The sequence below is a fragment of the Bacillus cereus group sp. MYBKT14-1 genome (assembly GCF_051915185.1).
In the GTDB taxonomy this organism is placed as follows: Bacteria; Bacillota; Bacilli; order Bacillales; family Bacillaceae_G; genus Bacillus_A; species Bacillus_A cereus.
The window spans coordinates 1-41,558 of sequence record NZ_JBQAEF010000026.1 but is presented as its reverse complement, the minus strand read 5'-3'; the positions used below and the strand labels follow the sequence as shown (position 1 = coordinate 41,558).

The window sequence follows — 41,558 nt, the reverse complement described above, 5'->3', positions numbered from 1 at the left end:
ACGAAACGGATTAAGGCAAAATTAAAAATGAGTCCGGTACAATACCGAACTCATTTTTATCAAGCTGCCTAATGAAATAACCGTGTCTAACTTTTAGGGGTCACTTCATTATAGGGTACTCTTTTATGAATCAGTACACCATTTATATATTGTTGATGTTTGTGAGTCATGAACAATTAAATGGTTTAACAAGTAAGGATTCAAGATAATGTATGTAAGATGAGTATAAGTTGTTACAAAGAAATAATTAGTCAGCAAAAGCAAAATGATTAGCTCTTAATGGAAAATGAAATGTATTATTAGAAACTCATGATATAAACAACTAGGTTGTGAAGATTAAAGTTTTTCAAAAAACTTCATTTGGTATTACTCTAGAATGGAATTATTGAACTTATAAATTAATATGCCTTTTCGTTTATTGACAAAATAAACACGTTGATAGGAGTAATAACGTATTCCTTTAAAAATACGCTTTTTCATTAGGGAATTAATCTAAGCACTAGATAAATAGATGCGTATACTTATATTATGTGAGTTGTGAATGTAATTAAACTGAATTTTTATAGTTTAATTATTAGTAACTATTTTTATTCTAAGAAAAATGGATATTTAAAAATATTCAACACCATTACAATTGAGTGTTTCTTAGTATAAGAATATTCTCTCAAAATTATTAAATAAGGAGGAAATAAATGAAACATAATGATTGTTTTGATCATAATAACTGCAATCCGATTGTTTTTTCAGCAGATTGTTGTAAAAATCCACAGTCAGTTCCTATAACTAGGGAACAATTAAGTCAATTAATTACTTTACTAAACTCATTAGTATCAGCTATTTCAGCATTTTTTGCAAATCCAAGTGATGCAAACAGATTAGCGTTACTCAATTTATTTAATCAATTTTTAATTTTCTTAAATTCCTTACTACCTTCCCCAGAAGTTAATTTTTTGAAACAATTAACTCAAAGTATTATAGTTTTATTACAATCTCCAGCACCTAATTTAGGACAATTGTCAACATTATTGCAACAATTTTATAGCGCCCTTGCACAATTCTTCTTCGCTTTAGATCTTATCCCTGTATCCTGCGACTCAAATGTCGATCCTGCAACTTTACAAGTTCTTTTTAATTTATTAATTCAATTAATCAATGCTACTCCAGGGGCAACAGGTCCAACAGGAGCAACAGGTCCAACAGGCCCAACGGGAGCGACAGGTCCAACAGGAGCAACAGGAACGGGAGCAACAGGTCCAACAGGAGCAACAGGTCCAACAGGCCCAACAGGTCCAACAGGTCCAACAGGTCCAACAGGTCCAACAGGTCCAACAGGTCCAACAGGTCTAACAGGTCTAACAGGTCCAACAGGTCCAACAGGTCCAACAGGCCCAACAGGAGCAACAGGTCCAACAGGTCCAACAGGAGCAACAGGTCCAACAGGTCCGACAGGTCTAACAGGTCCAACAGGCCTAACAGGAGCAACGGGAGCTGGAGCAGTTATTCCGTTTGCATCAGGTGGGCCAGTAGCGTTAGCAACTGTTTTAGGTGGATTAGCAAATACAGGAGCACTTCTTGGATTTGGAAGTTCATTCTTCCCTGTAATTGTCCCACCTGGTGGCCCGATTACTATAGGCCCTGTACCTCCAGTATTTGATTTCGCATTTGTAGCTCCTCGCGCAGGTACAATTACTTCGTTAGCAGGATTCTTTAGTGTAACTGTAGCAGTTGCTTTATCGATAGGAAGCATACAAATTCAAATGCAGTTGTACAGCGCACCAGCAGCAAGTAATACTTTTACTCCAGTAGGTACACCGTTACTATTAACACCAGCATTTAGTGGTCTTATTGCTATCGGTAATACCTCAAGTGGTATTAGCGCACAAGCAATTGCGGTCGCTCCACAAGATAAGATATTACTTGTTGTTTCATCGACTACACCAGGTTTTGATATAGCTACTGCTATTACAGGCTTCGCAAGTGCAGGTATAACATTTGTATAATCACTTGTAAGTTTTGTAGTTGAAAATTTTGATATAAGAAAAGAGATTGTCAAAAAAGTATCCTCAGATTAACTTTTGAAGACAGTCTCTTTTCTTTAATTGTTTTTATACTTTATGTCTGGTGAAAATGATTAAATATACTATGAAAATGTAGTGTAATTGTGTTAAGTTAAATGATCACTGCTAGTAAATTACACATATAAAGGCATATATATATAATATTTTAAATTTTAGTCTTACATATGTAAGGATTGAGAAGTGGGAGGGTTATATAATGAAGTATATGAGTATCAAAGAATTAAATGATGATTACATTTATACTATCCTTGCAATGAAACCAGGTAAGTTTTATAGAAAACGTAAATCAGGTATCATCAACTTTGCTACAGCGCTTGGCATGATTTAAAAAGTGATGGAATTTTAGGAGTACTGTTCGGGGCACTATTTAGGGCACTTAATCAGGTGCCTTTTTACATTGGAATCGGCGGTACGATATTTCTACAGTTAATTGTTCTTTGAAAAAAGAATACTGTGGGGATAGCGTAGCTCCTTTATCAAAACGTTACTTGGTCGGAATGGACGGAGAAAAAAGGAAGAAAAAGACGAAAAGCTTAATTGATTTTATATATAAAGCCACGGTGCATAAGTGTCGTGGCTGGATATCATGAAACTGTCCGGGTGCCAACGGGAAAAAGTGTTGGCTTTTCATATAAATCTCATAATTGAGAATTGGTTTAAATAACCAGTGCACCAACAGCAAAATGTGATTCATATATTTGCGCACATTTTGCTCACATTTTGTTCACGTACTATATAAAAAAGTATGAAAATCTATAAAAACAATTATTTCAATAGAATTTATTCTGGATATTAAAAAGTGCCAAAACCCTTGTTTTATAAGGGTTTTGGCACTTTTGTGTTTTTGTATTTTATCAAATAAACAATTCTAAAATTGTTCATTCTTCTCCCAAGATTCAACGATATAATGTGCAATCGTCGGATTGAAGCCTTTACCAACTAAAAACATAATTGCAGCAACTTCTGTTAATGCGTGTTCGTGTGATGTATGTTTTGCTTCATTTAAACCGTAATCTACCCATGGTTTTACGAAATCTAGTACAGGTTTCTTGAAAGGTAAAAATTGTGTACCGACAACTTGTTGAATTTGTTGTTGTGTTGGTTCAGTAATTGGTCCAGGTGGTAAGATTTGTGGTTGTGTAATGTCTAGTGTTGGTCCGGGCGGTAAAATTTGTGGCTGAGTTGGATCTATTGTTGGTGGTTTAGGTGGTGAGACACGTGCGTCGTAGTTTGGTTGATACATTTGTTGTTGATATTGCGGTTGTTGTGGTTGAGTTGTGTATGGGTTTTGTGGTGCTGCATATGGATTTTGTTGATATTGTTGTTCTTGGTTTTGTGGTGCTACATATGGATTTTGTGGATATTGTTGTTCTTGGTTTTGTGGTATTACATATGGATTTTGAGGATATCGCTGTTCTTGATTTTGTGGTGCTGCATATGGATTTTGAGGATATTCATAATTTGGACGTGTGTCATATGGATTTTGTTGAAATTCAGTTTCTTGGTTTTGCGTTGTTGCATATGGGTTTTCGTCATATTGTGGTTCTTGCTGTTGTAACTCTTGTTCTTCGTATTGTTCTGTGTATCTCTGTTCTTGTTGTTGAGGATACAATGGTTGCCTTGGATAAGGCGGTTGATTATTATAGAACATGTTTATTCCTCCTTCATGATGATGCCTACCACCTAGTGTATGGGCGGACAAGAAAATATGTGATGAAAAAATGCGGGCGTGTTACAATAAGTAACTGGGTGAAGATAAAATGACAAAACAAGAAAAAATTCAAAAAACAATTACTTTTGTAAAACATATTTTAGAAAAAGATGCGAGTGGGCATGATTGGTATCATATTGAACGTGTACATAAAATGGCGATTTCTTTATCTGAGCAAGAAGGTGGAAATCGTTTTATAATTGAAATGGCAGCATTACTTCACGATGTGGCAGATGAAAAGCTAAATGAAAGTGAAGAAGCAGGAATGAAAAAAGTTTCTGATTGGTTAGAAGAGCTACGTGTTGAAGAAGAGGAAAGTAAACATATTCTTCATATCATCGCCAATATGTCTTATAAAGGTGGCCATGGCGGCACATTAGAGTCACTTGAAGGGAAAATTGTTCAAGATGCGGATCGTTTAGATGCTCTTGGTGCAATAGGAATTGCTCGTACATTTGCATATGGCGGGGCGAAAGGGAGATTAATGTATGACCCAACTATTCCGCCGCGTGAAGAAATGACGAAAGAAGAGTATAGAAAAAATAATGATCCATCTTTAAATCATTTTTATGAAAAACTTTTGAAATTAAAAGATTTAATGAATACGAATGCAGCAAAACAAGAGGCTGAAATTCGTCATCGTTATATGGAACAGTTTATTGAACAATTTATGAAAGAGTGGAATGCACAAATATGAAAATGTTAACTGTGGAGAACTTATCAAAATCATATGGAGAAAAGCCGTTATTTGATGGATTATCATGTAGTATTACAGAAGGACAACGTGTCGGAATTATTGGTGTAAACGGAACTGGTAAATCGACATTCTTAAAAATTATTGCGGGATTAGAAACTCCTGATACAGGTGATATGACGCATTCACGTGGGTATACAATTAGTTATTTATCACAGCAACCAGAGTTTGATGAAAAACTGACAGTATTAGAGCAAGTGTTCCATGGCGATACACCTTTAATTCGTCTTCTTCGTGATTATGAAAAAGCACTATTAAATATTGAAAAAGATCCAAGTAATGAAAAAGTACAGGAACAATTATTTGCAGTGCAGCAACGTATGGATGCAATGAGTGCATGGGAAGCAAATGCAAATGCGAAATCTCTTTTAACGAAATTAGGAATTACGGACTTCACTGCAATTGTTGGGAATTTATCTGGTGGACAGAAAAAACGTATCGCAATGGCACAATGTTTTATTGAAACACCGGATTTATTAATTTTAGACGAGCCTACGAACCATCTTGACCACGAGACAGTTGAATGGTTAGAAGAATATTTAGCGAGATATACAGGTTCGGTATTACTTGTAACCCATGATCGTTATTTCTTAGATCGTGTGACGAATCGTATTTTTGAATTAGATAATGGTAAACTATATAGCTACGAAGGAAACTATAGTACATTTTTAGAAGCGAAAGCACTTCGTGAAGAGCAAGAATTGGCACAAGAATCGAAACGCCAAAATTTATATCGTCGTGAACTTGCTTGGATTCGTCGTGGTGCAAAAGCCCGTTCTACGAAACAAAAGGCGCGTATTCAGCGTTTTGATGAGCTAAAGGCACAAGAAGGACCAGCTGCAAAACAGTCAGTTGATATTGCACTAAGCGGAAGTCGTCTAGGAAAGAAAGTACTTGAGTTAAAAGATGTAACGAAAAAATTTGGCGATAAGACGGTATTACATAATTTTAATCATATTGTGAAACCGGGTGATCGTATCGGAATTATTGGGGCGAATGGAAGCGGGAAATCTTCCCTATTAAATATGCTTGCAGGTAAGTTATCTCCTGATAGTGGTGAAGTGGAAGTAGGACAAACTGTAAAAGTTGCTTATTATACGCAAGAAAATGAAGAGATGAATTTAAATCAGCGTATGATTGAATACATTAAAGAGATTGCAGAAGTTATTCATACGACAGATGGAAAAGTAATTGGTGCATCTCAAATGTTAGAACGTTTCTTATTCCCGACGCATTCACATGGTACACCACTTGGTAAACTATCTGGTGGTGAAAGAAGACGTTTATATTTATTACGTATTTTAATGGGAGAACCAAACGTACTTTTACTTGATGAACCTACGAACGATCTAGATACACAAACATTAACAGTACTAGAAGATTATTTAGAAGATTTCCCAGGTGTCGTTTTAACTGTATCGCATGACCGTTACTTCTTAGATAAAGTAGTAGATGAACTGTTCATCTTTACTGGCGGAGGCGAAGTGCGTGAGTTTCTAGGTAGTTATACAGATTATTTAGAAATGGAAAAAACGAGAGAACTTATGGAGAAAGCGGAAGTTCAAAAAGAGAAAAAAGTTGTAGAAGAAGCGCCAAAACAACAACGTAAACGTAAACTTTCATACAATGAACAGCGTGAATGGGAAACGATTGAAGATACAATTGCCGAACTTGAAGAGAAAATTGAGTCAATTGGAGAAGAACTTGCGAAAGTTGGATCTGACTTCACAAAGGCACAAGAATTATCTGAAGCACAGCAGAAAACAGAAGAAGAGCTAGAAAAAAAGATGGAAAGATGGAGTGAACTATCAGACATCGTTGAAGGATTAAAATAAAAACAAGCTGCATATATTGAAAAGTAAAGAGAAAAACTTTACACTATTGGTAGAACTTATTTTAGGAGGGAAAAAATGAGAACATCTAATCCAATGTTGAAAAAAGAGGCATTCCGTAAAGAGGGAGCAAGTGCTTCTGCGATGACGATTGGCGGAACAGTAGGCAAAACGTTCATTATGCTTATCTTGCTACTTGCAACGTCTGTCTATTCATACATACAGATGATGCAGGGGACGATGAAGATGCCAGTATTAATTGGTGCTTTAATCGTTGCGGCAATCATCGCATTTGCGTCTATGTTCTTCCCGCGTATTTCACCTTTTGGTGCACCAATCTATGCGGCGGTAGAAGGGGTTGTGTTAGGAAGTATTTCAGCAGTTTATACAATGAAATTTGGCGATTCTATCGTTTTAAATGCTGTATTACTAACAATCTCAATTCTATTTGCAATGTTAGTGTTATATGCAACACGTGTAGTAAAAGTAACGGATAAATTCCGTACAGGCGTTATGGCAGCAACACTTGGAATTATGGTTATGTATTTAGTCGTATTCCTACTAAATATGTTTGGTGTAACTGTTCCATACATTCACCAAGGTGGTACAATCGGTATTATTATTAGTGCAGTTGTTATTGTAGTTGCTGCATTAAACTTATTACTAGATTTCGATTTAATCGAAAATGGTGTACGTAGTCAAGCTCCGAAATATATGGAGTGGTATACTGCGATGGGACTAATGCTTACATTAGTATGGTTATACTTAGAAATTCTTCGTTTCGTTTCTTACTTTACGAAAAATGACTAATAAAAAAATCCTGCATGAAAAATGCAGGATTTTTTTATTTTCAAAGATATATTGAATGTATGGTATAATATGGATGATAGCAACTTGAAGTGAAGGAGATGGAATATGATGAAAGAGAAGAAGGGGATTATGAAAAAACTATTTTCTAAAAGTTTTTTCATAGAACTAGATGAAGCTTTAACGTATCCATCATCAAAAGTTATTACTTCAGCGATTGAAGGATATGCAGCTGAATGCAATGAAAGACTAAAATTTGAGAGTAAAGTTAAACCGATTACTTTCTACTTAGAAAATGCAATGTACCGTGCTGAAATAAAGATGGCTCGCGGAGGATATTACATATCTTGTACTGAAGTGTAATAAATTTTGAAACCATACATGTTTGAACTATGTATGGTTTCTTTTTTTGTTTTGTAAGGTCTAAAATAATACTTTTTACTTACGGATATATCATTTTGTGCTTTTTACCATTCAAACATTTCTCCTTACAATGAAGAAAAACATGTGAGGTGGTATAACTTATGATGAATCGAGTTGTATTAATCGGTAGATTGACAAAGGAGCCAGAATTATACTACACAAAACAAGGCGTCGCTTATGCACGAATATGTGTTGCGGTGAATAGAGGATTTCGAAATAGTTTAGGTGAACAACAAGTCGATTTTATTAATTGTGTCGTTTGGCGCAAATCGGCTGAGAATGTAACTGAATATTGTAAAAAGGGATCACTCGTTGGGATTACAGGGCGTATTCAGACTAGTAATTACGATGATGAACAAGGCAAGAGAATATATAGAACTGAAGTTGTGATTGAGAGTATTACCTTTTTGGAGAGAAGGCGGGAGGGGGCATTGTAATAAAAGGTGATTTTAAGTAATAGCTTCGGAAAAAATTGTGGAAAGTATTTTAATAAACTTAATGGATAAAAAATAAAAATCATCGGAAACGAAAGCTTTTAAAATCCCGTTCCTAATTTAAAATATAAAAAGAATGAAATAGTATGGTAGCGGGAAGAAAGTAGTAAAATTAAGCATCCGAGTAGGAGTATAGAGTGATAACATGTTACAATACAGCTAAGAACATGCAATAAAGGAGAGTTTTTTACGTGAAGATTAAAGCAATTGAACCGACGCCAAGTCCAAATACAATGAAAGTTATTTTGAATGAAGTATTACCATCAGGAGCACGTAATAATTATACAAATGAAAATAAAGAACAAGCACCAATGCAAGTGCAAGAAATTTTGAAAATTGAAGGCATTAAAGGTGTGTATCATGTAGCCGACTTTTTAGCAGTGGAGCGAAATGCGAAGTATGACTGGAAAGTTTTATTACAACAAGTTCGTGCTGTTTTCGGCGAAGAAGTATTGGAAGAAAGTGAAGAACAACAACTTGCTCATTTTGGAGAAGTGAAAGTGTTTGTTCAAATGTTCTTTACAATTCCAATGCAAGTAAAGTTAACAGATGGAACGACGGAAGAACGTGTTGGTTTACCAGATCGTTTTAAAGAATCAATTATGAAAGTGCAAATGTCTGCACCAAACGTTGTAAAAGAGCGTAAATGGGTAGAACAAAGTACACGTTACGGTAATTTTGAAGAAATTGGGAAAGAAGTAGTGGAAGAGATTGTTGCTGCTTATTCAGAAGAACGTGTAAATGAAACGGTTAAAGAATTATTAAATCAAGCAGGTGCTGTTGAAGTAACGATTCAAAAGCGTGAGCCATATAAAGTAACAGAAGAGATGATGAAAGATTCTGACTGGAAAAACCGTTTTGCAGCATTAGAACAAATGGATCCTACTGAAGAAGATATTCCAGTGTTGAAGATGGCGTTAGATGATGAAAAAGTTTCAATACGCCGCTTAGCAACAGCGTATTTAGGTATGGTAAAAGGTGATGAAGTATTACCGTTATTATATAAAGCGTTGTTAGATCGCTCTGTAAGTGTTCGCCGTACTGCAGGAGATTGTTTATCAGATGTAGGTGATCCGGCAGCGATGTTCGTTATGATTAAATCTCTGAAAGATCCAAGTAAATTAGTACGCTGGCGTGCAGCGATGTTCTTATTTGAACTTGGAGATGAAAGTGCGATTCCAGCATTAAAAGCAGCGCAAGATGATCCAGAGTTTGAAGTAGCGATGCAAGCACGTCTAGCATTAGAGCGTATTGAAGGCGGAGAAGAAGCAAAAGGTTCTGTATGGAAACAAATGACGGAGTCACGTAAAGGGGAATAATGCATGATTGTTTTCTATGATAGTTGGTGTCCGATGTGTACGGCCGTTGCAGAACGTACGAAAAAATTAGATAAAAAGGGTAAGATGAAATTTGTTTCATTTCGAAATGAAGATGTAGTTGAGAAGTATGAGCTTTCTCAAGAACTACAAAGTAAGATGGAACAAAGACTGTATATTTTAAAAAATAATAAGTGGTATGACGGTATTCAGAGCATAGATGTATTAGCAAAGGCCGTTCCATCTTATTGGTTTGCAGTTCCTTTTATAAAGCTATCTATCGTACTTGGTTTTGGAAATAAAGTATACGATTATATCGCTAATAATAGAAAACTTGTTCCAGTGGGACATTGCCGCGGTGGGGTTTGTGAAATCCCTACAAAAAAATGAAATCATCGTTATCTTTCTTTTGCACCTATTAATAGAGCGTGATATGATGAATTTGGAATGAAAGTTGAAGGAGAGATTACAAGATGTCAAATGCTTATGAAGAATACATGCGCCAAATGGTAATCCCAATGCGCCAAGAGTTAGTGCGTTCTGGGTTTGAAGAGTTAACTACAGAAGAAGCTGTAACAGAATTTATGGAAAATACATCAGGTACAACTTTAGTAGTTGTAAACTCTGTTTGTGGTTGTGCAGCTGGTTTAGCACGTCCATCAGCAGGGCAAGCGGTTGTTCGTGCTGAAAAACAACCTGATCATCTTGTAACTGTATTCGCAGGTCAAGATAAAGATGCTACTGCAAAAATGCGTGAATACTTCGGAGAAATTCCTCCATCTTCACCATCTATGGCATTATTAAAAGGAAAAGAAGTTGTTCACTTCATTCACCGTCATGAAATTGAAGGTGCAACTATGGACGAAATTATTACGAACTTAGAACAAGCTTTCGAAAAGAATTGCTAAAGAAGGGGGAGAGTAAATCTCCCTCTTTTCTTTATATAGAGGTGAAACAATGATCGTAACAACAGCAGGAAGAACGAACAAAGAAATGACAGATTATGCAAACGAGGTAGCAGCAGAATTAAATGCTTCTTTCGTTAAACGTAATGACATACCGGTACATAAGCTACATGAGCAGTATGAACAAGATGTGCTTGTCGTAGGGAAGAACCGATTAGCTATTTATCCAAAAGGTACGGAAGAATCGTTTTTCTTTCATCCGAACTCAGCGATGTTTCGTGTGAAAAGGTTAATGCGTGGAGAACACGATCCGTTTGTACAAGCTGCTAAATTAGAGAGCGGAATGACAGTGTTAGATTGTACGCTCGGGATGGCATCAGATAGTATTGTAGCTAGTTATGTTGTTGGGGAAAGCGGAAAAGTAACAGGACTTGAAGGCAATGAGTATATGGCTTATATTATGGAAAATGGTTTGAAAACATGGTCTTCATCTGTTTCTGAAATTGATGAAGCAATGCAAAGAATCCAAGTAAAGCAAACGGAGCATTTTTCATTTTTAGCGCAATGTGAAGACAATAGTTACGATGTCGTTTACCTTGATCCGATGTTTGAAGAAACTGTCATAGAATCCGATGGAATTAAAGGATTAAAACACTTCGCTTTGTATCATGATATTACTGACGAAACAATTGCGGAGGCAAAACGAGTGGCGAGAAAACGTGTCGTTTTAAAAGATCATTTTCGTAGTTCTAGATTTGAAAAACACAATTTTTATGTATACAAAAGAAAAAGTGCTAAGTTTCACTTTGGTGTAATTGACCCTTGCTAATTGTTTGAAAAGATGTATAATAAGCAATAATTAATTAAATATACTGTCTGTGATGAAGAGAGTAGTCTTTTTTAGAAGGAAAGCGAGCTAGGGATGGTGTGAGCCTAGTACGGAAGAAAAAGATGAAGCGCACTTCGGAGATGCTTCTTGAACGAATAGTAGAGAAAGCCGAGGCCCCCTGTCCTCGTTATAAACGGGAAAGTGGTTCGTAAAGAACAACAAGGGTGGTACCACGGGTTAAAACTCGTCTCTTTTTTAGAGACGAGTTTTTTGTGTTTTAAAAAATAAGGAGGTTGTATCATGGATTATAAAATGCAGTTTGCGGAAAGTTTATCTAATATTTTCACGAATGAATTAACGCAAAAACAAATTTTAGATTTAATTGAAACACCGAAACAAGATGAATTTGGAGATGCAGCGTTCCCATGCTTTTCATTAGCGAAGCAATATAAAAAAGCACCAGCTCTTATCGCAAAGGAAGTTGCTGAGAAATTCAATGATCCGTTTTTTACGAAAGTAGAAGCCGTTGGTCCTTATGTAAATGTATTTTTCAATCGTGAAACTGTAAGTGATGCAGTATTAAAAACAGTTTTAGCGGAGAAAGAAGAGTTCGGTCAAAACCACTTTGGCTGTGAAAAAACAGTAGTAATTGATTATTCCTCTCCTAATATCGCGAAATCTTTTTCGATGGGGCATTTACGTTCTACAATGATAGGAAATTCGCTGAAACATATCGCTGAAAAATGTGGCTATGAAGTTGTAGGGATTAATTATATAGGAGATTGGGGAACACAGTTTGGAAAGTTAATTACGGCTTATAAAAAATGGGGAAATGAAGCAGTTGTTAAAGAAGATCCAATACGTGAGCTATTTAAGTTATATGTCCAATTCCATGAAGAGGTAAAAGACGACGAAGAACTAGAAGAAGAAGGACGTGCTTGGTTTAAGGAACTAGAAGAAGGTGATGAAGAAGCGGTAGAACTTTGGAATTGGTTCCGTCATGAGTCCCTTAAAGAATTTTCTCGCATTTATGAACTTCTCGGCGTAGAATTTACTAATTTTCAGGGAGAAGCATTTTATAATAATTTAATGGAAGATTTTATTGGGATTTTAGAAGAACATGAGTTGCTTGAAGAATCAGAAGGTGCATTAGTCGTTAATTTAGAAGAAGAAGGAATGCCGCCTTGCTTAATTAGAAAATCAGATGGTGCGACGATTTATGCAACGCGTGACTTAACGGCAGCTTTATATCGTCAAAACACTTATGGGTTTGATAAAGCGCTATATGTTGTTGGTCCAGAACAAAGCTTACATTTCAATCAATTTTTCACCGTATTAAAAAAACTTGGCTATACTTGGGTTGATGGTATGGAACACGTACCGTTTGGCTTCATTTTAAAAGATGGTAAGAAAATGTCGACACGTAAAGGAAGAGTTATTTTACTTGAAGAAGTACTGGAAGAAGCAATCGAACTTGCAAAACAAAATATTGAAGAGAAAAATCCAAACTTAAAACAGAAAGAAGAAGTAGCAAAGCAAGTCGGTGTTGGTGCAGTCATCTTCCACGATTTAAAAAATGAGCGTATGCACAATATTGAATTCTCATTAGAAAACATGCTGAAATTTGAAGGAGAAACAGGCCCGTACGTACAGTACACACATGCACGTGCTTGTTCTATTTTAAGAAAAGAAAGTGTAGAATTTGAAACATGTACATTTGCTTTAAAAGACGATCATAGCTGGAGTGTCGTAAAATTACTAAATAAATTCCCGCAAATAATTGGAGCAGCTTTCAATAAAAATGAGCCATCGATTATTTCGAAATATATATTAGATGTAGCACAATCATTCAATAAATATTACGGTAATGTTCGTATATTAGAAGAGAGCAAAGAAAAAGACAGCAGACTCGCATTGGTTTATGCTGTGACGGTTGTATTAAAAGAAGGATTACGTTTACTTGGGGTGGAGGCACCTGAGGAGATGTAACATAGTAGTAAACTGACAAACTGGGTCTAGTATAAACCTGGTTTGTTTTTTTATTGGATATATATTTTTTTTGCAAAATCAATTAAAATCTTTTTAGAGAGGGTGATTCATATTGATTCGAACTTTTATTTTACAAATTCCTTGTCATAGAAGATTAGATAGGAGTTTTTTTAAACTACAAAAGTACATACCTTTATGTGCACGTTGTACAGGCATGCTTATTGGTATTTTAATGTTTCCAATTTATTTTTATATGACACCTTCATTTCTTTTGGCAATCATACTATCATTTTTCGCTCAAATTCCGTTACTTATCGATGGGTTCACCCAAAAGTGGAAATGGAGAAATAGCTCAAATTTGCTAAGAATAACTACTGGTGTATTAAGCGGTAATGGTATGGGATTATTCATTTCCTCTAGTGTTATATGGATATTATCTTAAGATATATAGTAATGGAGGTATTTACATAGATGTTCTGGATTTACTTAATTCTAATTTTTATTTCAGGCGGAAGTGGAATTGGTTTTATGACTCAAAATAACTATACAGAAGCAATAATAGCTTTTGTTATTTGTATACTATTGTTTGGGCTACTGTATTATTATCTTAAAAGAAACAAAAGAAAGAGAAAAGCAGATTGTGACGATTTAGACTGTACGGATTGTTTTGATTGTGATTGTACTTGTTAAATTTTTCTTCCAAATAAAAAGCTAGTGTATTATTAAAAATACACTAGCTTTTTTGCTTTGAAATTTTAAGAAAAGTGTAGGAATACGGCTATTATATAGAGAACTTTAGTTTTGTATATAAAAGGAGGCGTTAGAGGTTGGAAACATACGATTGGAACAGTAAACTAGCGTATTTAAAAAATACGAGAGATTTATATTACAATAGCGATTATGTAAGTTTTCTAGTGAATTCAGTTTGGAAGATTTCTGAGCCAGTCCATGTTGTTGATTATGGTTGTGGATATGGTTATTTAGGCTTATTATTAATGCCTTTACTTCCAGAAGGATCAAAGTATACAGGTATTGATAGTGGAGAAGCATTATTAGCTGAAGCCAGAGAGTTGTTTCGTTTACTTCCGTATGATTCAGAATTTCTTGAAGGAGATGCTACAGAAATTGAACTGAACGATAAATACGATATAGCAATCTGTCATGCTTTCTTATTACATATGACTACTCCAGAAACAATGCTACAAAAAATGATACATTCAGTTAAAAAGGGTGGAAAAATAATCTGTTTTGAACCACATTGGATTTCTAATATGGCTTCTTATTTACTAGATGGGGAGAAACAATCGGAATTTATTCAGCTAGGTGTTTTGCAGAAATTATTTGAAAGTGATACGCAAAGAAATGGTAAAGATGGCAATATAGGCATGAAAATACCGATATATTTAAGTGAATTAGGTGTGAAAAATATTGAATGTAGAGTAAGCGATAAAGTGAACTTTTTAGATTCAAATATGCATCACAATGATAAAAACGATTTGTATCAATCATTAAAAGAAGAGGGGATTGCAGGTGATCCGGGTGATAAGCAACAATTTGTAGAACGTTTAATAGCCAGAGGATTAACATATGATAATGCGCTAGCTCAATATGAAGCTGAACTACGATTTTTCAAGGCATTTCATCTTCATTCTTCTTTAGTATATGCTCCGAATATGAAAATTACATTTGGTGAAATAGAATGTTGAAAGATAGTGATTTATTAAGGATTGCTACCTTCAATATATGGAACCATAATAGTTTTTGGTTGGAGAGATTAGAAGCTATTTGTGAGGAAATTTGAATTATTTCTCCACATATTCTTGCTCTACAGGAGGTTAGAAGTTGTGTTAATTTGAATTCAAAGAAAAAAGTTGCACAGTATATAGCGGGTCAAATAGAGTATCCGTTTTGTATATTTAAGGAGTACCCTGATTTAATGAATGAGAAAAATGTCATTTTTTGTTGGTAAGTCGATATTCACCGTATAATCGCCGATATAATTTCATGTACTGTTTTTAACTAACAAAAGATAGGATACACATGTTACGTTATTCTATATAATCAAACAAAATACAAAGAAAGACAATCATTTTTACTATATTTTGTTATAAATTTGAATAATATTAATTAATACCATCCATTATAAGAGATTTTAGTTGAATACATACTATATGGTGTGTAAAATCTAAGCAAGTAGCAGTATAAATATAAATTCGAGGTGAATGCATGCTAGATTTTAAGCAGTTAGAAACTTGTTTAAAAGACAAGAGATTTGTAGATGGATTACAGGAAATAAATAATGAAATTGCATATATAAAAGAAACGAATACTTTATCCTATGTGAAGAATTGGCTTGCCAATATTCCTTCGCATAAGGAGTTCGATATATTAATTCGTCTTACTGATGAAGGGCTTATGCACCAATACAGTTCATTCCTCATTCGTTACGCTTATAAAAAATTCCCAAATATGAGAACGCTCTCTTTATATTGTGATGAGTTAATTGATGAGCGGAAAATTCTTGAAGCAGAGCAGCTGTTAAAAGAAACTTTAGAAGAGAGTAATAAAGAAGAAATAGATGCAGATTTTTTAGCGAAAACATATTTTACGTTAGTACGATGTCTTTTAGAAATGAAACGAAACGAAGAAGCGTTAATGTATATGCAAAAAGCAGAGGAGTACAGTGCACGCGCAGTGTTTGATAAATGGGGCTACGTTTATATGCATACAGGTGAATGGGAGAAAGCGGAAGAACAATTTATTGCTGGCATGCAGCATGAAGATTGTGAAGAGTTATCTACCTATTTATTATCACAATTGTATGCGAATAAAGGAGAACAAAAACGCGCGATACAGTTAATCGATGATGCAATTGTAAAATTCCCACAAGTACCATATTTTCATTTTGAGAAGATAAAGTATTTATTAGATTTAGAGCGATATGAAGAGATGTTAGCGGTAATAGATAACATAAATACTCAGCTGCCGTATCATGCCTATAATACTTACTTTGTACATTTACGTGCAGAAGCACTGTACAAAATGAATAAATTTGCAGATTTACAAAAACTATTAAAAGAAGAAAAGAGTTTAAAAGAATCTTTATATCATAATTTAGAAAAAAATCCGGATGGAAAAAAGGTTCACTTGCCGATAGTTCCTATTGTACAAAAGGATAATTATTGTGTTCCGACAAGTTTAGAGATGATGTTGCGTATATGGGGAGAGAAACGTACACAAGATGAAATAGCAGAGTTTATTTTTGATATGACAGGTTCGAAGTTTTCAGATACTGTTTCTTATTTAGAAGAATTAGGTTATGAATATCGTTATTTTAAAGGGAATGAAGAGAATTATAAGAGACTGATTGACGAAGGAATTCCTGTTTTATTAAGTATAGATATTGAGCATGCTTCACACGTACAAGTTCTATCTGGATATGATGATACATTGCAAGCTTTCTATGTTCAAGATCCAAACTTTATAGAACCAGTTCTTGTGGAATATAGTAAATTACAAGAAAAATATCGTTATACAGGCTGTTTAGCAATCACGTTTGTTCCGAAAGAAAAGAAGGAGCAACTAGCGTTTCTAAGTGAGGAAGAAAATCGTTACTTTAAATCTATTTTTTCTCTTACGGATCATTTAGATGAACATGACAAAGAGGGGATTAGTAACTTAGTACAATTTTTAAAAGAAACGAGTGATAATCCAAATACGTGGTTATATACGATAAAGCACTTAGATGTTGAAGTAGATAAAGAATTTATTTTATATTGTATCGATAAGTTAATGGAAAAGTTTCCGAACTCGGACTTTGTTAAATTGCATGGTGCACAGTGTTTTATTCGTCTTCAAGAAGTAGAGAAAGCGGAGCAAATGCTGACAAGCGTTGAGAAGAAAAATAATCGTGCTTTATATCATTTAATAAATGGAAGATATGCTTTTGAGCAGGAAAGTTATATAGAAGCGATTTCAAGCTTTCGTTCATCGTTACAATTAGACGCAGATCAGCCTATTGCTTGGAGTTTTCTCGCTTTATCCTATATGTATATTGATCAGTCTGAAAAAGCATTGCAATACTCTCAAGTTGCGTTAGAGCGTAGTCCTGAAAGGTTCACTTTAACAAATCACGGTTTAATATTAATAGATTTAGAAAGATATGAAGAAGCATATGAAATCTTTAATGACTTGTTAAAAGAGTATAAATATGAAGCGCATGTATGGTATGAACGAGCGAGATGTGCACATCAACTAGGGAAATTATATTTAGCAATAAAAGGGCTTAAAGTAGCGATTCGTTTGGATAGTAATGCACCTTACATTTATACGAAACTTTCGGAAATATACGAATCTGATTTGAAGGATGAGGAAAGTGCGAAAGAAATTTTATTAAACGGTATTGAGAATTGTGATGATAAAGCACCTCTTTACGTAAAATTAGGTGATTATCATTTTCAAAATGATAGCTTGGAAGAAGCAGAAGTATTGTATAAGCGTGCTTTAGAAGAAAATGATGAGGATGTTTATTCTCACTTCGGACTTACACAAGTTTATATGGCAAGAGAACAATATAAGGAAGCAAAAGAATATATACTTGGTCTTGAGAAGCAAATTGAAAAGAGCCAAGATTTCCTCATGAATGCAGGAATGGTTTTATGGGATGCTGAAATTGAACTTGGTGGAAATGAAGAAGGGTTTAAAGTAGCACTATCTAAGTTAGAAAATGGTATAAAGAAAAGTGATTATAATGTAGCAAGTGCGTTAGATGAATATGTGAATCGAATTAAAGGAACGGAATTTGTACAACGAGGTATAGCATTTTTAAGAACGTTACACAAAGAAAGAAATGAAGTAAGTGAGTACGGTTGTTATGCAGGTATTTTATATGAATCTATTGGACAGTACGGCCAAGCGATGAAAAGATATAATAAGGCGATAGAACAAATGGAAACGGCATTACCGTATTACCGAATTGGTGAAACACTTAGGGCATTAGGGCAATTGACGGAAGCAAAACAAGCGTATGAAACATGTTTAGAGCTTGATGGGAATTTCGTAGGTGTACATTTACAGCTTGCGGAAATATACGAAAAAGAAGAAAACCGTTCTAAAGAACAAAGTCATATGGTTCAGGCGATGAAAGAAGAGCCGTTGCATATTAATATGGAATATTTAGCACAGCTTTCAGTAGATATGAATCTTCAGGAAGAATTGCTGACTGAACTAGAACAATTAGTGGACGAAGTACCTGAAATATGGCGTTTAGATGCGATTGCATATGTGTACGGAGCGATGAATGAAATAGATAAAGAACAAGCACAGGTTGAATACGCACTACAATTAGATGGTGAGCATATAGAAGTTCTATATCATTATGCAAAAGTATTAGTGAAAAAAAGAAATGTAAAAGCAATTGAAGTTGCAATGAAAGTAATACAAAAAGATTTTGATAATGAACGTATATTTGATGTTTATGTAAAAGCAGTAGAGCAACATAAAAAATTGTCTAACATACGAGATTTTCTTCATACGTTAAAGGTGAAAAAAGCAGAAAGGAGTACAGTATTCATGTATGCTGCAGCTGCAGTTACGGAAATATGGATTGAACGCCAGCTGCATGAACAGCCAAAACGATCTATCATTACGAGAGCTTTTTATCGTATGAAAAATCGTGCGAAAGAAATTTCAATGGTTACTATGATAATTGATTTATATGAAATCTCTTTAAAGTTAAATCCGAAAAATAGTATGGCAGCACAGCGATTTGCGCTATTTTATGAGAATGTAGAGATGAATAAAGAAGCAATAGAGATTCTGCACACGTCACTAGAAAATAAATGGGATTATGACGTAGCGAAGCAACTTGTAAATCTTTTCGTTGAGTGCGAGGAAGAAGATATGTTAAGAGATGCTTTGGAATTAACGAAACAAATGGTTCGAGAACTACCAGATGATTATGATACTCTTCTTCTGCAAGCACAAGTATTCTTTAAAGCAGGGGAAGAAAGAAAAGCAGAAAAGATTATCTTACAATTAACAGAGCAAACACCGTTTGTAAGTAGAGCATTTCTTGCTTTAGGAGAAATATATCAAAGTCAAGAAAGGTTTGAAGAGGCAATTCATGTATTAGAAAATGCTTCTATACATCATCCAAATGAAACAGCAATTCTTCTTTCTTTAGCATCTTCATATCATGGTGCCGGCCAAACGATAAAGGCAGAAAAAATAACAAATGAAGTATTAATAATTGACGCGAGTGATTTGTTAGCAAGATATGATCGAGCTTGTTATTTAGCACAGTTAAATAGAAATGAAGAGGCGAAGGAAGAGCTTGAATTTGTCCTTCGTGAGGATGAATCGGGATTCTTTGCTGAACTTATTGAGGATGATGAAAATTTAGCAGCATTGCGAGAGTTTGAAAAGTAATTGTATAAGAATAGGGGAAAAAGATAAGGATATATTTTGAATTAGTTGACAATTAGTTGCTAAATGGCATAAAATAACTTTTAACAAAGTATACAAATCTGAAGACGAGAAAGAGTAAAATAGTGAGCTGTTCTCCAGAGAGCCGGTATATTGCTGAAAGCCGGTGTGCAGACGTTATTTGAAAATCATCTCCGAGGAGCCGAGGCTGAAAGTAAGTAAGCCCGGACGGATGTCTACCGTTACAAAGAACACGTATGATAGTACGTTGCTAAGTGCTATTAGTGAAAAAGCTAATAGAATTAGGGTGGTATCGCGGGTAAACCCGTCCCTACTTTATAGGGACGGGTTTTTTGTGTGCTTTAAAATATTCAAAGGAGTGATTGTATATGGAAAAAGTAGATGTAAAAGAATCAGCTGTAGGAAGAGAAATGCGAATTCGCAAACAGTGGAACGAACAAAATATTTTCGAACAATCAATTCAGAATCGAGAAGGCGCACAGTCTTTCGTATTTTATGAAGGACCACCAACGGCGAACGGACTACCGCATGTAGGTCATGCACTTGGACGAACAATTAAAGACTTAGTAGCAAGATATAAAACGATGGCTGGTTATAAAGTGTTAAGAAAAGCAGGATGGGATACACATGGTTTACCTGTAGAATTAGGCGTTGAGAAGCAACTTGGTATTTCTGGTAAACATGAGATCGAAGAATATGGCATTGAACCATTTATTCAAAAGTGTAAAGAGAGTGTTTTCACATATGAGAAGCAGTGGCGCGAATTCACTGAAAGTATTGGTTATTGGGTAGATATGGATGATCCGTATGTAACTTTAAAGAATCCATATATCGAAAGTGTATGGCATATTTTGGGGACAATCCATGAAAAAGGATTGTTATATAAAGGACATAGAGTTTCACCATACTGCCCAAGCTGCCAAACCTCATTGAGCTCACATGAGGTTGCACAAGGGTATAAAACAGTAAAAGATTTAAGTGCAACTGTGAAGTTTAAAGTGAAAGATAGTGAAAATGAGTATTTCTTAGGTTGGACAACGACACCTTGGACACTTCCAGCAAACGTTGCGCTTGCTGTCCATCCAAATATGGAATACGTTAAAGCAAAACAAGAAAGTCATGTATACATTGTTGCAAAAGAACGTGTACAAGAAGTATTAAAAGAGAATTATGAAGTATTATCTGTTCATAAAGGCGAAGAATTATTAAACACATCTTATACAGCACCATTTCCGATGAAAGAAGTTACAAATGGTTACCGCGTTATTGCAGCAGATTTTGTAACGGGAGATAGTGGTACAGGACTTGTTCATATTGCTCCAGCATATGGAGAGGACGATTATAGAGTTGTTCAAAGTGAAGGATTGTCATTCTTGCACGTTGTAGATGAAAAAGGTGAGTATACAGAGGCAGTACCATTTTTGAAAGGGAAATTTGTAAAAGATTGTGACGTGGATATCGTTCGTTATTTAGCGAAGGAAGGTTTACTGTATCATAAAGAAAAATATGAACATAGCTATCCGCATTGCTGGCGTTGTGATTCACCACTACTTTATTATGCAGGAGAAAGTTGGTTAATCCGAACAACTGCAATTAAAGATACATTTTTACAAAATAATGATTCTGTTACTTGGTATCCGGATCATATGAAACATGGACGTTTTGGTAAGTTTTTAGAAAATATGGTAGATTGGAATATTAGCCGAAATAGATATTGGGGAACGCCATTGAATGTATGGGAATGTGAAAGTTGTGATCATCAGTTCGCACCGAAAAGCATTGCCGAATTAAGAAAGAATAGTACGAAAGAAACACCAGAAGATTTGGAATTGCATAAGCCTTATGTAGATGAAGTGCAAGTCTGCTGCGGGAAATGCGGAGGCACAATGAATCGTACACCAGAAGTGATTGATGTTTGGTTTGATAGTGGTTCTATGCCATTTGCACAATATCATTACCCATTTGAAAATAAAGAGTTATTTGAAGAGCAGTTTCCAGCGGATGTTATTGCAGAAGGAATTGATCAAACACGCGGCTGGTTTTATAGTTTATTAGCAGTATCAGCACTATATACAGGAAAAGTACCGTATAAACGAGTGTTATCACTAGGGCATGTTTTAGATGAAGAAGGGCAGAAAATGTCTAAAAGCAAAGGAAATGCACTAGATCCAGTTGATTTAGTAGATAAATTTGGTGCAGATGCGCTAAGATGGGCTTTACTTGTTGATAGTGCCCCGTGGAATGCGAAGCGTTTTTCTGAAAGAACAGTACTGGAAGCGAAATCTAAATTTGTAGATACATTAGTCAATGTGTATAGCTTCTACGTTTTATATGCAAATTTAGATGAGTATAATCCGAAAGAAACGTATGATGTAAAGCTTACGAAATTAGACGAATGGGTATTATCAAGATTGCATAGTACAACGAAAAAAGTGAGAACTGCACTTGATGATTATCAATTTACGAATGCAGCTCGTGAAATTGCAGCACTTGTAGATGAAGTGAGTAACTGGTATGTAAGACGCTCACGTAATCGTTTCTGGGAATCTGGTATGAACGCTGAGAAAGCAGCTGCGTATGAGACACTTCATGAAGTGCTTGTAACAATTAGTAAATTAATTGCACCATTTACACCGTTTGTCGCGGAAGACATTCATCTAAATTTAGAAGGAAGCAGCGTTCATTTAGCCGATTATCCAGTTGTAAATGAATCACTACTTCAACCGAAATTAGAAGCGGAAATGGATGCTGTTTTACAAGTTGTTGAACTTGGAAGAAGTAACCGTAATCAGCATTCTTTAAAAGTAAAACAGCCGCTAGCAGAACTTGTATTACTTGAACATAACGAGAATGATATGGATTGGGAATCTTATCGTGATATCGTTATGGATGAGTTAAATGTAAAAGCATTCCATGTTGAACTCGATGAAACAAAATACACATCATATCAATTGAAGCTTAATTTTAAAACAGCGGGGCCAAAATTCGGTAAAAATGTGAATGCAGTGAATGGTTGGCTAAAACAATTATCACAAGAAGAAGTACAAAACTTTGTATCAACAGGAAGAGCAGTTTACGAAGCAACACCAGGAGAAGAAGTAGTTGTAACTGCTGAAGATGTGTTAGTTGAGAAAGTTGCAAAATCAGGATTCTCTAATACGACTAACGGACAATATACAGTTATGTTAGATACGAATGTAACGGAAGAATTGTTACAAGAAGGAGTAGCGCGTGAATTCATTCGTGCGGTTCAAGAATATCGTAAACAGTTGAATTTACCAGTTAATTTACGAGTCAATATTATTCTTGATACAGAAGAAGAACTACAGCGAACGTTAACGAACCATAAAGATTTATTGGAAGAAAACTTACTCGTTAAACAATTTACATTTGGTCACTTAATGAACGAAGACGATGAACTTTCTTTAGGTGAAACAAAACTTAGAATTAAATTAAGTGCAGCTAATTAAAGAAAAAAGGAAGTTGGAATGATTCCAGCTTCCTTTTTGTATGATTAGAATTTATTTGACTATACATTCGATAGGACCACTAGCAATTGTCTTTTTTCATAGCGTGCCGAACACAATACTGTAGAAATATATTTCTACAGTATTGTGTTCAATTTATACATAAATATTGAGAAAATTTCACTTACCCTAAATGGAAAGGTAATAGAAGTGCTCATAGAGAATTACTCGTAGATTCAATTTTTATCCATCCGTTTTGCGGGGAATGATTGCCTAGTGGTAATGGGATAAGGTTGAGCTACTTTATTAGGGGGAGTGGTTCTATGTTTAATAAAAAAATGGTGGCAATGGCAATGACTGTGCCGTTAGTAATGGGGACAATTTCTACGGTTTCGGCATTGGAAAAACAACAGCAAGTAAAGTTAGAAGCTTATTCGCCACAGAAAAAAGCAACTGAATATTTAAAAGAAAATGCTGCGCAGTATGGATTGAAAACAGACCTTTCAGACTTGCAATATATTTCTACAACAGAAACGTCAGTAGCTTCATATGTTAGGTTCCAACAAGTTGTTAATGGTGCACCTGTATTTTCAAAACAAATAACAGTTACGCTTAACGGAGAGGGAAAGGGAGTACTCGCTGTTTCTGATTATCAGCCTGTTACAGGTGTGAAGGAAGTAACGACAAAAATTAGTGAAAAAGATGCAATACAAAAATCAATGGCGTATGTTGGAGAAGCAAGTGAGCAAAATTTATGGGCTCCTACAGATAAAGAGTTCGGATATATTGTTGAAGAAGGAATTGCTCGTCCAGTATATAAAGTTGTAGTCCATTCTAATAATCCATTTGGTGCATGGGAAACATTTATTGATGCAGAAAATGGAAAGTTAATTAAAAAGGTTGATATAAACCGAAAAGCTGAAGGGACAGGAAAAGTATTTTTACCTAACCCTGTCGTATCAAGCGGGAGTTTAGTGGGATTAAAAGATAATAATGATGCAGATTCTACAGCGCTAACGAACCAATTAAAAACTGTTACTTTAAAAGGTTTAGATGGGACAGGTTTTTTAATTGGAGAGTATGTAACGATTTCTTCAAAAGCGAGAACAAAATCTACAAACTTACAATTCAACTATACACGTGCAAATGATAGCTTTGAAGATGTAATGTCATATTATCATATTGATACATTGCAACGTTATATTCAAAGTCTAGGGTTTAAAAATATTAATAATCGTTCGATTAAAGTGAATGTGAATGGAACAACAGCTGATAACTCATTCTATTCACCGACAACGAAAGCTTTAACATTTGGTACTGGCGGTGTTGATGATGCAGAAGATGCTGGAATTATCGCACATGAATACGGACATTCGATCCAAGATAACCAAGTTCCTGGCTTTGGTAGTTCAACAGAAGGCGGAGCGATGGGAGAAGGATTTGGTGACTTCTTAGGTGCTACGTATGAAGATGCTGTATCGACAACAGGATACGGAAAAGCATGTGTTGGAGAGTGGGATGCGGCAGCTTACTCTAGTTCAGATCCAACGTGCTTACGCCGATTAGATACGAATAAAGTGTATCCGAAAGATATAAAAAATCAAGTACATGCTGACGGTGAAATTTGGTCACAAGGACAATATGAGATGGCACAAGCTTTTGGCCGTGATGTAGCAACGAAAATTATTTTACAATCGCACTGGTCATTAACACCAAACTCTAAATTCAGTGATGGAGCAAAAGCGATTAAACAAGCGGATGCTCTTTTATATGGCGGACAACATGCTGCGGAAATTGATCGTATTTGGGCAGCTAGAGGAATTAGTACGAATTAATATAAAAAGTCGTGGCATTTTATAAGCCACGACTTTTTAATTTGCTTACGAACTGGTGCTAGTAAATAAAACTATATCAATGATAGTGTGAATATATCCGTGTTCCATTTACTTTTTAGCTTCTTTAAAAACAAAATGCTCTTTAAATTTTCTAGACTCCACTTTTTGCCCATTTCGCATCGATCGGAATGGGTGTTCTTGCCATGTAATCATTACATCAACTTCATCTGCTTTTGTAGCAACAGGTAAATTAGCCTGTTCAAATCCAGTTTTTCCACTTGCCAAACGACTTTCCTTTAGGGAGAAGAGTTCATATTTCGTTTTTGTTTTTGGCTCGTTGCGGAATACTTCGACGTTTACATTATATACTTCACTATTCCCGACATTCTTTACTGAAAAATGATATGTTTGAAATTCATTTTTTTTAGCTTGAAGCATATTGTTGTTTGTTTTTTTCGGCTTATCAATATTCACTTGCCATTGATCAGAGTTTTGAGAGATTGGTAAAGATTTTGGTGAATAGGCATACGTTTCGTTTACTACAATTAAGCAAAACAAAAGGAGAAAGAAACTAATTGCTTTTTGCATATACACACCTCGCTTTAAAATTTTTATTAATATGCGTAAATGAATTAGTTTTTATGTAAAAATTGGAAAATATTAAAGGTGTAATTTAGGATTTAATACATAAGAATATGTATTACAAAATTAACTTTTCACACTTTAGAAGAAGTTAGGAGTTATAAAACCAGAATGTTTCAAAAAAAGCTTGCGTTTTATAAGGTGAGGAGTTAGAATACTCTGTAAATATAAAAAGTGATGATCAGGAAAAGTACATGGTGCAAAGGTCTACAGAGAGCAGCCGGTTGCTGGGAAGGTTGCGATACCGCATGATGGAAAGACACCTGTGAGTGTTGCTTTGAACGTGATTATTAGTAAAAGCAAACGGTACCTACCGTTATCAGGGCTAAGATGGTCAATATGACAATTTGGGTGGTACCGCGGAAAAAATCCGTCCCTATTTATAGGGGCGGATTTTTGTATTCTTTGAAAGGGGGTGAGTGACCGTGGATGATGACGATGACAACAATAACGTAAATAAATATAAAATTACTGGAGGGAAAAATAATGGATTCAATAATGAAGCGTTCACTCACAAAAGAATGTACAAAGAAAAGCGGAAAGGTTGTATTACTTCAAGGATGGGTAAAAAAGATTCGACATCTTGGAAATGTTAGTTTTTTATTATTACGGGACAGAACAGGAGTAATTCAATGTGTATTAGAAAATGAATTGGCCGGATATAAAGTTGATGTAGAAAGTGTCGTCCATGTAATCGGTGAAACAGTCGAGACGTCGAAAACAGAATTGGGTGTTGAAGTACTTGCTCATGAAGTGAAAGTAATAAACGGTGCAGAGCCACTTCCATTTGAAATAAATAAAAAGAAGTTACAAGTTGGCTTAGATCAACTACTTAATGAGCGAGTAATATCATTAAGGCATGAGCGAACCGCAGCGATTTTTAAAGTGAAATCTACACTCGTTCAGAGCTTTAGTGAATTTCTTATAGAGAACGATTTCACACGGATCTTTACGCCGAAAATTGTTTCGCAAGGGGCAGAAGGAGGAGCAAATGTTTTTAAGCTTCCATACTTCCAAAAAGAAGCTTATTTAGCACAATCACCACAGTTTTATAAGCAAATGATGGTGGCAGGTGGGTTAGAACGAGTTTTTGAAATTGCACCTGTATATAGAGCGGAACATCATAATTCTTCCCGTCATTTGAATGAATATATATCGTTAGACGTAGAACTTGGTTTTATTCATGATTTTTATGAAGTGATGCAACTAGAAACGGATGTTTTACGATATATGTTTCAACAAGTAGCGAAAAAATGTGAAATAGAACTACAACTATTACAAATAGAAGTACCTGTTATTACTGAAATACCTAAAATTACATTGTTAGAAGCACAAGAAATTTTGAAAAGTAAGTATCGTAAAGAATCTCCTGTAGGGGATTTAGATACAGAAGGTGAAAAGTTACTAGGGAAATATGTAAAGGAAACATATAATAGTGAATTTGTTTTCATTACACATTATCCGAAAGAAGCGAGACCGATGTATACGATGCAAAATAAAGAGAATCCAGCTATTACTGATTCATTCGACTTATTATATAAAGGGCTAGAAATAACGTCAGGGGCACAGCGAATTCATAATTATGAATTATTACTCGCTTCGTTTAAAGAAAAAGGATTACATCCAGAGAAATTTCAATCTTATTTAAATACATTCCGATATGGTTGTCCACCACATGGAGGTTTCGGAATTGGGTTAGAAAGGATTGTATATAAACTATTAGAATTAACAAATGTACGAGAGGCTAGTGCTTTTCCGAGAGATTGTACTCGTCTTATACCGTAAAAAGAATCTTCGCGATTATCGCGAAGATTCTTTTTTTATAGTTCGTTTGAAAAGGTGAAAATATAGACTCTTTCTTTTTATAATAAGCTTAGTAAAAGTCAGTTGAAATATGAACCATTTCGACAAAAAAATAATATACCCCTTGACAGTTACAAATATAACCGATATACTTCATATTAATTTCAAAAGAAAATATATTCTAAATATTACAATGTGTTGAATAGGAGTAGTAAGGTCATGTATTTGTACAGAGAGCTATGGGTTGGTGTGACATAGTCAAATGACATCCTGAACTCGCCTAGGAGCAGTAAGGTGGAACGGAATTACATTCTTAGTAAATCTTAACGGTTAACCTTCGATATTAGGTTTGTAATCAAACGATTACTACTAAGGTGGATTCATAATGGAATCAATAAGGGTGGTACCGCGTTAAGTAAATGGCTTAGCGTCTCTTTATATAGAGATGCTAGGCCATTTTTTTATTATATGGAAGAAGAAATGGAGGGTTTATTTGAATAGGTTTATAAAATTTATTTATTTATATAAAAAGATTTAATTAGGAGGAAAATGAGATGAAACAGACGGAGCAATGGACTTCGAAATTAGGTTTTATAATGGCGGCAGCCGGATCAGCAATTGGACTTGGTGCGATATGGAAGTTCCCTTATATCGCTGGGAAGAGTGGGGGAGGAGCGTTCTTTTTAATATTTATATTATTTACTGTTTTAATTGGACTACCGCTACTTATAGCTGAATTTATGATTGGACGCAGTACGCAGAAACAAGCAGTTGGAGCATTTAAAAGCATCGCACCAAATACAGGATGGCATTGGATTGGACGCCTTGGTGTTGGAACGTGTTTTATACTACTTTCATTTTATAGTGTTGTAGGTGGATGGGTATTAATTTATTTATTCAGAGGAATAACTGGACAACTGATTACGCCAGGACAAAATTACGGCACATTATTTACTGAAACAATTGGGAATCCTGCTTGGGCTATTATGGGACATTTCGCTTTTATGTTCATTACGATATGGGTTGTATCAAAGGGTGTACAAAACGGAATTGAAAAAGCAAGTAAATATATGTTGCCAGCATTGTTCGTTTTATTTGTCGCTCTTATTATTCGTTCGTTAACACTTGATGATGCAATGAAAGGTGTGAAGTTTTTCTTACAACCAGATTTCTCAAAGATTACTTCGGAAAGTATTTTGTTCGCAATGGGGCAATCATTCTTTGCAATTAGTATCGGGATTTCAATTATGGTTACGTATAGTTCCTATTTAAATAAAAAAGAAAGTTTACCAAAATCAGCAATAACAATTGTTGGATTAAATTTATTTGTTTCATTATTTGCAGGTCTTGCTATTTTTCCAGCCGTATTTTCATTAGGAATGGAGCCGACAGAAGGACCTGGATTACTATTTATCGTATTACCATCTGTATTTAGTCAAATCCCATTCGGTGGATTTTTCTTAACAGTATTTCTTGCACTATTTACATTTGCGACATTAACATCAGCATTTTCTCTACTAGAAACTGTTGTTTCAGCATTAGCAAATGGTGAACAAGAAAAGAGAACGAAATTATCATGGCTGATCGGTTTCGGCATTTTCTTAGTAGGTATACCATCAGCGTTATCATTTGGAGTATGGAGTGATATTACGATTTTCGGAAAGAATATTTTTGATGCAGTAGACTTCTTATCTAGTAATATATTAATGCCACTTGGAGCACTATTTATTAGTATTTTCGTTTCATTCAAAATGGAGAAGAAGCTACTAGAAGCAGAGTTTTTTGTAGGTGGAAATTATGGAAAGAAAGTATTTACTTGTTGGGCATTTTTACTTCGATTTGTAGCACCACTTGCAATAATTATCGTCTTCTTAAATGTAATAGGGATTATTTAACAATAAATGTTATAATATTCAGTAAAAAGAAGATGGTGATGTTTATGGCGAATTTGATAGAAACAGGAGAGTATATGAATGTTAGAGGGAAAAAGCTATACGTTGAAACACATGGAAATCCTAAAAATAAGCCAGTCTTATACTTGCATGGTGGTCCAGGAGAGAGTTGTTATGATTTTTCATTTCACCAAGCGGAACGTTTAAAAGATTCTTTATATGTAATTATGATAGATCAAAGAGGTGTTTGTCGCTCAGAAGAAATTACTGAAGACGAAGCTTTTGGATTAAATGATTTGATTGAAGACTGTGAGGAATTAAAAAAAGTATTACAAATTGAGAAGTGGTCTATAATTGGACACTCTTTCGGTGGATATGTAGCATTGCTTTATGCGTCGATATATCCAAGTTCAATAGAGAAAATAATATTTGAAGGACCAACTTTTAATTTTGCATTAACAAGTAGGGCTTTGTTGCAAAAGACAGGGCATTTATTAAAAAAGTATGGAAAAGAAGAAGTAGCAGAAGAGTCTCTTGCTTATTCATCTAGCGATGCTAGTTCAGAAGAGTTGTTAGAAGCTTATATAAGATTAAGCGCTGAATTAGAAGAAAAAAGAATGGAGGTTTACAATAATAAGGAAGATAGGACAGATGAGAGTTTATACAGTGATGAAGAGTGGGAAATATTTTTAAATCGCTCCAAAATTCACTTTGATAGATTAAAATTAGAGGGAGCATGTCATACATCATTATTATCAAAAATAAAAGATGTACAAAATCTAATGTTATTAATAGTAGGAAAACATGATGTAGTAACGTGTGAAGAACAAATTAAAACATTTAATAAAGATGCCCGAAACGGCAAGTATATCGTATTTGAAGAGAGCGGTCATTCACCTCATTATGAGGAAGCAGATAGATTTGCAGAAACAGTCATACATTTTTTGAAATGAAGAAAAGGGTGCTTCTATAAATGAGAGGCACCCTTTCTAAATTTCTGGATATGTGATTGTGATGCTAGGCCACTTACTTTGCCAATTCTTTTTTATAACTCTGTTTTTGTACATATGTAATCGTTCTTTCGATTTAAGAAAATGAGCTGTTGGTTTCACTTGTAAGGAAAGGACATCTTCAATACCACATGGGGCTGTTAAGATAACGTTGTTTAGTTCATCAAGTGTAACTCCTAAAGCCGTTGCTGTTTCAGGGAATTTAGATATAGCATTAACAGAAGAAGAATATGGTGGCATATTATTCACTACATGCATACGAGCTTGATTTTTTACAGACCAAGGGATAGTAGCATCAATATTCATTAATTTCGTTTCTAATGATTGTTCGTATATCTCATCTTGATGTAGACTATCATAATAAATCACATCAACATCAGGCATAGCCGTTTTAGCTTCATAGTCATGTAAAGTATCCCAAATTTTAGAACGAACAAATCCGGCACAAATCCACCAATCAGGTAGCTCTAGTGATTTTGCCATTTGTAATACATTCATCATCCATTCGTCGTTTTCTATTAAGCGAATTATATCTTTCTCTGTTTTGATCTTCATTGATAAATTCACCTTTCTAGTAAATTAATGCATCAGTTCAATAATCCATAAAATCCAGTAAGCACCTGGTACAAATAGCAGTTGTGCTAATAATGTGCCGAGAAGTCTAGAAATCATTAGCCAACCATACATTTTACTCATAGATTCAGCACCGCTTTCTGATTGTAGAGCACGTTCTGTTAAAAGAGCAATGCGTGGATCGAGTAATACAGTTAATAAAATAGTGGCGAAACCATTTACAAGGCCAGAAGCTGTACTTGCATTTGTTGCATAATCTGGATTTAAAAAAGAAGCGTAAAGGGCTGAAAGTACCCCTGCTGTATAAATAGCAGTAGCAAACATGTTAATAAGCATAATACGCTTTGGAATACCACCGATACGCAGTCTATGAATCATTTCTAACTTTGGAAAACGGACATATTTTTTTGTGTACTTTAATTTTTGAATGTTATTCGTTTTCATCATTCGAATGAAAGAACCGTCTGTTTCAAAGTTTTGAATGACATATCCAAATAATTTTGTCAAAGTTGGATAAAGAATGATCGCGATTAATGTACCGATAGAAGCCGATAATAGTACGAGTCGTATAATATGCTCTAAATTAATAGAAGAATCTAGTTTTGCTTCATCGACAATACCACCGATTAAAAAGGCTTGTAGTAAGTTTGATGTTCTTGAAATAAGTAACACCATTCCTACAACAGACAAGGCAACCGCAATCTTCTTTAAACGTACTCCAGCTAATCGAATACTATAAGAGCTTGTTTCAACTGCGTGGATCACAATTGTGAAAGCCATTATAAAAATTAACGTAATTGACATTTGTTTCACCAGTTTCTATTAAAATAATTGTAACTTTTTTACTTTATCATATCTATCGTATTTTGTAACTGAAAGTATGTGACATATGGAAATTGATTTTTCGAAAAAATAGATAATGATAGTATAATAGGGAGAAGTGAAAGAGATGTTAGCAGTTATTTATACAGCAAATTAAGTGGAGGAATGAAACATGTATAAAACATTTCTATTTGATTTAGATGGAACTTTAACGGATCCGAAAGAAGGAATTGTAAATTCGGTTTTGTATGCGTTAAAAAAAGTAGGAATTGAAGAAGTACATATAAGTGAGTTAGATTCATTTATAGGTCCTCCTATTCAGCAATCATTCGTAGAGAGATATAATATGAGTGAAGGAGAGGTTGAACGTGCAGTTTTTTACTTCCGTGAGTATTTAAAGCAGCGTGGATTGTTTGAAAATAATGTATACGAGGGGATTCTGAAGCTCTTGCAACAATTAAAAAGTTCAGGGAATCGCATATTTGTAGCAACTTCAAAGCCCACTGTATTTGCGAAACAAGTTATAGAGCATTTTCAATTAACGAATTATTTCGAAGACATCATTGGAAGTAATTTAGATGGTACGAGAATAAAAAAAGAAGAAATAATTGCTCATATTTTACAAAAAAATGAAGAACTAAATAAAGAAGAAATGATAATGATTGGTGATAGAAAGCACGATATAATAGGTGCAAATCAGAATGGAATTGCTTCAATTGGTGTTTTATATGGCTATGGCTGTGAAAAAGAACTGACTGAAGTTAGTGCGACCTACATAGTGAAAGATGTTGAAGAACTGTATCATTTTTGTGTAGAGAAAAATTTAATACAGCAGTAAATATAGATTCTAGCAATCCCTTTATAACGTATGACGATGAATTCGTTTCTGTTTAAAGGGATTTTTCATATGTAATCGAATAATTATAATTAGACATTTTTAGCATAAAAATTTGTATGAATAAGAGGAGGGATGTCAGAATTAAAAGGTTAGTAGAAATTTATCAATAAAATTTAGAATATTCTGTTTAATGGAGGGGTAAAATTGGAGTTAGTTATTATATTATTAGCACTAAGTTTACTTATGTTCGTAGCATACAGAGGTTTTTCTGTTATTTTATTCGCGCCGATATTTGCATTATTTGCAGTATTTTTGACAGAACCTAGTTATGTATTACCTTTCTTTTCTAATATCTTTATGGAGAAAATGGTTGGATTTATAAAATTATATTTTCCTGTGTTTTTATTAGGAGCAATATTTGGAAAAGTAGTGGAAATGTCAGGAATTGCAGATTCTATCGCAAAAACAATTATTGAGTTAGTTGGTGAAAAACGTACTATATTAGCGATTGTATTAATGGGGGCTATTTTAACGTATAGTGGTGTTAGTGTGTATGTAGTAGTGTTTGCTGTTTATCCGTTCGCAGCTAAGTTGTTTCGACAAGCTAATATTCCAAAGCGTTTAATCCCTGGAACGATTGTTCTTGGAGCAGTAACGTTTACAATGGATGCGTTACCTGGATCACCACAAATTCAAAATGTAATACCTACAACATTTTTTAAAACGGATATTTATGCTGCACCGATACTTGGGATTGCAGGAGCAATTTTTGTTCTTACAGTAGGTTTACTATATTTAGAGAGTAGACGTAAGAAGGCAAAAGCGGCAGGTGAAGGATACTTTGGTTTTAATGATGGAAATACTGAAATGGCAGCATCTTTGCAAGTAGAACAAAAAAATATGCCATTAATTAATAACATTGAAATCACAAGAGCACAACAATTTATTGCATTTATACCACTTATTTTAGTAGGGGTAATGAATAAAGTGTTTACTATTATGATACCGAAGTGGTATCCAAGCGGTTTTGATTTTTCTGCAATTGGTATGAAAGCATTTGGAAAAGTAGAATTAAGTGCAGTAGTAGGAATTTGGTCTGTAGAATTGGCACTTATTATAGGGATCTTAACAACGTTATTATTATATTGGAAGCGAGTAGTAACAGGTTTCCAAGCTGGATTGAATACAAGTATTGGTGGAGCGCTACTTGCAACGATGAATACAGGAGCTGAGTTTGGATTCGGTGGTGTCATTGCAGCACTTCCAGGTTTCGCAATTATGAGAGATGGCATCTCTGCTACTTTCACAAATCCGTTAGTGAATGGTGCAGTAACGACGAATATTTTAGCTGGAATTACAGGCTCGGCATCAGGAGGAATGGGAATAGTATTAAGTGCAATGGGAGATAAATTTATTGCAGCGGCCAATCAATTTGATATTCCATTAGAAGTTATGCACCGTATCGTATCAATGGCATCAGGAGGAATGGATACACTACCACATAACGGGGCTATTATTACTATTCTTACAGTAACAGGATTAACACATAAACAGTCATATAAAGATATATTTGCTATTACAATTTTGAAAACGGTTGCTGTATTTTTAGTTATCGCATTCTATACTTTAACAGGACTCTATTAAAAAATTTGAATCGTAAAGATTCATCAAATCGATAATTTATGTTATAAAATATTAATTAGGATAAGAAGGGGTGGGGGACTTGCAAGAGGTTTCTGAGTTTCGTATGCCAAATTCGGTATTATATGGAAGGAATTCGCTTGAAAAACTGGGAGAACAATCAAAAAAGTTAGGGAAAAGAGCTTTTATAGTTACTGATACAATTATGGAGAAATTAGGATATGTTGAAAAGTGTATGCAACAACTAAATAAGAAAGGTATTACTGTTAGTACATATAATAAAGTGGATGCTGAGCCTACAAATATACACGTATTAGAAGCGTTATCTCTTTGTAAAGAGGAAAAGTGCGATTTTATTATCGGTATTGGTGGTGGAAGTTGTATTGATGCTGCGAAAGCGGTAGCGGTTTTATATACAAATGGTGGAGAAGTTGAGGATTATGTCCAAAAGGATATTAAAATAGAAAACAATCCACTACCACTTATTGCAATTCCAACAACTTCTGGTACTGGATCGGAAGTTACAAGTGTAGCAGTAATTACGAATAAAAAAACAGATGTAAAAATGATGATGAAGCATCCTAGTTTTATACCGAAAGTAGCAATTATAGATCCAGTTTTGACAAGTTCGTTACCCCCACAAATTACGGCAGCAACAGGAATAGATGCGTTATGTCATGCGATTGAAGCTTATATTTCTAAATTTTCACAACCACTTACAGATGTACTTGCTCTTTCAGCTATTGAAAGTATTATGAAATATTTACGTATAGCATATGAAGATGGACGTAATATGGAGGCAAGAGAAGCGATGATGATTGCTTCTTTACAAGCTGGAATTGCATTTTCTAATGCATCAGTTACATTAGTTCATGGAATGTCAAGGCCAGTGGGAGCATTATTTCATGTACCGCATGGAATATCAAATGCCATACTATTACCTACAGTGTTAGAGTTTACAAAAACAAGCGCAGTGAAAAGGTTAGCAAAAATTGGACACAACTTAAATAAGGATTTGTATTCGAATTCTGATGAGGAAGTAGCAGACTATACGCTTGGGGAAATAAAAAAGCTTTGCTATGATCTTCGTATTCCAAATTTAAAAGAATACGGAATCGATGAAATTGAATTTGAAAATGCTATCTCTAAAATGGCATCAGATGCAATTGAAAGTGGTAGCCCAGCTAATAACCCACGTGTTCCATCATATGATGAAATCAAAGAGTTGTATCGAGAGTGTTTTAATTATAAGTATAAAGAATTTATAAAAACATCAGAGTGTTAATTTCAGAATATTCTATTAAAATTTCCTTGGAAATGAAAGTAGAATTATTCTTTATTATTCCGTTAAAACAAGACTTTATATTCCAAACTTAAAGTCTTGTTTTATTATGTATAATATACACAATAAAACGTTGTTATTAGTTTTATAAAAATAGTTTAGGTAGGTGTTTATATGAAAACGATAGGTCTTATAGGTGGTATGAGTTGGGAATCAACTTCTGAATATTATCGAATTATTAATGAAGAAATAAAAGAGAGATTAGGAGGGCTGCATTCAGCAAAATGTTTGATTAATAGTGTGGACTTTGAAGAGATTGAAAGATTCCAGTCTAGAGGAGATTGGAATGGAGCAGGTGAAGTTTTAGCGAATGCGGCATATTCATTACAAAAGGGAGGAGCAGACTTTATAATCATTTGTACAAATACAATGCATAAGGTAGTTGAAAAAATAAAGGAGAAAATTGATATTCCAGTCTTACATATTGCTGATGCAACTGCAAAAGAAATTAAAAGAAAAGACATTCAAAAGGTTGGTCTGCTTGGAACTAAATATACAATGGAGCAAGATTTCTATAAGTCACGTATTGAAGAGCATGATATAAAAGTAATAGTACCATCAGGAAGAAATAGAGAAAAAGTAAACGAAGTAATATATACAGAATTATGTTTAGGAAAAATAGTAGTTCAATCTAGAGAGTATTATAAAAGGGTTATAGAAGAATTAGTACAAGAAGGAGCACAAGGAATTATATTAGGTTGTACGGAAATAGGTTTATTAATAAAGCAAGAAAACGTATCTGTCCCGATATTTGATACAGCTCATATACATGCAATTGAAGCGGTCAAGGTAGCTCTAGATAGAGCATAATTATATTATGTAAACTCTATTCGTATATCTGGAAAACATTCAGAAAATATTTTATAATGTAAGTGGTTACATTTGAGGGGGAATGCGTATGTTTTCAGTTCAACCAATCGCATTTGTACATAATGAAAGAAAGGAAATAAAAGATGATGAGTGGGGAGAAGTAAGATCCCGTATAACTTTAACTGAAATGTATGCAGAAAAAAGTATACAAGGGATTGAAGATTTTTCTCATATTGAAGTTGTTTTTTATTTTCATAAAGTAACTGACGAGCAAATTCAGTATTTTGCTAGACATCCTAGAAATAATAAGGATTATCCTGAAGTAGGTATTTTTGCACAGCGCGGGAAAAATCGTCCGAATCGCATAGGTGTAACAATTGTAAAGGTGATCAAAAGAGAAGGTAAATCAATTATTGTTGAGGGATTAGATGCTATTGATGGCACTCCTATATTGGGTATAAAACCAATAATGAAAGAGTTTATGCCGACAGAAGAAATACACCAGCCTAAATGGGCAACGGATATAATGAGACAGTATTGGAAGGGGAATGGAGTAAAATGAGAATATATGAGGCAACAATTGCAGATTTAGATGGACTGGCATCAGTTTTTAATAACTATCGCATGTTTTATAGACAAGATTCTGATTTAGAAGGTGCAAAAGTATTTTTACGAAATCGAATTGAGAAAAAAGAGTCCGTTATTTTCGTAGCAGTTGAAGATGGCGAATATATTGGGTTCACACAACTATATCCATCATTTTCTTCCATTTCAATGAAAGAATTATGGATTTTAAATGATTTATTTGTACAAGCGGCGAAGCGTGGAGCCGGAACAGGTAAAAAATTATTAGAAGCTGCTAAAGAATACGCATTAGAGAATGGAGCAAAAGGTGTAAAATTGCAAACAGAGATTGATAATTTATCAGCACAACGATTATACGCTGAAAATGGCTATTTGAGAGATAATCGTTATTTCCATTACGAATTAACGTTTTAAAAAATTAAGTTGAAAGAGGCATTTTCAAGAAAAAGAATTTCTTTGTAATGAGAAATTCTTTTTTATTTTTGCCTAAATTAAAAAACATGACAAAAATAAAACGATATTTATTTATTGTTAAACAATAAATGTTGTGATAAAATTATGTTGCCATTAAATAAGTGAGGTATTGTAAATGAATCTTAAACGAAGTTCAACAATGTTCTTAAAAGTAATTATTTTTCTTGCTGGAATTTCAGTGCTTGCTTTATGCATATTTTTAGTGCCGGAAATGGCGGATTTCACAGCGAATTTGTATCCTAACATTGCTCCGATAAAATATCTTGTTTTCATTGTAATGTATGGAGCAGCTGTGCCTTTTTACGTTGCTCTTTATCAGGCTTTCAATCTTTTACAGTACATTGATGAGAACACAGCGTTCTCGGAATTATCAGTAAAGGCGTTAAAGAATATAAAGCGCTGTGCAATTACAATCAGTGGTTTGTATGTATTAAGTTTGCCACTTTTTTATTTTATAGCGAAAAAAATGGACCCTCCTATTGGGTTAGTGGGACTCATTATCGTTTTTGCTTCGCTCGTTATCTCCGTTTTTGCTGCTATCCTCCAACGACTTCTACAAGAGGCAATTCACATAAAATCAGAAAATGATTTGACGGTTTGAGGTGGCGGATATGACAATCATTATTAATATTGACGTCATGTTAGCAAAACGAAAAATGAGTGTAACGGAGCTTTCAGAGAAGGTTGGAATTACGATGGCGAATCTTTCTATTTTGAAAAATGCGAAAGCAAAAGCGGTTCGTTTTTCAACATTAGAAGCGATATGTAAAGCTTTGGAGTGTCAGCCAGGGGATATTTTGGAGTATAAAAACGATGAGAATACTCAATAAAAACAGATAACAAATGTAAATAATAGAAGTCAATAAAGAAGGGATAGCCACTAAGCTATTCCTTCTTTACGTTAATTGCTGTTACTAATAAAAAATATAATTTGAATTGCAATGTTTGCGTATCAAAAGGGAACTTGCTACCTTTTGAGGTGATCCGTTTTGTGGAATACAATTATTTGCCAAAAGGCTATTTTAACTATGTTTTAAATTATTTCGGGTGAATCAAAATTTTCATTTGTATTATAGTTGATTTAAAACCCAGTTTGTTGCATCTTCAAAGTTATCTGCAATGTAGTTTGGTTCAATATGTGCCCATTTGTCTCGGTACGTATGCAAAGCATCATACCCAGCGCCTGTTCGGACTAGAATCGTAGTCGCATTTACTTTTGCTCCTGCAACAATATCAGTCCAACGATCACCAACTACAGCACATTGTGTTAAATTAAGTCCATGTTTTTTTGCTGCTTTAAGCAGCATGCCTGTACTTGGTTTACGGCATTCACAACCATCACCGTGTTTATGAGGACATACATAAATATCATCAAAACCGAAGCCTTCTAATTCTTGTACAAAATCGGCTACAGTTGCTATTCCATCTGCGATACCGGGTTGATTTGTGAAAGAGAAAATTTTTATATTTTTAGCTTTTAGTTTTTGCAAGGATGTTTTTGTGAATGGAAATAATGTAAAAGATCCTGGATAATGTATTGTAGTGTCACCACCAATTGTACCGTCACGATCAATGAAAATTGCTTTAATGTTTGTCATAGTTATAGTCCCTTCACTTTATAAAGTAGTTTAAAAATATTTTACAAATCGGTAGCCATTTACTTCATAACCTAATTTTTTATAAAAAGGATGAGCTTCTACTCTTTTTGTTCCACTAACTAGCCATGTGCCAATGCAATTATGTTTCTTTGCTAATTGCTCGGCATAATCCATCAAAACTTGTCCAATGCCTTTCCGTCGTATGTTAGAATCAACGCTAATAATTGAAATCTCTCCATAACGTGTTACATCTTCTAAATTTTCACGTATACGAAATCCAAGTAATCCAAATATAGCTTCTTCTTCCTCGTAAACATATAAAAAATCAAACGGACTCATTTGTACGAATTGTAGGCGGTTGTTCATATCTTCATAGGAAATAGAGGAACCTTTTAATTCTTTCGTTAAAGAACAAAGTGCGTCTATATCATCTATCGTTGCTTCACGAATTTGAAAAGACATATTATCAACTCCAATAAAATGTAATCAAACATTTAATATTCTGTTAAAAAATGTTTTTTCCTGCTATGAAAATAAATATTTTATAATGATATATAGATAGTTATATGTTATTCTTTTCCTTGATTGTATTGGAAATGGAAAGAAGGGGAATGCATGTTAAAAGTAAATATCCGCTCAGCTGGATATGAAATAGGCGAAAAAACAATTCATGATATAGTTTTTTCTATCGAAAAAGGTGAACTAGTTGCTCTTATTGGAGCAAATGGTGCTGGGAAAAGTACGACGATTAAAACGATACTCGGATTACTTGTAAATATGGACGGTGAAATATCATTCGGTGAAAAGAAAAATCCGTATGCATACGTACCAGAACATCCAACATACTATGATTACTTGACGCTCTGGGAACATATTGAATTATTAATGGCAGCTCGTGGAAGTGAAATGGGAAGTTGGGAAGAACGAGCGGAACAATTATTACATACTTTTCGAATGAATAAGCATAAACATGAGTATTTATCAAAGTTTTCAAAAGGCATGAAACAAAAATCTATGCTAATATTGGCGTTTTTAACTGAGCCAGATTTTTATATCATTGACGAACCTTTTATCGGTTTAGATCCAGTAGCTACGAAAGAGTTTTTAAATTATTTATATAAAGAAAAAGAGCGCGGGGCAGGAATTTTACTTTGTACGCACGTATTAGATACTGCTGAAAAAATTTGTGAAAGATTTTTACTCATTTCACAAGGTACATTAGTCGCAGATGGACATTTAGAATCTATTCAAATATTAGCGGAAATGCCGGGTAGTTCATTATTAGACTGCTTTGATGTAATTGTAAGGCGTGAACAACATGATTAAACAACAATTTTATAAGAGATTACGCCATGAACTTGAGCGGAAATGGAAGTCTATACGTTCGGTAACAGATTGGACAGTCGCATTATATATTATTATTCCAGCACTTATATTTATGGGAATCTATTATCGATCGCTATGGATAAATGAATTATCAACGGAAGAGACGATTTATTTCGGATTAGGATTACTCGCATTTTATCTAGTAACATATCCAAGAGGAGTTCGTTCATTTTTTGAGCAAGCGGATAGTTTATTTTTAATTTCGTATGCAACACATATGCGAAAATTAGTCCAGTATGGCATGATGTACACATTTGTTCGAATAGGGATAACGAATATAATAGTAGTCGTTATTATGTTACCAGTGTTGATGAAAAGTATCGAAGTAACAGAGATACAAGTCCTATTATTTTGGGTATTCTTTACTATATTTCGATTTATGTTGTCGTTGTTAACGAGATTTGTTCATGTACATGTGGGGAAACGATGGGTTTTATGGATTGTAAAAAATGTAGTATTTTCTATGAGCGTGTCCTTTTTTGGAATTAGTTTATTTTTTATTTATAAAAATCCGTTGTATTCAATTCTATTTATCGGTCTAGTAATTTTCTTAAGTAGTGTATTAGTAAAAGAGAAAATAAATTATAAAAAGTTCTTTTTTAAGGAAATCGAGAAAGAAAAGGAGGAAAGCATGCGCTGGACGAGCGGAATTATGCAAGTTGGTGGTCATGCGGCTAAACCGAGTAGTTCGAATAAAAAACCGTGGATGTTTCCGCGCTCTAAAAGACTTTTAGGGAAAAAAGCTGATTCTCGTATTGTCGAATCTTTTTTGAAAGAATTTTTCCGTACAAGTACTGCACGAATATTTTATATTCAAATTGTATGTATCAGTACTGCAAGTATAATTATGACTCCAAGGTGGATTGCAGCTATTGTTCTCGTATTTGCTGTAGTTGCAATTTCTCGCTATGCACGTGATTATTGGAATGAATTTACGAATAAGATGTTTCTTCGTTTATATTGTGATGAAGGGAAATTACTATTGTTAAGATGGAAGGCAGATCGTTATTTACTACTACCAGCAATACTTTTATATGGAATAGTTATACTTTCACAGTTTTATTTATTGCCAGCTGTGGTAGGCAGCGTTGTTTTTATTTTATTAATTGTATGGATTGTATTTGTACCATTAAAAAAGAGCCATTGTGGTCATCTCCCTGTCAAGTAGACAGTAATAAAAAGAGTATTATGCCACGGCCTTTTCCCGATATTCTATCGGGGAAAGGCCGTGAAGTTTTTCTTGGAACCTTTCTGT

38 protein-coding genes and 4 other annotated features are annotated in these 41,558 nt (G+C 34.4%); of the genes, 31 read left to right on the top strand and 7 right to left on the bottom strand.

The annotated features are described in order from the left end of the window. The first annotated feature begins 692 nt into the window (after nt 1-692). Complete coding sequence (locus ACTFO4_RS28930; RefSeq protein ID WP_440014564.1) at nt 693-2,000, top strand: exosporium glycoprotein BclB-related protein; 1,308 nt, start codon at nt 693-695, stop codon at nt 1,998-2,000. A gap of 274 nt (nt 2,001-2,274) precedes the next feature. Continuing rightward, complete coding sequence (locus tag ACTFO4_RS28925; RefSeq protein ID WP_276565566.1) at nt 2,275-2,406, top strand: hypothetical protein; 132 nt, start codon at nt 2,275-2,277, stop codon at nt 2,404-2,406. A 540-nt stretch (nt 2,407-2,946) separates the two neighbouring features. Here ACTFO4_RS28925 and ACTFO4_RS28920 read toward each other — a convergent pair. Then, nucleotides 2,947-3,729 (bottom strand): hypothetical protein, encoded by a 783-nt coding sequence (locus tag ACTFO4_RS28920; protein ID WP_061457136.1) that lies wholly within the window; start codon nt 3,727-3,729, stop codon nt 2,947-2,949. 109 nt (nt 3,730-3,838) lie between these two features. Between ACTFO4_RS28920 and ACTFO4_RS28915 the strand changes: the two genes are divergently transcribed. The 16 genes from ACTFO4_RS28915 (at nt 3,839) to ACTFO4_RS28840 (ending at nt 24,887) form a co-directional block, all read left to right on the top strand. Next, complete coding sequence (locus tag ACTFO4_RS28915; RefSeq protein WP_000165964.1) at nt 3,839-4,486, top strand: HD domain-containing protein; 648 nt, start codon at nt 3,839-3,841, stop codon at nt 4,484-4,486. After that, nucleotides 4,483-6,378: an ABC-F family ATP-binding cassette domain-containing protein gene (locus tag ACTFO4_RS28910; RefSeq protein WP_119683286.1), complete on the top strand. Its 1,896-nt coding sequence runs from the start codon at nt 4,483-4,485 to the stop codon at nt 6,376-6,378. The genes ACTFO4_RS28915 and ACTFO4_RS28910 overlap by 4 nt, the downstream gene beginning before the upstream one ends. 75 nt (nt 6,379-6,453) lie before the next feature. Next, on the top strand, nt 6,454-7,185 hold the full coding sequence (locus tag ACTFO4_RS28905; protein WP_001260655.1) for a Bax inhibitor-1/YccA family protein: 732 nt from the start codon (nt 6,454-6,456) through the stop codon (nt 7,183-7,185). A 105-nt stretch (nt 7,186-7,290) separates the two neighbouring features. Further along, nucleotides 7,291-7,545 carry a DUF4318 domain-containing protein gene (locus ACTFO4_RS28900; RefSeq protein ID WP_000975137.1) on the top strand — a complete coding sequence of 85 codons (255 nt, stop codon included), beginning with the start codon at nt 7,291-7,293 and terminating at the stop codon, nt 7,543-7,545. Nucleotides 7,546-7,706: 161 nt separating this feature from the next. Further along, on the top strand, nt 7,707-8,042 hold the full coding sequence (locus tag ACTFO4_RS28895; RefSeq protein ID WP_000982017.1) for a single-stranded DNA-binding protein: 336 nt from the start codon (nt 7,707-7,709) through the stop codon (nt 8,040-8,042). Nucleotides 8,043-8,290: 248 nt separating this feature from the next. Next, complete coding sequence (locus tag ACTFO4_RS28890; protein WP_000692564.1) at nt 8,291-9,418, top strand: conserved virulence factor C family protein; 1,128 nt, start codon at nt 8,291-8,293, stop codon at nt 9,416-9,418. Nucleotides 9,419-9,421: 3 nt separating this feature from the next. Further along, nucleotides 9,422-9,805: a thiol-disulfide oxidoreductase DCC family protein gene (locus ACTFO4_RS28885; RefSeq protein WP_000634886.1), complete on the top strand. Its 384-nt coding sequence runs from the start codon at nt 9,422-9,424 to the stop codon at nt 9,803-9,805. Between the two features lie 83 nt (nt 9,806-9,888). After that, entirely contained in the window at nt 9,889-10,323 is a 435-nt protein-coding gene (locus tag ACTFO4_RS28880; protein ID WP_000063706.1) for a BrxA/BrxB family bacilliredoxin, read from the top strand. A gap of 49 nt (nt 10,324-10,372) precedes the next feature. Then, on the top strand, nt 10,373-11,149 hold the full coding sequence (locus tag ACTFO4_RS28875) for a class I SAM-dependent methyltransferase (RefSeq protein WP_000637455.1): 777 nt from the start codon (nt 10,373-10,375) through the stop codon (nt 11,147-11,149). Nucleotides 11,150-11,189: 40 nt separating this feature from the next. Then, nucleotides 11,190-11,404: a binding site (T-box leader), on the top strand. A gap of 45 nt (nt 11,405-11,449) precedes the next feature. Continuing rightward, nucleotides 11,450-13,138, top strand: a complete 1,689-nt coding sequence (gene argS, locus ACTFO4_RS28870; RefSeq protein WP_440014563.1) for an arginine--tRNA ligase — start codon at nt 11,450-11,452, stop codon at nt 13,136-13,138. 112 nt (nt 13,139-13,250) lie between these two features. Continuing rightward, on the top strand, nt 13,251-13,580 hold the full coding sequence (locus ACTFO4_RS28865) for a DUF2085 domain-containing protein (RefSeq protein ID WP_000621474.1): 330 nt from the start codon (nt 13,251-13,253) through the stop codon (nt 13,578-13,580). A gap of 29 nt (nt 13,581-13,609) precedes the next feature. Beyond that, nucleotides 13,610-13,828: a hypothetical protein gene (locus ACTFO4_RS28860; RefSeq protein WP_000498606.1), complete on the top strand. Its 219-nt coding sequence runs from the start codon at nt 13,610-13,612 to the stop codon at nt 13,826-13,828. Nucleotides 13,829-13,965: 137 nt separating this feature from the next. Beyond that, entirely contained in the window at nt 13,966-14,844 is an 879-nt protein-coding gene (locus ACTFO4_RS28855) for a class I SAM-dependent methyltransferase (protein WP_440014562.1), read from the top strand. Nucleotides 14,845-15,364: 520 nt separating this feature from the next. Next, nucleotides 15,365-19,567 carry a bacteriocin-processing peptidase family protein gene (locus ACTFO4_RS28850; RefSeq protein ID WP_119683290.1) on the top strand — a complete coding sequence of 1,401 codons (4,203 nt, stop codon included), beginning with the start codon at nt 15,365-15,367 and terminating at the stop codon, nt 19,565-19,567. 92 nt (nt 19,568-19,659) lie between these two features. Then, nucleotides 19,660-19,900 (top strand) — a binding site (T-box leader). Between the two features lie 53 nt (nt 19,901-19,953). Further along, a complete protein-coding gene (gene ileS, locus ACTFO4_RS28845) occupies nt 19,954-23,055 on the top strand; it encodes an isoleucine--tRNA ligase (RefSeq protein WP_440014561.1) in 3,102 nt (1,033 codons plus the stop codon). Between the two features lie 320 nt (nt 23,056-23,375). After that, nucleotides 23,376-24,887, top strand: coding sequence for a M36 family metallopeptidase (locus ACTFO4_RS28840; protein ID WP_153581224.1), 1,512 nt, complete (start codon nt 23,376-23,378; stop codon nt 24,885-24,887). A 108-nt stretch (nt 24,888-24,995) separates the two neighbouring features. On the opposite strand, the gene ACTFO4_RS28835 is transcribed toward ACTFO4_RS28840, so the two are convergent. Then, nucleotides 24,996-25,475 (bottom strand): hypothetical protein, encoded by a 480-nt coding sequence (locus tag ACTFO4_RS28835; RefSeq protein WP_440014560.1) that lies wholly within the window; start codon nt 25,473-25,475, stop codon nt 24,996-24,998. Between the two features lie 222 nt (nt 25,476-25,697). Further along, nucleotides 25,698-25,910, top strand: a binding site (T-box leader). A gap of 105 nt (nt 25,911-26,015) precedes the next feature. Between ACTFO4_RS28835 and aspS the strand changes: the two genes are divergently transcribed. The 3 genes from aspS (at nt 26,016) to ACTFO4_RS28820 (ending at nt 30,177) form a co-directional block, all read left to right on the top strand. Further along, nucleotides 26,016-27,314, top strand: a complete 1,299-nt coding sequence (gene aspS / locus ACTFO4_RS28830) for an aspartate--tRNA(Asn) ligase (protein WP_000377334.1) — start codon at nt 26,016-26,018, stop codon at nt 27,312-27,314. Nucleotides 27,315-27,521: 207 nt separating this feature from the next. Next, nucleotides 27,522-27,770, top strand: a binding site (T-box leader). Between the two features lie 116 nt (nt 27,771-27,886). Next, nucleotides 27,887-29,227: a sodium-dependent transporter gene (locus ACTFO4_RS28825; RefSeq protein WP_103622842.1), complete on the top strand. Its 1,341-nt coding sequence runs from the start codon at nt 27,887-27,889 to the stop codon at nt 29,225-29,227. Between the two features lie 44 nt (nt 29,228-29,271). Further along, the gene (locus ACTFO4_RS28820) at nt 29,272-30,177 is read left to right on the top strand and encodes an alpha/beta fold hydrolase (protein WP_103622841.1); all 906 of its coding nucleotides are present in this window, start codon (nt 29,272-29,274) and stop codon (nt 30,175-30,177) included. 36 nt (nt 30,178-30,213) lie between these two features. On the opposite strand, the gene ACTFO4_RS28815 is transcribed toward ACTFO4_RS28820, so the two are convergent. Then, a complete protein-coding gene (locus ACTFO4_RS28815) occupies nt 30,214-30,789 on the bottom strand; it encodes a nucleotidyltransferase family protein (protein WP_025687380.1) in 576 nt (191 codons plus the stop codon). Nucleotides 30,790-30,813: 24 nt separating this feature from the next. Beyond that, a complete protein-coding gene (locus tag ACTFO4_RS28810; RefSeq protein WP_000028915.1) occupies nt 30,814-31,611 on the bottom strand; it encodes a lipid II flippase Amj family protein in 798 nt (265 codons plus the stop codon). Between the two features lie 190 nt (nt 31,612-31,801). Between ACTFO4_RS28810 and ACTFO4_RS28805 the strand changes: the two genes are divergently transcribed. The 8 genes from ACTFO4_RS28805 (at nt 31,802) to ACTFO4_RS28770 (ending at nt 38,149) form a co-directional block, all read left to right on the top strand. Beyond that, complete coding sequence (locus tag ACTFO4_RS28805) at nt 31,802-32,467, top strand: HAD family hydrolase (RefSeq protein ID WP_000278485.1); 666 nt, start codon at nt 31,802-31,804, stop codon at nt 32,465-32,467. A 204-nt stretch (nt 32,468-32,671) separates the two neighbouring features. After that, nucleotides 32,672-34,111: a GntP family permease gene (locus ACTFO4_RS28800; RefSeq protein WP_440014559.1), complete on the top strand. Its 1,440-nt coding sequence runs from the start codon at nt 32,672-32,674 to the stop codon at nt 34,109-34,111. Nucleotides 34,112-34,190: 79 nt separating this feature from the next. Then, nucleotides 34,191-35,393: an iron-containing alcohol dehydrogenase gene (locus ACTFO4_RS28795; RefSeq protein WP_326235297.1), complete on the top strand. Its 1,203-nt coding sequence runs from the start codon at nt 34,191-34,193 to the stop codon at nt 35,391-35,393. 171 nt (nt 35,394-35,564) lie between these two features. Then, on the top strand, nt 35,565-36,260 hold the full coding sequence (locus ACTFO4_RS28790) for an aspartate/glutamate racemase family protein (protein ID WP_017674127.1): 696 nt from the start codon (nt 35,565-35,567) through the stop codon (nt 36,258-36,260). 88 nt (nt 36,261-36,348) lie between these two features. Then, entirely contained in the window at nt 36,349-36,822 is a 474-nt protein-coding gene (locus ACTFO4_RS28785; RefSeq protein ID WP_440014558.1) for an SAM-dependent methyltransferase, read from the top strand. Continuing rightward, a complete protein-coding gene (locus ACTFO4_RS28780) occupies nt 36,819-37,259 on the top strand; it encodes a GNAT family N-acetyltransferase (protein WP_001223866.1) in 441 nt (146 codons plus the stop codon). The genes ACTFO4_RS28785 and ACTFO4_RS28780 overlap by 4 nt, the downstream gene beginning before the upstream one ends. Before the next feature lie 175 nt (nt 37,260-37,434). After that, a complete protein-coding gene (locus ACTFO4_RS28775) occupies nt 37,435-37,920 on the top strand; it encodes a DUF2975 domain-containing protein (protein ID WP_061457146.1) in 486 nt (161 codons plus the stop codon). A gap of 10 nt (nt 37,921-37,930) precedes the next feature. Further along, the gene (locus tag ACTFO4_RS28770) at nt 37,931-38,149 is read left to right on the top strand and encodes a helix-turn-helix domain-containing protein (RefSeq protein WP_000152532.1); all 219 of its coding nucleotides are present in this window, start codon (nt 37,931-37,933) and stop codon (nt 38,147-38,149) included. 240 nt (nt 38,150-38,389) lie between these two features. On the opposite strand, the gene ACTFO4_RS28765 is transcribed toward ACTFO4_RS28770, so the two are convergent. Continuing rightward, nucleotides 38,390-38,917, bottom strand: a complete 528-nt coding sequence (locus ACTFO4_RS28765) for an HAD-IIIA family hydrolase (RefSeq protein WP_000181785.1) — start codon at nt 38,915-38,917, stop codon at nt 38,390-38,392. A 30-nt stretch (nt 38,918-38,947) separates the two neighbouring features. After that, nucleotides 38,948-39,379 (bottom strand): GNAT family N-acetyltransferase, encoded by a 432-nt coding sequence (locus tag ACTFO4_RS28760; RefSeq protein ID WP_000009777.1) that lies wholly within the window; start codon nt 39,377-39,379, stop codon nt 38,948-38,950. A gap of 153 nt (nt 39,380-39,532) precedes the next feature. Here ACTFO4_RS28760 and ACTFO4_RS28755 point away from each other — a divergent pair, with 153 nt between their 5' ends. Together ACTFO4_RS28755 and ACTFO4_RS28750 are read left to right on the top strand one after the other, a co-directional pair. Next, nucleotides 39,533-40,243 carry an ABC transporter ATP-binding protein gene (locus ACTFO4_RS28755; RefSeq protein WP_000921912.1) on the top strand — a complete coding sequence of 237 codons (711 nt, stop codon included), beginning with the start codon at nt 39,533-39,535 and terminating at the stop codon, nt 40,241-40,243. Further along, nucleotides 40,236-41,471, top strand: a complete 1,236-nt coding sequence (locus ACTFO4_RS28750) for an ABC transporter permease (protein ID WP_440014557.1) — start codon at nt 40,236-40,238, stop codon at nt 41,469-41,471. Before ACTFO4_RS28755 ends, ACTFO4_RS28750 begins: the two co-directional genes overlap by 8 nt. 18 nt (nt 41,472-41,489) lie before the next feature. On the opposite strand, the gene ACTFO4_RS28745 is transcribed toward ACTFO4_RS28750, so the two are convergent. After that, nucleotides 41,490-41,558 (bottom strand): IS3 family transposase (locus ACTFO4_RS28745; protein WP_325782447.1); only part of this gene is annotated, 69 nt, incomplete at its 5' end.

Excerpts from the sequence above, each read along its gene's own strand:
- ACTFO4_RS28930 (WP_440014564.1), top strand. The coding sequence starts at position 693 with ATGAAACATAATGATTGTTTTGATCATAATAACTGCAATCCGATTGTT.
- ACTFO4_RS28925 (WP_276565566.1), top strand. The coding sequence starts at position 2,275 with ATGAAGTATATGAGTATCAAAGAATTAAATGATGATTACATTTATACT.
- ACTFO4_RS28920 (WP_061457136.1), bottom strand. The coding sequence starts at position 3,729 with ATGTTCTATAATAATCAACCGCCTTATCCAAGGCAACCATTGTATCCT.
- ACTFO4_RS28915 (WP_000165964.1), top strand. The coding sequence starts at position 3,839 with ATGACAAAACAAGAAAAAATTCAAAAAACAATTACTTTTGTAAAACAT.
- ACTFO4_RS28910 (WP_119683286.1), top strand. The coding sequence starts at position 4,483 with ATGAAAATGTTAACTGTGGAGAACTTATCAAAATCATATGGAGAAAAG.
- ACTFO4_RS28905 (WP_001260655.1), top strand. The coding sequence starts at position 6,454 with ATGAGAACATCTAATCCAATGTTGAAAAAAGAGGCATTCCGTAAAGAG.
- ACTFO4_RS28900 (WP_000975137.1), top strand. The coding sequence starts at position 7,291 with ATGATGAAAGAGAAGAAGGGGATTATGAAAAAACTATTTTCTAAAAGT.
- ACTFO4_RS28895 (WP_000982017.1), top strand. The coding sequence starts at position 7,707 with ATGATGAATCGAGTTGTATTAATCGGTAGATTGACAAAGGAGCCAGAA.
- ACTFO4_RS28885 (WP_000634886.1), top strand. The coding sequence starts at position 9,422 with ATGATTGTTTTCTATGATAGTTGGTGTCCGATGTGTACGGCCGTTGCA.
- ACTFO4_RS28880 (WP_000063706.1), top strand. The coding sequence starts at position 9,889 with ATGTCAAATGCTTATGAAGAATACATGCGCCAAATGGTAATCCCAATG.
- ACTFO4_RS28875 (WP_000637455.1), top strand. The coding sequence starts at position 10,373 with ATGATCGTAACAACAGCAGGAAGAACGAACAAAGAAATGACAGATTAT.
- argS (WP_440014563.1), top strand. The coding sequence starts at position 11,450 with ATGGATTATAAAATGCAGTTTGCGGAAAGTTTATCTAATATTTTCACG.
- ACTFO4_RS28860 (WP_000498606.1), top strand. The coding sequence starts at position 13,610 with ATGTTCTGGATTTACTTAATTCTAATTTTTATTTCAGGCGGAAGTGGA.
- ACTFO4_RS28850 (WP_119683290.1), top strand. The coding sequence starts at position 15,365 with ATGCTAGATTTTAAGCAGTTAGAAACTTGTTTAAAAGACAAGAGATTT.
- ileS (WP_440014561.1), top strand. The coding sequence starts at position 19,954 with ATGGAAAAAGTAGATGTAAAAGAATCAGCTGTAGGAAGAGAAATGCGA.
- ACTFO4_RS28840 (WP_153581224.1), top strand. The coding sequence starts at position 23,376 with ATGTTTAATAAAAAAATGGTGGCAATGGCAATGACTGTGCCGTTAGTA.
- ACTFO4_RS28835 (WP_440014560.1), bottom strand. The coding sequence starts at position 25,475 with ATGCAAAAAGCAATTAGTTTCTTTCTCCTTTTGTTTTGCTTAATTGTA.
- aspS (WP_000377334.1), top strand. The coding sequence starts at position 26,016 with ATGGATTCAATAATGAAGCGTTCACTCACAAAAGAATGTACAAAGAAA.
- ACTFO4_RS28825 (WP_103622842.1), top strand. The coding sequence starts at position 27,887 with ATGAAACAGACGGAGCAATGGACTTCGAAATTAGGTTTTATAATGGCG.
- ACTFO4_RS28820 (WP_103622841.1), top strand. The coding sequence starts at position 29,272 with ATGGCGAATTTGATAGAAACAGGAGAGTATATGAATGTTAGAGGGAAA.
- ACTFO4_RS28815 (WP_025687380.1), bottom strand. The coding sequence starts at position 30,789 with ATGAAGATCAAAACAGAGAAAGATATAATTCGCTTAATAGAAAACGAC.
- ACTFO4_RS28810 (WP_000028915.1), bottom strand. The coding sequence starts at position 31,611 with ATGTCAATTACGTTAATTTTTATAATGGCTTTCACAATTGTGATCCAC.
- ACTFO4_RS28805 (WP_000278485.1), top strand. The coding sequence starts at position 31,802 with ATGTATAAAACATTTCTATTTGATTTAGATGGAACTTTAACGGATCCG.
- ACTFO4_RS28790 (WP_017674127.1), top strand. The coding sequence starts at position 35,565 with ATGAAAACGATAGGTCTTATAGGTGGTATGAGTTGGGAATCAACTTCT.
- ACTFO4_RS28785 (WP_440014558.1), top strand. The coding sequence starts at position 36,349 with ATGTTTTCAGTTCAACCAATCGCATTTGTACATAATGAAAGAAAGGAA.
- ACTFO4_RS28780 (WP_001223866.1), top strand. The coding sequence starts at position 36,819 with ATGAGAATATATGAGGCAACAATTGCAGATTTAGATGGACTGGCATCA.
- ACTFO4_RS28775 (WP_061457146.1), top strand. The coding sequence starts at position 37,435 with ATGAATCTTAAACGAAGTTCAACAATGTTCTTAAAAGTAATTATTTTT.
- ACTFO4_RS28770 (WP_000152532.1), top strand. The coding sequence starts at position 37,931 with ATGACAATCATTATTAATATTGACGTCATGTTAGCAAAACGAAAAATG.
- ACTFO4_RS28765 (WP_000181785.1), bottom strand. The coding sequence starts at position 38,917 with ATGACAAACATTAAAGCAATTTTCATTGATCGTGACGGTACAATTGGT.
- ACTFO4_RS28760 (WP_000009777.1), bottom strand. The coding sequence starts at position 39,379 with ATGTCTTTTCAAATTCGTGAAGCAACGATAGATGATATAGACGCACTT.
- ACTFO4_RS28755 (WP_000921912.1), top strand. The coding sequence starts at position 39,533 with ATGTTAAAAGTAAATATCCGCTCAGCTGGATATGAAATAGGCGAAAAA.
- ACTFO4_RS28750 (WP_440014557.1), top strand. The coding sequence starts at position 40,236 with ATGATTAAACAACAATTTTATAAGAGATTACGCCATGAACTTGAGCGG.